This window comes from Bacillus sp. FJAT-22090, from assembly GCF_007676755.1.
Taxonomy (GTDB): Bacteria; Bacillota; Bacilli; order Bacillales_A; family Planococcaceae; genus Psychrobacillus.
The window spans coordinates 1-46902 of record NZ_VEBK01000022.1; the positions used below are offsets into that span (position 1 = coordinate 1).

Annotated in this window: 47 protein-coding genes and 1 riboswitch; of the genes, 32 read left to right on the top strand and 15 right to left on the bottom strand. The window is 36.7% G+C overall.

Annotation, left to right across the window (positions count from 1 at the left end):
• Positions 1-229: 229 nt before the first annotated feature.
• The 11 genes from FS486_RS18510 (at position 230) to FS486_RS18560 (ending at position 11612) form a co-directional block, all read left to right on the top strand.
• Entirely contained in the window at positions 230-727 is a 498-nt protein-coding gene (locus FS486_RS18510; protein ID WP_144513697.1) for an LURP-one-related/scramblase family protein, read from the top strand.
• An 82-nt stretch (positions 728-809) separates the two neighbouring features.
• The gene (locus FS486_RS18515; protein WP_144513699.1) at positions 810-2384 is read left to right on the top strand and encodes a histidine kinase N-terminal 7TM domain-containing diguanylate cyclase; all 1575 of its coding nucleotides are present in this window, start codon (positions 810-812) and stop codon (positions 2382-2384) included.
• Positions 2385-2557: 173 nt separating this feature from the next.
• Complete coding sequence (locus tag FS486_RS18520; RefSeq protein WP_144513701.1) at positions 2558-3307, top strand: methionine ABC transporter ATP-binding protein; 750 nt, start codon at positions 2558-2560, stop codon at positions 3305-3307.
• Positions 3300-3962, top strand: coding sequence for a methionine ABC transporter permease (locus tag FS486_RS18525; protein ID WP_144513703.1), 663 nt, complete (start codon positions 3300-3302; stop codon positions 3960-3962). Before FS486_RS18520 ends, FS486_RS18525 begins: the two co-directional genes overlap by 8 nt.
• Positions 3963-3980: 18 nt before the next feature.
• A complete protein-coding gene (locus FS486_RS18530; RefSeq protein WP_144513705.1) occupies positions 3981-4808 on the top strand; it encodes a MetQ/NlpA family ABC transporter substrate-binding protein in 828 nt (275 codons plus the stop codon).
• Between the two features lie 295 nt (positions 4809-5103).
• Positions 5104-5910, top strand: a complete 807-nt coding sequence (locus tag FS486_RS18535; RefSeq protein ID WP_144513707.1) for an SDR family NAD(P)-dependent oxidoreductase — start codon at positions 5104-5106, stop codon at positions 5908-5910.
• A 316-nt stretch (positions 5911-6226) separates the two neighbouring features.
• The gene (locus tag FS486_RS18540; RefSeq protein WP_144513709.1) at positions 6227-6976 is read left to right on the top strand and encodes an SDR family NAD(P)-dependent oxidoreductase; all 750 of its coding nucleotides are present in this window, start codon (positions 6227-6229) and stop codon (positions 6974-6976) included.
• Between the two features lie 12 nt (positions 6977-6988).
• Complete coding sequence (locus tag FS486_RS18545) at positions 6989-7723, top strand: SDR family NAD(P)-dependent oxidoreductase (protein WP_144513711.1); 735 nt, start codon at positions 6989-6991, stop codon at positions 7721-7723.
• A 70-nt stretch (positions 7724-7793) separates the two neighbouring features.
• Positions 7794-8213, top strand: coding sequence for a MarR family winged helix-turn-helix transcriptional regulator (locus FS486_RS18550; RefSeq protein ID WP_144513713.1), 420 nt, complete (start codon positions 7794-7796; stop codon positions 8211-8213).
• A 237-nt stretch (positions 8214-8450) separates the two neighbouring features.
• Positions 8451-9953, top strand: coding sequence for a malate:quinone oxidoreductase (locus tag FS486_RS18555; protein ID WP_144513715.1), 1503 nt, complete (start codon positions 8451-8453; stop codon positions 9951-9953).
• A gap of 666 nt (positions 9954-10619) precedes the next feature.
• Complete coding sequence (locus FS486_RS18560; RefSeq protein WP_260858160.1) at positions 10620-11612, top strand: VanW family protein; 993 nt, start codon at positions 10620-10622, stop codon at positions 11610-11612.
• Positions 11613-11741: 129 nt separating this feature from the next.
• Here the strand turns inward: FS486_RS18560 and pgeF are convergent, their stop codons facing one another.
• Positions 11742-12506 (bottom strand): peptidoglycan editing factor PgeF, encoded by a 765-nt coding sequence (gene pgeF / locus FS486_RS18565; RefSeq protein WP_144513717.1) that lies wholly within the window; start codon positions 12504-12506, stop codon positions 11742-11744.
• Between the two features lie 134 nt (positions 12507-12640).
• On the opposite strand from pgeF, the gene FS486_RS18570 reads away from it, so the two are divergent.
• The 4 genes from FS486_RS18570 to FS486_RS18585 all read left to right on the top strand — a co-directional run bounded on the left by FS486_RS18570 (position 12641) and on the right by FS486_RS18585 (position 16662).
• Complete coding sequence (locus tag FS486_RS18570; RefSeq protein WP_144513719.1) at positions 12641-12982, top strand: zinc ribbon domain-containing protein YjdM; 342 nt, start codon at positions 12641-12643, stop codon at positions 12980-12982.
• A 109-nt stretch (positions 12983-13091) separates the two neighbouring features.
• The gene (locus FS486_RS18575) at positions 13092-14333 is read left to right on the top strand and encodes a sensor histidine kinase (RefSeq protein WP_260858161.1); all 1242 of its coding nucleotides are present in this window, start codon (positions 13092-13094) and stop codon (positions 14331-14333) included.
• Between the two features lie 10 nt (positions 14334-14343).
• Positions 14344-15240 carry a response regulator gene (locus FS486_RS18580; protein ID WP_144513721.1) on the top strand — a complete coding sequence of 299 codons (897 nt, stop codon included), beginning with the start codon at positions 14344-14346 and terminating at the stop codon, positions 15238-15240.
• Positions 15241-15375: 135 nt separating this feature from the next.
• On the top strand, positions 15376-16662 hold the full coding sequence (locus FS486_RS18585; RefSeq protein ID WP_144513723.1) for a cation:dicarboxylate symporter family transporter: 1287 nt from the start codon (positions 15376-15378) through the stop codon (positions 16660-16662).
• 819 nt (positions 16663-17481) lie between these two features.
• On the opposite strand, the gene FS486_RS18590 is transcribed toward FS486_RS18585, so the two are convergent.
• The gene (locus FS486_RS18590; protein WP_260858162.1) at positions 17482-18720 is read right to left on the bottom strand and encodes a glycosyl hydrolase family 18 protein; all 1239 of its coding nucleotides are present in this window, start codon (positions 18718-18720) and stop codon (positions 17482-17484) included.
• A gap of 194 nt (positions 18721-18914) precedes the next feature.
• Positions 18915-19098: riboswitch (Lysine riboswitch) on the top strand.
• A 127-nt stretch (positions 19099-19225) separates the two neighbouring features.
• On the opposite strand from FS486_RS18590, the gene FS486_RS18595 reads away from it, so the two are divergent.
• From FS486_RS18595 to FS486_RS18605, 3 genes are all read left to right on the top strand, one after another.
• On the top strand, positions 19226-20068 hold the full coding sequence (locus FS486_RS18595; RefSeq protein ID WP_144513727.1) for a transporter substrate-binding domain-containing protein: 843 nt from the start codon (positions 19226-19228) through the stop codon (positions 20066-20068).
• Between the two features lie 62 nt (positions 20069-20130).
• Entirely contained in the window at positions 20131-20883 is a 753-nt protein-coding gene (locus FS486_RS18600) for an amino acid ABC transporter permease (protein ID WP_144513729.1), read from the top strand.
• A gap of 18 nt (positions 20884-20901) precedes the next feature.
• Entirely contained in the window at positions 20902-21636 is a 735-nt protein-coding gene (locus tag FS486_RS18605; RefSeq protein WP_144513731.1) for an amino acid ABC transporter ATP-binding protein, read from the top strand.
• Positions 21637-21752: 116 nt separating this feature from the next.
• Here FS486_RS18605 and FS486_RS18610 read toward each other — a convergent pair whose 3' ends face one another.
• Positions 21753-21974 (bottom strand): hypothetical protein, encoded by a 222-nt coding sequence (locus FS486_RS18610; RefSeq protein WP_144513733.1) that lies wholly within the window; start codon positions 21972-21974, stop codon positions 21753-21755.
• 264 nt (positions 21975-22238) lie between these two features.
• Between FS486_RS18610 and FS486_RS18615 the strand changes: the two genes are divergently transcribed.
• Positions 22239-23405, top strand: coding sequence for a TraB/GumN family protein (locus tag FS486_RS18615; protein ID WP_144513735.1), 1167 nt, complete (start codon positions 22239-22241; stop codon positions 23403-23405).
• Positions 23406-23455: 50 nt separating this feature from the next.
• Here FS486_RS18615 and tatA read toward each other — a convergent pair whose 3' ends face one another.
• A complete protein-coding gene (tatA, locus tag FS486_RS18620; RefSeq protein ID WP_144513737.1) occupies positions 23456-23659 on the bottom strand; it encodes a twin-arginine translocase TatA/TatE family subunit in 204 nt (67 codons plus the stop codon).
• Between the two features lie 89 nt (positions 23660-23748).
• Positions 23749-24507: a twin-arginine translocase subunit TatC gene (gene tatC, locus FS486_RS18625; RefSeq protein ID WP_144513739.1), complete on the bottom strand. Its 759-nt coding sequence runs from the start codon at positions 24505-24507 to the stop codon at positions 23749-23751.
• Positions 24508-24844: 337 nt separating this feature from the next.
• On the opposite strand from tatC, the gene FS486_RS18630 reads away from it, so the two are divergent.
• Together FS486_RS18630 and FS486_RS18635 are read left to right on the top strand one after the other, a co-directional pair.
• Positions 24845-25102, top strand: a complete 258-nt coding sequence (locus FS486_RS18630; protein WP_144513741.1) for a hypothetical protein — start codon at positions 24845-24847, stop codon at positions 25100-25102.
• A gap of 307 nt (positions 25103-25409) precedes the next feature.
• Positions 25410-26606 (top strand): MFS transporter, encoded by a 1197-nt coding sequence (locus tag FS486_RS18635; RefSeq protein ID WP_144513743.1) that lies wholly within the window; start codon positions 25410-25412, stop codon positions 26604-26606.
• Positions 26607-26897: 291 nt separating this feature from the next.
• On the opposite strand, the gene FS486_RS18640 is transcribed toward FS486_RS18635, so the two are convergent.
• From FS486_RS18640 to FS486_RS18655, 4 genes are all read right to left on the bottom strand, one after another.
• Positions 26898-28499, bottom strand: a complete 1602-nt coding sequence (locus tag FS486_RS18640; protein WP_186321516.1) for a glycosyltransferase family 2 protein — start codon at positions 28497-28499, stop codon at positions 26898-26900.
• Positions 28500-28696: 197 nt separating this feature from the next.
• Positions 28697-29347 carry a TetR/AcrR family transcriptional regulator gene (locus FS486_RS18645; RefSeq protein WP_144513747.1) on the bottom strand — a complete coding sequence of 217 codons (651 nt, stop codon included), beginning with the start codon at positions 29345-29347 and terminating at the stop codon, positions 28697-28699.
• 28 nt (positions 29348-29375) lie between these two features.
• Complete coding sequence (locus FS486_RS18650) at positions 29376-30407, bottom strand: ABC transporter permease (RefSeq protein ID WP_144513749.1); 1032 nt, start codon at positions 30405-30407, stop codon at positions 29376-29378.
• Positions 30385-31125 carry an ABC transporter ATP-binding protein gene (locus tag FS486_RS18655; RefSeq protein ID WP_144513751.1) on the bottom strand — a complete coding sequence of 247 codons (741 nt, stop codon included), beginning with the start codon at positions 31123-31125 and terminating at the stop codon, positions 30385-30387. The genes FS486_RS18650 and FS486_RS18655 overlap by 23 nt, the downstream gene beginning before the upstream one ends.
• Positions 31126-31238: 113 nt before the next feature.
• Here FS486_RS18655 and FS486_RS18660 point away from each other — a divergent pair, with 113 nt between their 5' ends.
• The 3 genes from FS486_RS18660 to FS486_RS20745 all read left to right on the top strand — a co-directional run bounded on the left by FS486_RS18660 (position 31239) and on the right by FS486_RS20745 (position 32164).
• Positions 31239-31595 (top strand): DUF488 domain-containing protein, encoded by a 357-nt coding sequence (locus FS486_RS18660; protein ID WP_144513753.1) that lies wholly within the window; start codon positions 31239-31241, stop codon positions 31593-31595.
• A gap of 114 nt (positions 31596-31709) precedes the next feature.
• Positions 31710-31976 (top strand): metallophosphoesterase family protein, encoded by a 267-nt coding sequence (locus tag FS486_RS18665; protein WP_144513755.1) that lies wholly within the window; start codon positions 31710-31712, stop codon positions 31974-31976.
• Positions 31977-31987: 11 nt separating this feature from the next.
• Positions 31988-32164, top strand: coding sequence for a CapA family protein (locus tag FS486_RS20745; protein ID WP_395940887.1), 177 nt, complete (start codon positions 31988-31990; stop codon positions 32162-32164).
• 229 nt (positions 32165-32393) lie between these two features.
• On the opposite strand, the gene FS486_RS18675 is transcribed toward FS486_RS20745, so the two are convergent.
• Positions 32394-33290, bottom strand: coding sequence for a LysR family transcriptional regulator (locus FS486_RS18675; protein WP_144513757.1), 897 nt, complete (start codon positions 33288-33290; stop codon positions 32394-32396).
• A gap of 110 nt (positions 33291-33400) precedes the next feature.
• On the opposite strand from FS486_RS18675, the gene FS486_RS18680 reads away from it, so the two are divergent.
• Positions 33401-34435, top strand: coding sequence for a YeiH family protein (locus tag FS486_RS18680; RefSeq protein WP_144513759.1), 1035 nt, complete (start codon positions 33401-33403; stop codon positions 34433-34435).
• Positions 34436-34447: 12 nt separating this feature from the next.
• A complete protein-coding gene (locus FS486_RS18685; protein ID WP_144513761.1) occupies positions 34448-35053 on the top strand; it encodes a class I SAM-dependent methyltransferase in 606 nt (201 codons plus the stop codon).
• Positions 35054-35106: 53 nt separating this feature from the next.
• Here the strand turns inward: FS486_RS18685 and FS486_RS18690 are convergent, their stop codons facing one another.
• Positions 35107-35586, bottom strand: coding sequence for an SRPBCC family protein (locus FS486_RS18690; protein ID WP_144513763.1), 480 nt, complete (start codon positions 35584-35586; stop codon positions 35107-35109).
• A gap of 23 nt (positions 35587-35609) precedes the next feature.
• Positions 35610-37535: a GTP-binding protein gene (locus tag FS486_RS18695; protein WP_144513765.1), complete on the bottom strand. Its 1926-nt coding sequence runs from the start codon at positions 37533-37535 to the stop codon at positions 35610-35612.
• A 143-nt stretch (positions 37536-37678) separates the two neighbouring features.
• On the opposite strand from FS486_RS18695, the gene FS486_RS20250 reads away from it, so the two are divergent.
• Positions 37679-37855, top strand: a complete 177-nt coding sequence (locus FS486_RS20250) for a hypothetical protein (RefSeq protein ID WP_186321517.1) — start codon at positions 37679-37681, stop codon at positions 37853-37855.
• 158 nt (positions 37856-38013) lie between these two features.
• On the top strand, positions 38014-39252 hold the full coding sequence (locus FS486_RS18700; RefSeq protein ID WP_144513767.1) for an MFS transporter: 1239 nt from the start codon (positions 38014-38016) through the stop codon (positions 39250-39252).
• 50 nt (positions 39253-39302) lie between these two features.
• Here FS486_RS18700 and FS486_RS18705 read toward each other — a convergent pair whose 3' ends face one another.
• Positions 39303-39722 carry a VOC family protein gene (locus tag FS486_RS18705; protein ID WP_144513769.1) on the bottom strand — a complete coding sequence of 140 codons (420 nt, stop codon included), beginning with the start codon at positions 39720-39722 and terminating at the stop codon, positions 39303-39305.
• A gap of 18 nt (positions 39723-39740) precedes the next feature.
• On the bottom strand, positions 39741-40658 hold the full coding sequence (locus tag FS486_RS18710; RefSeq protein WP_260858163.1) for an AraC family transcriptional regulator: 918 nt from the start codon (positions 40656-40658) through the stop codon (positions 39741-39743).
• A 91-nt stretch (positions 40659-40749) separates the two neighbouring features.
• Here FS486_RS18710 and FS486_RS18715 point away from each other — a divergent pair, with 91 nt between their 5' ends.
• The gene (locus FS486_RS18715) at positions 40750-41550 is read left to right on the top strand and encodes a serine hydrolase (RefSeq protein ID WP_144513771.1); all 801 of its coding nucleotides are present in this window, start codon (positions 40750-40752) and stop codon (positions 41548-41550) included.
• 97 nt (positions 41551-41647) lie between these two features.
• Here FS486_RS18715 and FS486_RS18720 read toward each other — a convergent pair whose 3' ends face one another.
• Positions 41648-43303 carry an FAD-binding dehydrogenase gene (locus FS486_RS18720; RefSeq protein ID WP_144513773.1) on the bottom strand — a complete coding sequence of 552 codons (1656 nt, stop codon included), beginning with the start codon at positions 43301-43303 and terminating at the stop codon, positions 41648-41650.
• A 143-nt stretch (positions 43304-43446) separates the two neighbouring features.
• Between FS486_RS18720 and FS486_RS18725 the strand changes: the two genes are divergently transcribed.
• From FS486_RS18725 to scpC, 3 genes are all read left to right on the top strand, one after another.
• On the top strand, positions 43447-44400 hold the full coding sequence (locus FS486_RS18725; RefSeq protein ID WP_144513775.1) for a TRM11 family SAM-dependent methyltransferase: 954 nt from the start codon (positions 43447-43449) through the stop codon (positions 44398-44400).
• Positions 44401-44423: 23 nt separating this feature from the next.
• Positions 44424-45068 (top strand): LytTR family DNA-binding domain-containing protein, encoded by a 645-nt coding sequence (locus tag FS486_RS18730; protein ID WP_144513777.1) that lies wholly within the window; start codon positions 44424-44426, stop codon positions 45066-45068.
• 224 nt (positions 45069-45292) lie between these two features.
• Positions 45293-46807, top strand: coding sequence for a succinyl-CoA:acetate CoA-transferase ScpC (gene scpC, locus FS486_RS18735; RefSeq protein ID WP_144513779.1), 1515 nt, complete (start codon positions 45293-45295; stop codon positions 46805-46807).
• The last annotated feature ends 95 nt before the right edge of the window (positions 46808-46902 follow it).

Here is a 46902-nt window from a genome sequence, read left to right on the forward strand (position 1 = left end):
TTTATTTTAAAACAAAAAAGACTGTAGGCAAACTCGAAATTTCGAGTTTGTCTACAGTCTGAAGCGAGTAAGTTGTCACTTACTCGCTATATATCATTTGGAGGAGTTTTTCATTGCACTAACTAATAGAACGACCTTCTTTTCTAACTAGAAAGTTTAAAGTTTGCGTGATATTGAAAAATATTAAAATATCTTCGGTATTCGAGAAAGAAATCAAAGGAGGCATAGTATGAAACTTCTATATATAAAGCAAAAAGTGTTTAGTTTAAGTGGCAAATTTACGGTAAAGGATCAGCAGGAAAAGGATGTATATTACGTGGAAGGCAGTTTTATGAAAATTCCAAAGACATTCTCCATTATGAATGAAACAAGAGATGAAGTTGCTCTTATTACGAAAAAGGTATTCAGCTTTTTACCGAAGTTTTTTGTGGAGGTAAATGGGCGGGAAGTGTTAACGATTAAGAAGGAGTTCTCTTTGTTTAAAGCACGCTATACGATCGATGCAGCAGACATTAAAGTAAATGGTAACTGGTGGGATATGAATTTTCAAGTTTTACAGCATGGTGTAGTCATCGGTAAAGTGACGAAGGAGTGGTTCACTTGGGGTGATAGTTATAAGGTACAAATAGAGAATGAGGAAATGGAGGCTATTATTATTGCGTTTGTTGTTGCCATTGATTGTGTTAAGGCAGACCAAGCAGCTGCCTCCTCGGCAGGGACGATTTAATGTGAGCAAATAAAATCCCCATTTATTTTTTTATATATGCTACATTAATAGAAAAAATGTTATCTAAAAGAGGGTATCAACCGTGGAATCGCAATTGACAGCATATATTACGCTTGTTTGTACATCGGGAGTACTTAATTTGTACTTATGCATATATGTGTTTATGAAGCGTCATAATTATACGAGTATTGCTAACTACTTTATTCTTTATACGGGAGCTATTAGCATTTATTGTTTTGCTTCTGCTATGGGCTTAGTATCAACGACAATTGAACAAATACAATTTTGGACAATCATTCAGTATGTCGGTATGCCATTTTCCCCACCCTTAGGATTATTGTTTACTATGCATTATTTGGGTATTAAAGTTACGAAAAAAAGATGTCTTGCCCTTCTTGTTCTTCCCTTTGTTACTTTGATCATGGTAGCAACGAATAATTGGCATCATCTTCATTATAGAGTAATTCAAATTGATCCAACTTTGGGGGCTCCATACGTTTATCAGGAAATAGGAATTTGGTATATGATTCATGGTGTTTTCATATTTTCCTGCATGTTTGTAGCTTTTTTATTATTGATCTCTCGCTGGAAAGAAACGGCCAAGCCTTATCGTCCACAGCTAATCGCGTTAATATGTGGTCAACTTGTTCCGATGCTTACGGCTTTTCTATATTTAATTGGGGCCACTCCTCCAGGCGTTGACCCTGTACCGATAATCTTATGGCTTTCTTCTTTATTATATTTATGGTCTATTAGCTCTTCGCGTTTGTTTGCAATTATGCCAATTGCTAAAGATACTATTTTCAATAGTATAAATGATGGTGCTATTGTATTAGATGAATCTTATCGGCTAATTGAGTTTAATCAATCCTGCAAGCGTATGTTTCCTCGACTGGATAAATCAATGCTAGGTCAGCATTTTGATAAAGTGTGGTTTGAACTATCAGGAGATCTATTTCCTTTTAAATTAGAAAATGTTGATGAACATAGTCAGGAATTACAACTAGCCACTAATCATGCGGATTGTACTTATCAAATTCGAAGTACTCCGTTGGAACATGCGAAGAATAGAAAAGGGCAGTTATTAATTTTTACGGATATTACGGAGATAAAAAGACTCCAAGTAAAATTAGAGCATCAAGCTTATTATGATGAGCTTACCCAAATCTACAACCGACGAGCTTTTTTGCACCAATGTGAGCAAGACTTTAATGCATCAAAAAAGTTTTCCTCTCCATTTACAATAGTATTGATGGATATTGATTATTTTAAAAAGGTAAATGATACGTATGGACATCATGTTGGGGATCAATTGCTCGTACATGTTGTAAAAGTTTGCCAATCCCAACTGGAGGAGGGACAATTCTTTGCTCGATATGGTGGGGAGGAGTTCGTTCTTGCACTGAAAGGGTCTACAGCATCAGAAGGAGAAGTATTAGGCAATTTACTGCGGAAAAGTCTAGAGATTCACCCCCTCATTAATACTGAAGGGATTATCTCTGTTACGTTAAGCTTTGGGGTGGCTGAAGCAATGGAAGAGTTAGAGGAGACACTATCTCAGCTTTTGAATAAAGCGGATAAAGCCTTATATTCAGCTAAGGAAGAGGGGCGCAATCGAGTACATGTCTATTCAGCTAGTCTGGAAATGGTTAATTGAAAATGTGAATGCTACTAATGACCAGGTCCTCCTAGTATATTGGAGGCCTGGTCATTATTTTACATTTGTATCACTATTCACGAAATTTTCCGCCAAAATGACAGTGCTAGCATAATAGTCTATAATAAAAACCATTGTAATCACCCTTCAACTAGTCAGAAAGGGGTTTTTTTATGATTGAATTACATAATGTCAGTAAACGTTTTTCGAAATTTCTAGCCATTAATTCGGTATCCTTAACTTTAAATATAGGAGAGATTCACGGCATAATCGGTGCTAGTGGAGCGGGTAAATCCACCCTGCTTCGGCTGATGAATTTGTTGGAAATCCCCAATGAAGGCGAAGTGATAGTGGATGGCCAAACACTAACGAAGCTGAACAGAAAAGAACTTCGACAGGCTCGGAAATCTATAGGGATGATTTTTCAACATTTTAATCTAGTGGCCAATAAAACAGTATACGAAAATGTAGTTGTATCATTAGAACTCGCAAGATTTCCGAAAAAAGAACGCAAAAGCCGTGTACTGGAGTGCCTTCAGTTTGTTGGGCTGGAAAGTTTGTTGGATAAATATCCTGCACAATTAAGCGGAGGACAAAAACAGCGTGTTGCAATCGCTAGGGCATTGGCGAATAATCCGCAAGTTTTGTTATGTGATGAACCCACTTCTTCTCTAGATCCCAATACAACCGCTGAAATATTAGCAGTATTAGAAAATATAAATAAAAGCTTAGGTGTTACAATTGTCATTGTCAGTCATGAGATGGATGTGATTAAAAGTATATGTAACCGTGTAACTGTAATGTCAGACGGTGAAGTATATGACACGGTATCAATAGAAACGAACAGAGTTCTACAATCACATAATAGTCCAGAATACTTTATCGAACAATTAACAAAGGAGGGTGTGACCCACCATGCCTGAGATATTAGTTCAATATGAGGCTGAAATTTGGACATCTATTGGAGAAACCTTTGTAATGGTTGGGGTGTCTATTTTAGCGGCAATTTTAATAGGGCTACCAGTTGGTACGTATCTTTACCTTTCTAGGAAGGGTCAAATGCTGGAGAATCGGATTGTTTTTTCGACTTTAAACTTATTGGTCAATATAATACGTTCTTTTCCGTTTTTATTGCTAGTAGTTTTTTTAATCCCATTTACAAGATTAATTATGGGAACGGCAATTGGTACAGCAGCTGCAACTGTTCCATTATCTATAATTGCTATAGCTCACTATTCACGATTAGTCGAGCAATCTTTATTGGAAGTACCAAAAGGTGTTATAGAAGCGGCTGTTTCTATGGGGGCTTCTGTTAAGGAAGTGGTTTTTAAATTTATTTACGTAGAGGCCCGTTCAGGGCTTGTACTTGGGTTAACAACATCGATTATTAGTTTTATATCGTATTCGACGATTATGGGAGTTGTCGGAGGCGGTGGTATAGGAGACTTTGCCATTCGTTATGGATATCAACAATTTAAAACGGACTTAATGATTTATGTGATTATTATTATGGTCATATTGGTACAGCTCTTACAATTTATTGGAACAACTGTATCCAGAGGGATTGATAAAAGATAAGTAATAGGAGGAAAGAAAATGAAGAAAATACTTGTTCTACTTACAATGATAACTTTAATATTAGCAGGTTGTAGTCAGAAGAATGAAGTGAAGGATAAGGAAAAAGTGCAAGAGAAAGAACAAGAAGAAGTAACATTGAAGGTTGCTTCACTAATCCCCCCAATGACGGAAATTTTGGATCTTGTTAAACCTAAGCTAGCAGAGGAAGGAATTAAACTTGAAATGGTTGTATTGAGTGACAATGTACAACCTAACAGTGCTCTTGCAGCGGGCGAGGTAGATGCGAACTTCTTCCAACATGTTCCGTATATGGAGCAATTCAATAGAAACAATGATACAGAGCTAGTCCCAGTTGTCCCTATTTATTTTGCGAATTATGGCGTTTATTCTAAAAAATATAACTCGATGGACGAATTACCAGAGGGTGCGGTAATTGCCATTGCAAATGATGTTTCTAATATAGACCGTTCTTTGGCATTGCTAGCACAACATGATGCTATTACTTTACAAGAAAAAACAGGTCCTTATTATACGAAGACAGATGTAGTGGAAAATCCAAAAAACTTTAAGTTTGAAGAAGTAGATTTGTTAATGTTAGCGAGAATGTATGATGATGCCGATGCAGTAATTATGACCCCTGCCTACGCAGCACCACTTGGTCTGACACCAAAAAGCGATGCGCTTTTAACTGAAGGAGCAGAAAACGACTTTGCTATTACGCTAGTAGCACGCAAAGATAATGCAGAATCAGAGGCCATTCAAAAGCTAGCTGAAGCAATGACAAGTCCAGAAGTTCGAGAGTTTTTAGAAAAAAATTATGATGAAACTGCAATTCCAGCATTCTAATAGAGAAGAGCTATTCATGTTGTTTTACAACGTGAATAGCTCTTTTTTTATAGAAAAGGCATTAAGTTCGGAGATACAGCTTGTTGGTTGTAAAATGATATCATTTTAATATTTTGGAGGATTAGAATACCCAAAAGAACAAGAATATCTTATGGAAATCGTACTCATTGCCGTAGTAAAATATTTCTGTTATTATTTAGATGTCAAATATTTAGATATCTAAATATCTAAATATATAAAACGAGATTACATGAATAGCTAATGGTGTCTCTTATAAGGAAGGGGTTATTAAAAGATGGGAAGAGTTGAAAATAAAGTTGCATTAGTAACCGGCGGCGCTTCAGGTATAGGATTATCGGCAGCAACGCTTTTGGCAAAAGAAGGGGCAAAAGTAGTTATTGCTGATTTCAATGTGGAAGGTGCAAAGGAAGCGGCAGAAAATATAAAAGCTGAAGGCGGAGAAGCTTTCGGTTTATTCCTTGATGCTGGAGATGAAAGTTCTATTAAGGAAGCTATTGAGTTTACCGTTAAGCATTTTGGAAAGATTTCGGTTCTATTTAATAATGTAGGTTTAACAAATCTGAAAAAGGATTTAGACGTCGTTAATATGGATCTAGATGAGTGGGATCGCCTTATGAATGTAAATCTAAAGAGTGTTCTAGTAGGGAGTAAATTTGCTATACCACATATGATCGAAGCTGGAGGTGGTTCGATTATTAACACAGCCTCTATGGCTGGATTTACTGGTGATTCTATTCGTGCTGCTTACGGAGCATCAAAAGCCGCAGTCGTAAATCTTACGAAATATATTGCTACCCAATATGGGAAGGATCAGATTCGTTGTAATGCAGTGGCACCTGGATTAATCTTAACCCCTGCAGCGGAGAAGAATATGGTACCGGAAGTACTGGATATATTTGCTAAGTATAATGTGCTACCATATCATGGAGAACCAGATGATATTGGATATACAGTGCTATTTTTAGCATCAGATGAATCGAAATTTATAACTGGACAGACAATCCAAGTAGAAGGCGGTCATTATATCGCCAACCCAAGTATTGCGGACTTCACTGAATTTATGAAAAAAGCACAAAGCTAATAGTACCGTTAATGTAATCGTTTATTATTAATTTATTGGCATTACACGGGAAGTTTCATTTCTGTTTTTTATACAATTGATACATGCTATAAATCGTTGCTTCAATAAGAAAAAGAAATTAATAACAGCAAGATTTTGGTATTAAATAAAGAAATACAAAAATGTACAAGGCAATCCGATTGTCTGTGCATTTTTTCTTATAAAGAAAAAGTACCTATGACCAAACCAGATTTCTTGCAAAACAATTAAAAGATTTGCTACTATTTAGATGTTAAATATTTAGATATCTAAATATATGTGGAAAGAGGTTATTCTAATGAAGTTACAAGGTAAAGTTGCAATTGTAACGGGTAGTGCTTCCGGAATTGGAAAAGGAATTGCACTGGCAATGGCAAAAGAAGGTGCACATATTGCAATTGTTGATGTCAATGAAGAAAAAGGAAAAGAAACTCTTACTGAGGTCAATCAATATACAGAAGGAACACTTTTTATTAAAGATATCTCGATTAAAGAGAACGTTTACGAAATCGTTGCGGATGTTATAAAGAAATTTGGTAAGTTGGATATTATGGTAAATAATGCACATGTCTCTAGGCAAGCATCCTTTATTGAAACAACACAAGATCAACTTGATCTATCTTTTGGTACAGGTTTCTATCCTACCTTTCACTTTATGCAGGCAGCCTATCCTGAACTAAAAAAATCTCGAGGAAAGGTCATCAACTTTGCTTCAGGAGCCGGAATCGATGGACAAGTCACTCAAACTTCTTATGCTGCTGCAAAAGAAGCGATTCGTGCAATCTCCCGTGTCGCAGCCAATGAATGGGGTCCTGAAGGTATTAATGTTAACTTAATCTCCCCAATTGCATTGACACTGGGAGTTGAGCAATGGAGTGAAAGTGCTCCACAACTATACGATGCGATGATTAATAAGATTCCGCTACGCCGACTTGGTGATCCAGAGCAGGATATCGGACAAGTAGCTGTATTCTTGGCAAGCGATGATTCAAATTATATTACGGGTCAAACTATCATGGTTGACGGTGGGGCTATAAAATTACGTTAAGGAGAGATTATCATGGGAAAATTAGAAAATAAAGTAGCAATAATTACAGGGGGCGCTTCAGGAATTGGTGAAAGCATGGTTGATTTGTTTAGCCAAGAAGGTGCAATTGTCATTGCTGCTGATATTAATGAAGCGGCACTTGAAAGAGCAAGTCAAAAAGAAAATGTCTATGGGATGAAACTAAACGTTGCATCGGACGAGGATTGGAAAGCATTAGCCAAAGAAGTGAATGATCGTTTCGGTAAAATTGATATTCTTGTAAATAATGCGGGGATATCATCAGAAAAACCATTTCAAGAAATTGATTTAGATGATTGGCAAAAAATGCTTTCGATTAATGGTTTCGGTCCATTTGCCGGTATGAAGCATGTTGCTCCATATATGGCAGCTCAAAAGAATGGTTCTATCATCAATATTTCTTCCTATACAGCCCAAATTGGTCAAGGCTTCAATCATTATTCTGCTTCCAAGGGTGCAGTGCGTGCAATCTCAAAAGCAGCTGCAACAACATTTGGAAATCAAGGTGTACGTGTAAATACACTTTTCCCTGGAATTATTGAAACACCAATGACCCAAACTTTAAGTACATCTAAGGAACTTCTTGGTCGCTTAATTCAAGCAACACCTTTGCAACGACTAGGAAAACCTATGGATATAGCAAACGCTGCATTGTTCTTAGCATCGGATGATTCCTCATACATCACAGGTGCAGAACTAGTTATAGACGGTGGATTCTCAGCTCAATAATGTGTATGCTAAAGAAAGCCCCTAATTTTGATTAGGGGCTTTCCCTTATGGAAAGCGAGGATTTATTCTTATGAAAGAACAGACAATTTTTGAACTAATTCATAATATGGATAAATTTACAAATAATTTAATCGTTCAGTGGAATAAGACATTCAATGAAGAGCTTGGTATATCTCATGTACTTGTACTTGCACATTTGAAAGAGTATGGTAAAAGTCGTCCATCTGATCTTGCAAAAACACTTGGATTAACCCCCGCAACCCTCACTCATTTATCGGAAAAACTTGTTCTAAAAAAATTGGCCATTAGGGTAATAGATGAATCCGATCGTCGTATTATTTATTTACAAATTACCAATAAAGGTGTTGATACGGTGCATAGGGCAAACCAAGAAGGGCATGCATTACGCCGTACTCTATTTGAAAAGTTAACAGATGATGAAAAGCAACAACTAGCGGAAATTTATGAAAAGCTTAATGGTCTTCAGTGATTTTATTTAGTTTATAGACCCTGGGAAAGAATTCTTACCTTTAATCGGCTTTTAAATAACTTACAATTGTACTATAATAATAGGTGTTTAATCTATAAATACTGTAATGCACTAGGACATGGTTATAATTAAGGCAGAAAAGGTGTGTGTCTAGGTCGTATTTTTGCCTCGGTAAGATACCTAGGTAAGAGTACCTGCATCCTTTTGTGTAAATTTTAGAGTATAAGGATGGTAAAAATGAGCAATCGAGAAAATACAACAGACGTCATTTTAATCGGTGCTGGCATCATGAGTGCAACTTTAGGGACACTTTTGAAAGAATTAGCACCAGAATGGAATATTAAAGTGTTTGAGAAGCTCGAAAATGCAGGGGAAGAAAGCTCTAACGAATGGAATAATGCAGGAACAGGGCATGCTGCACTGTGCGAGCTTAACTACACTGTCGAAAAGCCAGATGGATCTATAGATATTAGTAAGGCTATCAAAATTAATGAACAGTTTCAGCTGTCCATGCAATTTTGGTCGTATCTTGTGAATAGTAAGCTGATAAATAATCCGCAAGACTTTATCATGCCTTTACCTCATATGAGTATGGTACAAGGTGAAGAAAATGTAACTTTTTTAAAGAAACGTTTTGAAGCGTTGTCAAATAACCCTTTGTTTAAAGGAATGGAATTTTCCGATGATCCAGCCAAACTAATGGAATGGATTCCGCTTATTATGAAAGACCGTGTGTCGAATGAGCCTTTAGCTGCGACCAAAATCGATACTGGAACAGATGTTAATTTTGGTGCTCTGACGCGCATGTTACTTGAACACTTAAAAACTAAAAACGTAGATATTCGTTACAAACATGGTGTTGAAAATCTTAAACGTACGGACGATGGCAAGTGGGAAGTGAAAGTGAAAAATGAAGCAGAAGGTAAGATAGAATACCACAATGCAAAATTCGTTTTTGTCGGAGGCGGAGGCGGAAGCTTACATCTATTACAAAAGTCGGGTATTCCTGAAGGAAAACATATTGGGGGATTCCCTGTAAGCGGTCTATTCTTAGTCTGCAACAATCCAGATGTAGTAGAACAGCATCATGCAAAAGTTTATGGAAAAGCAAAAGTAGGCGCTCCACCGATGTCTGTTCCCCATCTTGATACAAGATTTATTGACAATAAAAAATCATTATTGTTTGGACCTTTTGCTGGTTTCTCACCAAAGTTCTTAAAAACTGGCTCTATGCTTGATTTAGTAACTTCGGTAAAACCAGATAATCTCGTAACGATGTTGGCAGCAGGTGCAAAAGAGATGTCATTGACAAAGTATCTGATCCAACAAGTTATGTTATCGAAAGAAAAGCGTATAGAAGAGTTGAGAGAATTCATCCCTAATGCTAAACTCGAGGATTGGGATACAGTGGTTGCAGGTCAACGTGTACAAGTTATTAAGGACACAGAGGCTGGTGGTAAAGGAACACTTCAATTTGGTACGGAGATTGTTACTGCCGCTGATGGTTCAATTGCGGCATTGTTAGGGGCATCTCCTGGAGCTTCTACTGCTGTTCACGCGATGTTGGAGATACTTAGTAAATGTTTTCCACAGCATATGCAAGAATGGGATGCGAAAATTAAAGAAATGATCCCTTCTTATCGTGTATCTCTAATGGAAAATCCAGAGCTACTGCATGAGATTCATGCCTCAACTGCAGAGGCACTTGCTTTAAACGCTGAAGTTTCTGCTAATCATTAAATCATTCTTTATATATCAAAGTAGTCAAAGCCCTTACATAGAGTGAGGGCTTTTTTGTCTGTAAGGAAACTATAAAATGGGGACTTGTTTTATGACTTACTCCAAGTAATCCAAAGTTTATAAAAATGTACGGTGAACTTAGGGTTTCCAATAGTTAAAAGTGAGGGTTTACTACTGGTTTCCGATTCAAGTGGACGCGTTCCGCAGGGGGAGTCGCCACCTTTCACTTCAATCAATAATGAGGAGTACTTCATTAGCTGATTGGGCAATGCATATCGCTTAGATGATAAGGTTTTCCTTATTACTAGCGTTAATTTCATCTTGACGTTTTTCAAGTAATACTAGTTTATTTAACTGTTTCTTATTCTTTTTTGTAAAGTGAACATGGTTGATTAGAGCGCAGGATGGTGCTCCCCGTGGGTATAGCACGAGCCGGAAGCATCGCGAGAACAAAGGGACGAGGAGATTGAAGCCGTGACCTCGAAAAAGCATCTGCCCGGAGCGGAAATCAACGGTATATCTATGCTGTGTCTTTTTGCCCGGTTTTTTGATGTAAAAGAAAGAACTTTATTGGCTAAGGCTAAAATTATTCAAATGTAGCACATTGTCGTAACTTCGCGAATAAGATGTCAATGAGAATTATCTTATAGCTAGGAGTACGATATTGTGAGAAAATGGTTTATTTTAGTCTTAACTTTATGTTCATTAGGACTAGCAGGTTGTCTAGGGAATGTAGTAAGTGAGGAGTTAGAAACAGATGACAATGTACAAAAACTGCCTTCTGTGGAGGTAAAAACACCCGTAGTTTATGAAAAAGAGGAAGAAGAAACAAGTCCTTTAGTTGTAAATATTCTAGATCCATTTACGTTAAAAACTATTAAAACATTATCACCACAAGAATTAGGATACGACACAGACTTCGAGGCATATAAAAAGCAAATTGAGCAAATAGCTTATGTATTAGCAAGGGGTACAAAATCCGAAGCTGGTTATGACAAGAGAATGGTTCTTGATAAAATGGACGAAAATGGAAGCTTTATTAAAGGAAGTCCAAGAATTATTTTAAAAGAAAGTGAATTGGTGGAGAAAATTTTAGAAGCATCAACTACTGGAACGGATGTTGAAATTCCCTTGTATATAACAGAAAGTAAGTATCCGGTTGAAGATCTTCCTCACTTAGAGGATGTAATGGTTGCTTCTTATACAACGTACTTTAATACCGAGGACGTGGATAGAAACAAAAACATTGAACTTTCAGCAGAAGCTATTAATAATGTTGTCGTTGGAACTGGGGACTATTTCTCGTTTAATATGTTGACAGGGCCAAGAGACGAAGAAAATGGCTACCAGCCTGCACCGGAAATAATAAATAAGAAACTTGTCATGGGAATCGGTGGAGGTGTTTGTCAAACTTCCTCAACACTTTTTAATGTAGTTGATCAATTACCAGTAGAATATGTGGAGAGAAATCATCATTCATTGGACGTGGGCTATGTACCAAAAGGAAGAGATGCAACTGTTTCATATGGCACGTTAGATTTTAGATTTCAAAATACAAGTGAAGCACCTTTTATGATAAAGGCGATATATGGTAATGGATTTCTTACAATAGAAGTAAGAACTTCTAAAAAGTATGAGCATATACTTATTTCAGGGTAAGTAAAAATTTCACTTAGACATATTTCAAATAGAATAGTTTATAGAGTCGTGATAACGCGAAAGCCCATCCATGTATAACATCGGTGGGCTTTTGCAGGATACTCCTTTGACAAAGTAGGCTTCTTTCGATTAATCGCCTTTTTTCATGATGAAACTTAAATGCCTTCCGCATTGTTTGTCTTGACGATAGGAGAAACCACTTGGATCTACGAATGTACAAGTTCGATCTATCGTAATTTGCTCCGCTGGGATTCCAGCTAACTCACATTGTTTTTTAACAGTTTGCTGATTATCAATATGATATTTATTGGTGCGCTCATTGTAATAGATAAAACTATCCGCATATCCTAAACCTTTAAATTTATTATATACATCTACATCTACTTCGAATTTTTCTTGGCTCAGAGCTGCCCCAATATGAACATGTAGATTATTTAGATTACAGTTTTCTACATGTTTCAGATGTTCCCAAAGCTTCAATGATATTTCTTTTACGGTACCTTGCCATCCTGAATGAATAACACCTACGAGACCACTTACCTCATTGTAAAACATCACCGGCACACAATCTGCAGTAAAGCTACATAATAACAAATTAGGTTCATACGTATAAAGAGCATCAGTATCGGCAATTGCGGAATCCGTATGATTTGCTCCATATCCTTTTTCTTTAGACGTTACCCGTTGAAAATGTGCACTGTGGGTTTGATTTGCACAGACGAAATCATCTAACCTACAATCCAAGGAATCAGCTAACTTCTTACGATTAGCCAATATATGGTCAGGAGAAATACATGCATGAAGTGCCATATTGTTAAGTTCGAGCTCAGCACTATCTTTAAGAGTCATTCCTGCTATAAACTTTTCATTATGTAAGTACATTTTTGTTTTCATCTCATCACCTTTTTTAACTATATATTAGTGAGTTAATGATGTATAGGAAAGTGTTAAAAGACCAGTTGCCAAAAAAACTATTCATGTTAGTATAGAGGCATATAGCGTACTGGCTCGATAGGAGGAAATAAAGAATGGCTAATTTACCAAATTGTCCAAAATGTAATTCAGCATATACATATGAAGATGGAAATCTATATATATGTCCAGAGTGTGCACATGAATGGACTACTGATGAAGAAACAGCAGGAACTGAACATATAAAGGTTGTAAAAGATGCAAATGGTAATATTTTAAGTGATGGAGATTCCGTCACTATTATTAAAGATCTTAAAGTAAAAGGAAGTTCCTCCACATTAAAAATAGGAACAAAAGTAAAAAGCATTCGTTTAGTAGATGGCGATCATGATATTGATTGTAAAATAGATGGTTTTGGCGCGATGAAACTAAAATCTGAGTTTGTAAAAAAAGTATAATCTCATATGGAAAGACGAAGCAGACAACTCCATGTTTCGTCTTTTTTTTTCTTCTATAAAGTTCGGTGTTATACTCAAATTATTAAATAAGCGCTTCTAGGAGAGTTCCATGATATTAAAAAGTAATTGGTTCAATTTAGTAATGACGGCGTTATTGACTGTTTTTGCAAGTGAATTTAAAATTATTCCCTTTAATGGGGAGGATTTTCGTTTTGGTTTAGGAAGTATTATTTTCTTTCTGCTTATTCTTATTCGACCTCCTGCTTCGCTTATTTTAACGGGTACTATTACGGGATTGTTCGTCGTGGTCGCACGAATTATAGAGGATATATTGTTTGCAGCTGATACTCTTTGGCCTAGTGTCATCAATCATACGCCTGCTTTTTTATTTTATTTTTTGTTTGCACTTGGATTTCGACTGTTTAAAATAGAAAAATACAGAGCTGCTCCGTTTCTTTTGGGGGCTTTGGGAGTTGGATTAGAATTCATCGCAAATGGGATGGAGCATCTTTTGCGTAATTGGTTTATGCAAGATGGGAATTTAGGTTTGCAAGAATGGGCATTACTATTAGGAGTGGCAGTTTTTCGAAGCTATTTTGTTGTCGGTTTATATAGCTCCATTACAATGGCGGAACAAAAAAAGCGAATGGAAGAAATGCTAGCAGTTGGCTCAGAGCTATACGCAGAAACCCTTTACTTGCAAAAATCGATGGATCATATAGAAAAGATTACTGCTTCTAGTCATGATTTATATCGAAAGTTGAAGCAAAATGACATGCAGGCATTAAGTGTTCAGGCATTACATATTGCTCAAGAAATTCATGAAGTAAAAAAGGACTCCCAACGAATTTTAGCAGGATTGCAGAATATTACTGAAGTAAAAAAAGAACATTCTTTTTTCGTTTCAGAAATATTTCAGCTCGTCATACATGCAAATGAAAAGTATAGTCAACTTTTAAAAAAAAGTATACAGTTTTCTTCCACAGCAGCGTTCGATTTTGAGACCAAACAGCAAATACCACTTTTAGCATTATTGAATAATATAATGGCTAATGCGGTAGAAGCTATTCAGGGCAAAGGGGAAATACATATACATATGTATGAGGATTCTTTCTTTACTTGTTTTTCTATAAAGGATTCTGGGGCAGGGATCCCAAAAGAGGATATTTCTATTATTTTTGAACCAGGTTACACGACAAAGTTCAATGAAAAAGGGGTAGCTGCAACTGGCATTGGCCTATCCCATGTACAGGAAATTATACAAATGCTTGAAGGGGAAATACTAGTTGAGACATCGGAACTAGGAACAGTTTTCCAAATGAAAGTGCCAACTAAAAACGTAAGAAAGTGAGTGAAAAAACCTGCGTTATTTTATAGTAGATGATGATACAGCAAGTAGAACAATGCTAAAAAAGATAATTACAGAAGGGGATCTTGGTTTAGTCATCGGTGATGCAGACAAAGGAACAAGTTGCATATCCCCGATTCTTACTTTACAACCAGACATCGTATTAATCGACTTTTTAATGCCGGAGCTAGACGGCATCGAAACAATCGAGCATTTAAGAAAAGAAGGTTTTAAAGGGCAATTTATAATGATCTCTCAAGTCATTAATAAGGAAATGGTCGGAGAGGCATATGAAAAAGGTATAGAGTATTTCATACATAAGCCAATTAATCGTATTGAAGTGCAAAGTATTTTGAAAAAAACAGAAGAACAATATCGTCTCAAGGATTCTTTACTTGCTATCCGAGACTCTTTGGCAAATATTACTCCCTCCTCTATGCATACCCCTAAAAAATCAACCGTAAAAGAAATCGTATTTACAACATTGAGTAATATGGGAATCGTAGGAGAGGCGGGAAGTGAGGACATAATTGCGATTATGAATTTTCTATTAGAGGAGCATAATGAAATGACTCCGTTACCGCCTTTAAAAGAATTATATGAAGCTGTAGCCCTAAAAACAGGTAACTCTTTGATAGATGCTAAAAGAGAAAGCAAAGCAATGGAACAACGCTTACGACGAACAATATTAACTGCGATGAGTAATTTGGCATCTTTAGGAGCTATTGATAATACGAATCCGGAATTTGAGTATTATGCACCACGTTTTTTTGACTTTCAAGAAATAAGAAATCAAATGATTCATATACAAGAAGGGATGGAAGATCAACTTAAAGTGAAGGTAAATAATAAAAAATTTCTTCAAGTTTTGTATTTAGAGGTTTTAGATAAATACAAGCAGTCCAAATAAATTAATAATTTGAATTGTCACTAATGAATGAATAAATGTCGGATTTTGTCGGATTATATAAGTGTGCCATAAAATATTCTTAATCTTACTCTTAATGTAGGAAAGCGTTTTCAAGAATTGAGGGGTGACTTATAGATGAAGAAGAAATTCAAACTTACTTTGGGATATCAAATTTTAATAGGTCTTGCACTTGGTATTATTGTGGGTGCCGTATTTTATGAAAACCCCGCAGTAGAAAAGTATTTGCAACCAATTGGTACAATTTTTCTTAACATGATTAAAATGATTGTAGTCCCAATCATTGTTTCAACACTTATTTTAGGTGTTGCTGGGACCGGTGATATAAAGCAATTAGGTAGACTAGGCGGTAAGACATTAATTTACTTTGAAATTGTTACAACCATTGCAATTGTAGTTGGTTTATTGGCAGCAAATATTTTCAAGCCAGGTGTAGGAGTAGATATGTCTTCCCTGACAAAAGGAAATATTGATCAATATATTCAAACGACAGAACAAGTACAGAGTCACGGGTTTATGGACATTCTTGTTGGCATCGTTCCAAGTAATATCATTCAGTCAATGGCAGCGGGGAATATGCTTTCTATCATTTTCTTTTCGGTCGTATTCGGTTTAGGTATTGCTGCAATCGGAGACAAAGGAAAGCCAGTACTTGCCTTTTTCCAAGGGACAGCAGATGCCATGTTCTGGGTAACAAACTTCATTATGAAATTTGCTCCATTCGGTGTATTTGCATTGATCGGAGTCACTGTTTCTAAATTTGGACTAGAATCCTTATTGCCGCTTGGGAAGTTAATGATTCTTGTTTATGCAACGATGATCTTCTTTATTATTGTTGTGCTAGGTGGTATTGCCAAGCTTGTTGGTGTGAACATTTTCCACATTATCAAGCTGTTGAAAGACGAGCTGCTACTAGCATATTCGACTTCTAGTTCTGAAACCGTTTTACCAAAAGTGATGGAGAAAATGGAAAAATTCGGTTCACCAAAAGATATTGTAGCGTTTGTTGTTCCTACCGGTTATTCGTTTAATCTTGATGGTTCTACTTTATATCAAGCTCTTGCAGCAATCTTTATTGCGCAAATGTATGGAATTGATTTAAGTATAACGCAGCAAATCACTTTGGTATTTGTACTGATGGTGACCTCCAAAGGGATCGCTGGTGTTCCAGGTGTTTCTTTCGTTGTATTGCTTGCAACCTTGGGAACGGTTGGTATTCCATTAGAAGGACTGGCGTTTATCGCTGGGATCGACCGTCTTTTAGACATGGCGCGAACAGTTGTAAATGTAGTTGGTAACTCACTTGCTACAGTTGTTATGGCTAAATGGGAAGGTAGATTTAGAGAAGAACCTAAAAATGAACAAGATAAGAATTACCATGCTTCTGTGGAAGAATTAATATAAACAACACTTAAAAAACCGGCTATCCAATTTGGAGGCCGGTTTTTTGGTGCAGGGTATGCATTATTTAAGCGCTGTATAGAGATTATGCGTCTTATGGAAGTGTCCGCTTGGATTCGGTGCAGAGGCATTCGCTTTCCACGGGCATTACCTTAACCGCCTCGCGTAGCTAGCGGGTCTTCGGCTAATGCATTTCCCGTAGGGGTCTCACGCCGCCGTGCTAAATCCAACTGTTTCATAGTGATTGTTCCATAATCGTATCCAAAAAATGGCTTAAAGCAACAGAATGGTCTTGGAGAGCAACCAATTCAATATTGAGAGCAACCAGATTAACCTGGAAAGCAACCAATTCGATAACGAGAGCAACCAAATTTCTATATTGGAATTAACTTACAGTGAATGTCGCATAATCGGTTATTTTAGGTAGATATTTTGATGGATTGGAGCAAAAAAGCGGCTGCGATCATCCAAAAAAATGCGCAACATATTCCTACGTACTCGCAATGTTTTAAACGGACAGGATTTTATGGTTGCCATTTTAACAATTGGTTGCTTTTTAGGAGCAAATTAATCTAGCTTGGTTCTTTTCCCACATGTAATGGTTACTAAATACAGATAAGCTATTCCTTTTTAGGATTGAAGCGAAAAGACGGCGACTCAAACGGGATTAAGTGAGATAGATGAGAATTCACAGGCGGCTGCGTAAGCGGACGGTGAAGTGCTCATCGCTCACCCCGTAGAAAGCGTCCGTCCTGCAGCGGAAATCCAAGCGGATACTAACTAAGACGCACATACTGTCCTATATAAGACTAGTGCTAGGAATTACAACACTTTTTGAACATTAAAAAATTCATTAACCAATACAGCAGATTGAGAGAACTGTAGTCCCAACTGCCAAGCTCCAACTCCTCTTAAACGGTATTCCACTACTAGCTCAAGCTTTTCAGCACGTGCTCTGGAATCTTCATACCATACGATATGTCTTTTACCCGTTTCATCCCAATATTGATAAAAAGGCTGTTGGTATTCGGTTGAATATTGTATTGGTACTTGATACTTCATTGCATTTGCTACTGCCGTTGATACAGAAACAGCGCGTGCACTTTCCACGTCTCCATTATCCATTGTCCAATCGTAGCCATAGCGGGGTACTCCTAGAATAATCTTATTTCTATTCATATGATTAAGTGCATATACAATTGTCTGCCTTACTTCGTTTATAGGGGCAACGGGGCCTGGGTCACTAGTTGCTTCATGCCAGTCGTAAGCCATGATAAATACAAAATCTACTGCTGCTCCGATGCCTCCGTAATCATAACCCTTTAACCAAGGGAGATTGTCACTTGTTTTTGCCGGAACTGCAACAGAAGTATAATAACCCGCTGGCTTTAAACGTTCTCTTAATGCATGTAAAAAGCCGGTATAAGAATCTCTCAAGTCTTCTGGTACTTGTTCAAAGTCAACATTCACACCGGCATAGTTCTTGCTTTGGACAAGCTGGTATATATTATTAATAACACGATTTCTTAATGGAGTAGAACTTAGAATCTGTCGTGTTAATTGGGGATCAAACCCAGCTGATGTTAAATTGGTAATAACTGCAAGGGGTGCCACTCTATTAGCCCTTGCTACTCTTATAATCCTCTCATCATCTAATGTACTTAAGCTACCGTCTTCTAAAACATGGTATTCAAAAACACCTAGAAAAGTGTTGATGGAGGCAAAGCTTTGTATAAGATAATCGTTTCTTGCCGCTGTTGAAGGAACTAGATAACTAAAATTTTGGGCATTGTATTTAATTCTTGGGGGTAAATACAATTGAGTTCCGACCATTAATGTATCGGAATGCAAACCGTTGATGAGACGTATTCTATTAATTGATATAAAGCTCATTTGTGAAATGGAATAGAGTGAGTCCCCAGGCTGAACAGTATACATATTGGTTGGGATCAGTAAATCTTGTCCTGGTACTAAGCTATCCGTTTTTAAGTCATTAATTTCACGGACACTATCCATTGAAACTTGATACTTGCTAGCAATGGAGTATAGAGAATCACCCATTTTAACTACATAAATAAATATAAAGCTCCCTCATTTCTACATTAGTCATTCATTTAACCATATGTAATTGCTTTTTTATTCATAACTACCGGTCTTTCCGTATCAAAAAACAATCATAATTTAAAAGAGTAGTTGACACATATTATCCATTGTTGTAGACTATGAACAATAATTAAATACAACCTCACTTAAGTAAGTGAGGTAGAGGCGCGATATTTATTAGTTCCTAGTGGAGTTTGAGAAGCCATGATTCTAGGAAGAAGGAAATGTCGCCGAAGTTTGTAATAGTTCTCCATGTTACATGCTGGGTCTGCAGTGAATAACTGCAGGACTGTCCACTTAAAACGTCCCGGTTTTTTGTGGTGTGCTATCTCATTTGGGTAAAGTAGAGGATTTAGGGCAACTATACAAATTGCGACCTGAGTTCATCTCAGGTCTTTTTTTTATAAGTTGTCCTTTTTTAGATTTATAAAACATAAACTTATATAAAAGGGGAGAAACAGACGTGAAGAAAAAAATAGTAGCTCTAACAATGTTCGTATCTATTATTTTGCTATTGGCAGCATGTGGAACAAAGGATTCAGGTAAATCAGGGTCATCTTCATCAACAGAAAAAGATACATTTACAATCGGATTAGAAGCAGGATATCCTCCTTTCAACTGGACGCAAATGGACGACTCTAACGGTGCTGTGAAATTAGATGGAAATGCGGAGTATGCTGGAGGATATGATGTAGAAATCGCCAAAAAAGTTGCAGAAGGCTTAGGAAAAGAGTTAGTTGTTGTAAAAACCGAATGGGATGGTCTTGTACCAGCACTAACATCAGGTAAGATTGATGCAATTATGGCTGGGATGTCTCCGACAAAAGAACGTATGAAGACTATCGACTTCTCTGATAACTATTATACTTCTAACTTTGTAATGGTCGTAAAAAAAGGTGGCCCTTATGAAGGTGCTACTTCCATCCAAGACTTTAAAGGAGCAAAAGTAACTGGTCAGCTAAACACATCGCATTATGGAGTAATCGATCAAATTGAAGGTGTAAAAAAACAAACAGCTATGGATAATTTTCCAGCAATGCGAGTTGCATTAGAATCAGGTAAAATCGATGGTTATGTATCCGAGCGTCCTGAAGGAATTAGTGCTTCTACAGCCAATGAAAACTTTGCAATGATTGAATTCACAGATGGATTCAAAGCATCGGAAGAAGAAACGGCAGTTGCAGTAGGGCTTAAAAAGAATAGTGAACTAACAGCTAAAATCAATGAAATTCTAGCAAAAATATCAGATGAAGAACGTCAAGAAATGATGGATAATGCAATAAAAAATCAACCAGCTGCAGAATAATGATTACACATACCGGCTGCAACTTTATTGCAGTCGGTTTTTATATATAGAGGAGGAATATGATGAGTTACGAATGGATAGTATCAATCGTTTCCGATAACTGGCCAATGTTCCTTCGCGGAGCAGGTTTTACGTTACTAATTTCAATAATTGGTACGATAATTGGTTCAGTGATTGGTTTATTGGCAGGAGTGATAAGAACAATTCCTGTACCAGAGCGAGCAGCAAAAAGAATTGTATTAAAAATAATCAATATTATTCTTTCCATATATATTGAGTTTTTCCGTGGAACACCGATGATCGTACAAGCAATGGTTATTTACTATGGTTCTATGTTAGCTTTTAATATCGATATGAATCCTGTAATGGCAGCGGTATTTATCGTTTCCATCAATACTGGGGCGTATATGGCGGAGATTGTTCGCGGGGGAGTTATCTCTATTGAAAAAGGGCAATTTGAGGCTGCACAAGCAATAGGTATGAACCATTTACAAACAATGTTCCATGTTGTGCTACCTCAAGTAATTCGCAATATTTTACCGGCAACTGGAAATCAATTTATTATTAATATTAAAGATACATCCGTGTTAAACGTTATTAGTGTATCCGAGTTGTTCTTCCAAACAAAATCAATTGCAGGAAATAACTTCCGATACTTTGAATCGTTTTTTGTAGCATGTGTTTTATATTTCGTTATGACATATACCGTGACATTAATATTAAGATATTTTGAAAGAAAACTAGACGGCCCAGAAAACTACAGTATGATCGGACAACCAGCACAAGTAACCTTTACAAATACAAAGGAAAGCTAAGAAAAAGGAGGAGCAATAATGGAAAAAGTAATTGATATACAACATTTAAGCAAATCCTTTGGAGCACGTGAAGTACTAAAAGACATCGATTTCTCAGTGAACAAAGGGGAAGTGGTAAGTATTATCGGCTCATCTGGTTCTGGGAAATCCACCCTTCTTCGTTGTATAAATCTTTTGGAAAAACCAAGTGGCGGTCAAATTATCTATAAAGGTGAAAATATTTTAGACGACAAACACGATATACATGCTTATCGAACAAAGTTGGGGATGGTTTTCCAACAGTTTAACTTATTTAATAATCACAATGTATTAAGTAATTGTGTCGTGGGACAAGTAAAAGTATTGAAGAGATCAAAAGAAGAAGCGGAAAAAATAGCGACTAAGTATTTGAAAGTGGTAGGCATGGATCAGTACGTGAATGCCAATGCGAAACAATTATCAGGTGGTCAAAAGCAACGTGTTGCAATTGCCCGAGCACTTTCAATGGAACCTGACGTTATGCTGTTTGATGAACCAACATCTGCTCTAGACCCTGAAATGGTAGGAGAGGTTCTCAAAGTTATGAAAGAACTTGCCGAATCTGGGCTCACTATGTTGATCGTTACGCATGAAATGGAATTTGCCAAGGAAGTTTCAGACCGCGTCGTGTTTATGGACAAAGGAGTTATTGCAGAGGAAGGAAGTCCCGAACAACTATTTAACAATCCAACACAAGCACGTACGAGAGAATTTTTAAAACGTACTCTAAAATAATGAAGGACATCCATTTATATTTCCACATAAATGGATGTTTTTTTGATAGAAACATATCGCAGGCTAGGGAAAGTGCGTCGTAACTTAGTTGCTTCCGCTCCGAGCAAAGAATGTTGCTATGCGAGCATAACGAGGTAGCATACGAGCATAAAATTTTGATCCAATCCATTTAAATTAATCAGATTCGTCATGGAAAGTGCATGTTCAACAGTGTCCGCTGGTCTTTCCGTGAAGAATTGGTTGCGCTCGTTGTCAATTTGGTTGCTTTCACGCCAATACTGGTTGCGTTTCCTGTTGAATTGGTTGCTTTCACTAGCTATTTGGTCTCGCTTAGCCATTTCCTAACTTTTAATGGATATTATATACAGATAATAGCGCCTATTTTGATGGATTGGAGCTGAAGGTCGGCGACTCCAGCGGAATCCAAGCGGACACTAATTACGACGCACTATTCTATAAATGTCTAATTATATTTGTTTAAATTTCCTATAATATTTAATAAAACATAATTGATATTTAACCTAATCTAATTCATTATTAATAATAGACAGTCTTTTACGTTATTTGGGTAAAAGAAATATGTCCGATAAAGGAAGAAACCTGTGAGAGAAGAAAATATTACTCGTATAAACTTAGATGGTAAAGAATTAATATTAATTGGAACCGCACATGTATCCAAACAAAGCGCAGAACAAGTAAAAGAAGTAATTGAGGCGGAAAGACCAGATTCTGTTTGTATAGAATTAGATGATCAAAGATATCAATCTGTTATGGAAGGAAGCAAGTGGAAAGAAACAGACATTTTTAAAGTAATTAAAGAAAAGAAAGCAACCTTACTTTTGATGAATCTAGCCATATCCTCTTTCCAAAATCGTTTAGCAAAACAATTTGAGATTAAGCCAGGTCAGGAAATGATCCAAGGTATCGAATCGGCAAAAGAAACTGGAGCGAACCTCGTTTTAGCAGATCGTAATATTCAAATTACCTTTTCTCGTATTTGGCATAATCTCGGGTTTATGGGAAAGGCAAAGCTGCTTAATGGAGTAATCTTTAGTATTTTTAGTAAGGAAACTATTTCAGAAGAAGAACTGGAAAAAATGAAAACACAAGATACGCTAAATGCGGTTCTTGCAGAGTTTACAGAGTCTTTTCCTAAGTTAAAAACTCCGTTAATTGACGAGCGAGATCAGTATCTTGCCCAAAAGATTAAAGAAGCACCAGGGGATAAAGTAATTGCCGTTTTAGGAGCTGCACATGTTCCTGGTATTACTAAAGAGATTCATAAGGAACATGATTTAGAGGCGCTGTCCCAGAAACCACCTAAATCGATTATGCCGAAGCTTCTTGGGTGGGCCATCCCTGCTCTTCTAGTCGCTATTGTTGTGTATACTTTCATAGCAAATCCAACTGCTGGTTTCGATCAAGCACTAAGTTGGGTTTTGTGGACAGGTAGTTTTGCAGCTATAGGGGCTGCTCTTGCACTAGGTCATCCACTAGCAATACTATCTGCTTTTATAGCGGCACCCATTACAACCTTGCACCCTTTAATAGCATCTGGTTGGGTTTCAGGTATTGTGCAAGCCTACTTCCGAAGACCGAATGTTGGTGATTTTGAAACACTTTCAGAAGATGTCTTTACAGTAAAAGGTTTTTGGCGCAATAAAGTAACACGTATTTTATTGGTTGTTGTATTAACAAATCTTGTGGGCTCCTTAGGAACGTTAATAGGTGGGGCAGATGTAATTCGTTTATTTTTTAAAAACTTTTAACTCTTAACATAAAAAGCCGGTTATTCGTGAAGAATAGCCGGCTTTTCGTATTAGTTTTTCTTTTTAACATCTGCCTCTTTGTCGTCTAGCTTAAATTCCTCTGCAACCTCGTCTACGATATCTTTCGTAGAGTTTTTGAATTCTCGTAGGGTTTGTCCTACTGCTTTACCCAATTGAGGTAGTTTAGAAGGTCCAAAAACGATTAAAGCAATGATTAAAATGATAATTAATCCCGGGACGCCGATGTTTGGCATAGAGTGTTCCTCCTTTTAGTGATATTCTGTATAAATCATGTGGCGAGAGTATTTGTTTATAAAGAGCTAGAAAATAGCTAATTCGCTATTTATTCTTCCAAACCTTCTTCTTGAAGTGCCTGTCTAGCTAACCGCTTTTTATAAGACCAACTAGAAACAAGAATGCTTATTTCAAATAGTAATAGTAATGGAACAACGATGATAAAATCAGAGATAAAATCTGGTGGCGTGATTGATACACCAACTATTACTAATACAAAGTATGAAATTTTTCTCATCTTTCTCAATCGATCGGGAGTTATTATTCCCAGCTTAGTCAGAAATAAAATAATGACTGGTAATTCAAATACAATACCCACTGGGATTATTAAGTTAAACATAAAGGTGAAATATTGTTGCATTCCATAAGTTTCTAATGCACCTATAGAATCGTTAATATTAGACATAAAATTTAGCATAAGAGGGAATAAGATAAAATAGCTAAAACTGATCCCTGCTAAAAACAGAAAGAATGAAACCGGAATAAAATAAATCGTTCCTCTTGCTTCTTTTTCCAGTAACCCAGGTTTTACAAATAACCAAATTTGATACATTGCAATTGGTAATGTAATCAATATAGCTAAGATTAGAGCACATTTAACATAAATCATTAAACCATCTGTGTAACCAAAGACGTTCCATTCGACATGGGCTGCAGTTGGCTGCTGTTTTATAAAGTGTAAAGTTTTTGGTGCCAACCAAAATCCTAACGCCAAAGATAGGATGAAGGTTGTTGCTATGATGATTAGCCTTTTTCTAAGTTCTGATAAATGCTCGACAAGCGTCAATTCTGGTTCATGTGTTGTCATTAGGTTATACCACCCCATTTTCTCAAACCAAGTGAAGTTTGTTTATTTATTTTATTTTTTATAGAAATTAGTATTGTTGTCTTGTATCATCTACACATTATACTCTTTCCAATGAATTTGTAAATAAAAGTACTCTCTATATACTCCTAATAACCGATTAACACGAAAATAAACTCTCCCAACTATATCCTTTTTTAATGAGTAATTATATTTAAATATATACAAAGCTATATTGAATGTAGTAAAATGGATGACGTTGTTTTGTATCTATGTGCATGTAAATTCACAACTAATGTGAAATGATTAAATCATTGAATAAGGTGAAAGGAGAAATAAAATGACTGAGTACAATAAAGAAGAATTGAAAATGTTAAATCAAGTCCTATTTGCTCTTTTTCTAGTGGCTGACTTTGCATTGTTTTTACATATTACTAATAATGAGTTTCCTTGGTTTGCGCTATTAGGCTCTGGTATCGGTTTAAGTATTATTGTTATTTGCTGGACAGAGAAAAAAGTTACATATTTCATCGGTTCTTTACTTGCATTTACAATAGTATTTTCCATCATTTATAATTGGCATACTTTAATAAGCTAATAAATTTTTTTTAGCTAATACTTAGCTAGTTAAACAGTATGAAATGATGATACCAATACATAACGCAGGTAGTGTAATTACGGACAAAGCCTAGTAACATCTGTGTTTTCTTACAAACTGCAAATAAAACTCCCTTAAACGTTTTTAAAAGCGATTAAGGGAGTTTTTTGCTATTTTAGTATATACAAAAAGAGAAATATCTGTAGTAAAAGCACAAAAAATTTTGTGTCCCGAAGTACTTGTTTTCTTCATATGCGAGTATATAATTTTAGCATATCCTTTATTATTTATAGAATGGGCGGAGTTAATGAGACCATATAATGAGAAGATTAGTATTTATCATGGAATGGCATCAACCATAGCACTTAACTTTTCGAATAATTTTTTTCCGATTTTCGCCATTACAATATTAGGGGCTTCTAATTACCAAGTTGGATTAATTAGTTCGTTGCCTCCGTTGCTTGCATTGTTAATGACTATTCCTGCAGCAATTCTATTAAACCGGGCTAATGCTCAAAAGAGGTTAGTAGCAATATCTGTGCTGCTTGCTCGTTTCATGTTTTTACTCATTGTAGTTGTCGTTTATTTGCCTTCTTTTTCCCTTCAAGCATGGGTGTTTTTGGGGATTATTGCTTTCATTAGTGTGCCGAACACGGTAGCGAATGTAGGTTGGCAAACTCTTATAAGTGGAATGATTGAGGAATCTAGAAGAGGACAGTTTTTCAGTGACCGCAATCGTTTGCTGACAATGGTTGGGTTAGTATCCACATTGCTTATAGGGATTTTAATGAAAGATGCTTCAGAAAGTATTATTGCATATCAAGTACTATTTGCTCTTGCTTTTGCCTTTGGGTTATTAGAAGTACTATTCTTATTAAAACATGAAGAAGCTGTCCAAATAGATAGTAGTCTAGTTAAGAAGAAATCAATGGATTGGACTATTTTTCGCAATAGCAACTATGTTTGGTTTTTAGCAGCCGCTCTTTTTTTTAACTTTGCCTGGCAGATGGCATGGGGATTATTTAATATTTATAATGTACGCATAGCTGGTGCAACAATCTTTTGGATTAGTATGTTTTCGGTTGGCAGCATGCTTATGCAATTTTTAACATTCCCGCTTTGGAAGAAATGGGCTGACAAGTATTCTAATTTGCGTATCTTTATATGGGCAGCAGTTGGTATGGCTACAACTCCTTTTTTAGTTGTGCTCTCTACAAACTTGTATTATTTAACGTTAATACAAACAACTTCGGGTTTCTTTTTGTCTGGTACCGTATTAATTTTATTTAATTTATTGTTAGAGAAATCACCAGAACCATCTCGTACGTATTGTATTACAACGTATAATGTTTTACTTGCATTTGTCGCATTTATCGCTCCTCAAGTGGGTATTTGGTTTTTAGGTCAAGTTGGAATGGATAGGGCGATGTATATAAGCTCCGCGTTAAGACTATTAAGTGCTGGTGGATTTTTGTATGTTTATTTACGACATAGACAGCATTAAAATTACCGAAAAGAAGGTGGATGGTTTGCCAGAACCATTCCCTTTAAGCTTTTTCGGTAATAATTTGGTCAACTTGTAACCCCATATAAGATATCTTCTACAAACTTGTCCTGTTCAATTGCAGGTTTGTAGAAAGACTACAATTTGAATATAAACCTGCCTCTACAAGACCTACAGGTATTTGTCGAGCTTGTTTGTATGAGTGGAGAAACTTAATCTCTTCTGGTCGGTTTCAGAAAACATTTGTTATTTTCATTCATAACATCTTTCTTTCTTCCAATTCTCAGCATGTTACCTTAAGAGTATTTTAGATATATTACCATCAACTTCTTCGAAATCGGCAGTATATTCATTTCCCCAACGTTGTAACATTTCATTTGTAATCATGCGGAATTGACGATTCAGTAATTCTTTTTCTATAACTGTGATATTCTGAGGGTGTCTGCGTTGATGATAGAGGGTTTCATCAATCCAGTGAACTTTAAACTGTTCGGCTACTCGTAAATACATCATAAAATCATCGGCAACGAGCGGTTCCTCGTATAACGAGGTCATCCATCCGTTCAATTTTTTTAGAGCTGATAGCCTATACATACGCGGGCAGTGTGTTTGGAAGTTTTGTAATACTTCATACTTGTTTGTACTAGGAACTCCTTTATATACAGGACCCTCAACTAATTGCCCATTCTCCTCAAACCAAATTTGGCGATTCGCAAAAGTCATCCCTACTTTGGTGGATAGAGCATCCATTTCATTGACCATGATCTCTAAAGTGTTTGAGTCAATCCAGTCATCCCCGTCTAATTCAAGTACATATTTACCTAGTACATATCGTAAGCCGATATTTAGCGCCTCCGCTTTATGTCTCTTATCTAGATGAACAGGAATCAATCTCAAGTCCCTGACAGAGTATACTTCTTGTAATGTACCGTCAGTTGAACCAACATCTAGAACGACAATATGAAAATTAGAATAGGTTTGATCTAAAACACTCTGTATACAGTTTTTAATATACTTTTCGTGGTTATGTGCAGTGATGATAACTGTAACTTTTGGTATATCCCCGTTTTTTTGTCTGTGGTCCACGCTAGCATCCATGCTTTGGATAAATAATTCTTCTGTTGGTGTGATTGTTGTTAAAGAGTGTTTGCCATTTAACCGGTACTCCATCAACGACTCAGGTATGAAATGGAAATTTCCAAGTGGCATTAACCTTATCCAAAATTCATAATCAGAAACCAACCCATACTTCGGGTCATAGCCATCTGCCTTTTCATATGCTTCTCTCGTGAAAAGGAAGGATGCTCCAATGAAACAAGTCAGCATAATTTCCTCTTTGGGTCTTCTCATCATGTTAAATAAGGCTGTATACCAAGCGAGTCCAAAGGAGTGAGATAATCCTTGTTCATCAATAGGTTGATACATGGAATAAACGAGTACAGTGTCCGAAGGAGCGTTATTCATCGTCTCTACTAATCTTTTGAGGAAATCAGGTTTTTGCCTATTATCACTAGATATCCAAGTTAGATAAGGACAGTCTAGCAAATGCTCATATCCTTCATTTAGAGAATAAGCAATTCCTTTGTTCTCTGTACGATGAATAATAGAATAGCTGCATGTGAGCATTTCTGATGCCTCGTAGATTGCTTTCACCGTTTCCTCATTTGCACCATCAATTACAATTACTAACTGGAAATTTCGAAAGGTTTGGTTTTCTATTGCTTGTATACATTCCATTAAATAATTTCTCTCTTGGTCATATACGGGTAGTACGATGCCCACTTTACTATTATTCTTGTTGTCGTCTCTACTCAGATTACTATTTTTTCTTAACCGTTTTGGCTGTAGTTTATTGTACATTCGGTTGTACCATCTAATCTTCTTTAAAAACATGTTAGTTCTCCTTTCATAGTTACTTAACGGCATAGAAACCGTTAGTAAAGTAGTCTATGATATTATTAAGAACTTGAAAGGGCTTTTTTCCTTTTTAAATAGTAAAGCAATATTTAAATATTAAACATCTAAAACAAATAGAGCCCTCGGAAACAATTATCCGACGGGCTTGGGAGACTATTATTTCGTTAGTAAAATCAATGTTGTTTCTGTCCTATTCCATGAAGGATAAACTGTATAGTCCGCTCTGTTTCTAATTCGTCATCCCATTCACTTTCTGGGAAGAATATATAACGGGAAAATAAGTATCCAAATATACTAGTAACGGCTAGTCTGGCCATGCTAACAGGTGGCATGTCGATCAATTGTCCTCTATTCTGAAAGTCTTTAATAATAGCCAAAATACGTTCATATGTTTTTTTGGCGATTTGTTCAATAAATTGTTCTTTCAATTCGGGTTGAAATGGAATCTCTTGAATCATAATCTTTATAACGGGAAGAAGCTTTTTAATAATTACTCTTCGATTTTCGATGGTTTCTCTTAAAAAATCTTCTACATTTTCATAAGGACGATCTAATACTTTATGGAAATCATTCACAATGAATGGACCAATTAGCCTTGTCATAAGTGGAGCTACGATAGAAACAAGTAGTTCTTTTTTTGTTCTATAATGTCGGAAGATAGTTCCTTCCGCCACCCCCGCTTTTTTAGCAATTTCACTTGTAGAAGTAGCAGCGTATCCTTTTTCAGAAAAGGATTCAATGGCAGCAGTTATAATTTTTTTTTGCTTATCTGTTAACTTTTCTTCATCAAATAATTGTTGCAACAATAATTCATCTTCAGACATTGCGTACTCCTCTCAAACAATATTGCTTTTAAATTTTCCGGTACTTTTTTAAAGTAACGATGTTTAGCGCAACAAACACTAGTGCAAATCCTAATAAAACAAACAGATCATTTTTTATTGTATTTATCCCTAAGCCTTTATACATCACATCCACTAACGCATTTCCACCATAATACATGGGCATACATTTTGCAATAACCTGCATCCACTCAGGCATTCCTTCAAAAGGCAAAATACCGGCAAAGAAAACCTGGGGGACGATTGCAATAGGTATAAACTGCATCATTTGAAATTCTGAATTTGCATAAGCGGACAATAAAATTCCAAGTAACAATGCAACTAAAGCTAACGACAAATTAATCAAAATAACATTCCAAATTGAGCCAACAAGCATAATATCTAACACTTTGACAGCATAGATAACAACAATCAGCGTTTGAATAATAGCAAATAGCCCATAGCCGATTAAATAGCCAAACACAATATCTCTTCTCTGAATAGGAGTTGCCATTAAGCGGTCTAATGTACCGGTAGTTCGTTCTCGAAGTAAACCGATACCAGAAATAAGAAAGACAAAAAAGAAAACAAAGAAACCAACTAAAATAGGACTTAATTGATCAAAAAACGTAGTTTCAGCATTTCCGTATATATAAGACGTATGAATGCCATTTGTTTTTGTACTACTCACATTGATAGGAGAAAGAGCCTGCATTATTTTTGTTTGTAAAACCTTCGAAGAGGAGGGTTGATCATTCGTTAGAGTAAGTCGGATATTCTCTCCTTTTACTTGAAGAACCCCATCTAAATTATCATCTAGTATAAGTGCATTTACATTCTTGACTTGATTATATTGAACGACTGCAACATCTTTGTTTGTTAGTTGCTCTACAAGATAGTCCTCCACTCCTATTACGCCTAATTTAGGAAAGGTTGCGTCGCTAGATAGTAAATAATGTAACAAAGTTAAAATGACTAAAGGTGCGATCATCATTAAAGCAAGTGTTCGTTTATCTCGTAGCATTTGTATACAAACCCGTTTAACTAGTGCGATTGTTCTCAACCTTTTCACCCCCCGCTTTTAAGAATACCTCTTCTAAATTATCAGTTTGATAAAGATTTTTTAATATTGACGGAGAACCATTGGAAATTATTTCTCCCTCTCTCACCATGGCTAGCTGATCACATTTTTCAGCTTCATCCATCACATGAGTAGTGATTAGTATTGTTTTTCCTTCCTCTTTTAACCGATGAATTTCTGCCCAAATAGACTTTCGTAATTCGGGATCTATTCCGACTGTTGGCTCATCTAGTATTAATACTTGAGGGTCATGTATTAATGCAATGGCTAATGAAAGTCGCCGCTTCATCCCTCCAGAATAGTTCTGTACTTTTTTAGACAAATGGGGCGTCAAGTCAACTAAGTCAGCTGCGTAAGCAATTCGTTTCTTTTGCACTTCTTTGCTTAATCTATACAAGGAAGCAAAAAAAGCAAGATTCTCTTGACCGGTTAAATCATTGTATAGTGCATCTGCCTGTGCCATGTATCCAATACTTTGTAACAGTTTCAAATTAGGAACTTTTGTATTTAGTACTTGTACTTGCCCGCTAGAAGGTTGATCCATTCCTACAATGAGTTTGACTAATGTCGTTTTACCTGATCCGGAAGGACCGATCAAACCCAAAATTTGTCCGGCATTTACTGATAAACTAATGTTATTTAAGACTATTTTTTTCCCGAATTGTTTACTGACTTGGTCTAATATAATTGTTGAAATCATTTATAAAAACCTCCTACCCAAATAGTGAGTGATTACTCACTATTATTATATATTTAAAGCATACTTGGTCAATAGCAATTTGGTAAAATATACGAAAGAACGGGGTGAACAGAATGGTAGTGAAATTGAAACGTGCATATGAAGAACCTTCTACGGAAGATGGCATCCGTATACTAGTTGATCGGTTGTGGCCAAGAGGTGTAACTAAAGAAGAATTGAGGATTGACCATTGGCTAAAGGAGATTGCCCCTTCAAACGAGCTACGAAAATGGTTTAATCATGAGGAAGATAAATTCGATGAATTTAAAACTAAGTACAAAAAAGAGTTAAAGCAAGCTCAATTGAAAGAGTTGTTGCAACTGATTACGGAGAGTAAGAAAGATGTAACGTTAATATATGGAGCGAAAAACGTGGAATATAATCATGCTATTGTTTTAAAAGAAATGTTAGAGGAAAGTAAAATAGAATAATCAAATCAGGAAAGTAAAACGATAGAAGAAAGTGTTTCATATCAAAGTTTTACTCTGATCATTGGTTTTACTAGTAGTGAAAAGTTCCACGGGAAACAATTTTCGACATTTCATATGGATTATCAAGAAGATACGATAGAAATCGGCATGATTGGAGATATCCTGTTGCATTCTCCATTGTACAAGTACGATAGTTTTATAACCTCTTTTGAACCAATCCAAGAAGAATTAGAATTAGTAGATATTCTATTAGCCAACCAAGAATCTATCCCAGCCGGTGTGAAGTTTGGATTATCAGGCTATCCTGACTTTTCCAGTCCTTCTCATATTATTGGTGATTTTAAAAAAAGTTGGTGTAGATATAATTTCAATGGCAAATAATCATACACTGGATCAAAAATTGCGGATGCCAAGTAGATATTATCTTTGGTCACCATCCGCATGTTATCCAACCATATGAAGAAATAACAACAAGCAGTGGTCACCGAATACATGTGTTTTATTCGCTAGGAATTTCTTTTCTGCACAGAATATGGAGAATACGAATGTCGGTGTTATTGCAAAGTTAAAGATTTTAAGGAAAATTATCAATAGCAAACAAGTACTAGCTATTGAAAATCCAAACTTTATATCTACTGCAGTTGTGGAAGGAGAACCTTTCAGTATTCACAGATTGAGTAATGTTGAAAGTAAGATAGGACTGACTGATGAGAGGGTTCAAAAACAGATATTTTCTAGCTGCAACTGCCAGCCTAAATGAATCCAGAAAAATTATTTGATGTCCTCCATCCTGTCAATTTAAGATGGAGGGTTTAGTTTTTGTTTTAATATCTCCTTAAGAGCCATCACATGTCGCTTGTTTTCCATAATTGGAGAGCAGACACAAGAAAACAATCTTTTAAAGGGTGGATGGTTCAGTGGAAGAATAGAAAGAGTATGTTGTCGAATATCTCTGTCGATTGCATGTATGGATAGGAGGGACAATCCTTTCTTGCTATGAATAATCGTTTCTTTAATCCCTTGGTTGCTACTAATGGTGAGTATCGATTTTACCTTCAATCCATTAGAGCGAATCATATGTTTTAAGTATTCCTGTGTGCCCGAACCTTCCTCTCTCATTATCCACGTCTGGTTTTGAAGATCCGCCATATTTACTATCCCTTTTGACACCAATTCATGTTGTATAGATCCAACAATAAATAACTGGTCCTCCATGAAAGGCTCTACTCGCAATTCCTTTTCGTTTGTTTGACCTTCTATTAAACCAATATCTACATTTAGTAGTCGAACAGACTGCACAATTTCTTCTGTATTTCCTATAAATACTTCAAGTTCAAGATTCGGGTACATTGAATGGAGTTCCACTAGTAGCGGAGGTAAGACGTATTCACCAATCGTAAAGCTTGCACCTATGACTAGTTTTCCAATAATGTCATGGTGATGTTCGAGAATATCTGTTTGGGTTTTCTCATACATAGAAAGAATTTGTTTAGCACGTTCATATAAAATCTCTCCAGTAGGAGTGATCTTTAGTAATTTCGAAGAACGTATGAATAACTCTGTTTGAAACTCTTCTTCCAAATTTTTTATATGCACACTTACGGTTGGTTGTGAAATATGAAGAGTTTCTGCTGCTCTTGTGAAATTCTTAGTTTCGACTACTGTTATAAAGGTATTCAAGGCATCATAGTACATGGGGACACATCCAATCATTATAAATCTTAATAGTGTCAATTATATATATGTATTTTACTAATCATAGTAATTTCCGTAAAGTGAATTTGAGGAAGGGAGTGGAAGTGTTCATGCGGAAAAAGAAAGTAAAAGAGGTCAATACATTCAATTTAAATACAGCATTTTTTTACGGGATAGGCATTACGCTGATCATTGCCGTATTGGCAAAGCTGTTATCCGGAATTCCGTTTTTATCTATCATGGGGCAATTAGTAATTGCTATTATTATAGGAGTAGTATGGAGCGCAACAATAGGGTTGCCTGCACAGTATCAACAGGGTGTTTCATTTTCAAGTAAAAAATTATTGCGTGCAGGAATTATTTTACTGGGAATGCGGTTAAACTTAGCGGATATTTATCATGCAGGTCTCCCAGTTTTCTTAATCGCCTTGATTAATATTCTCTTTGCTTTGTTTGTTGTCTATGGATTTTCTCGTTTGTTTGGAGTGGATAAGAAACTAGGTATTCTAACGGCATGCGGGACAGCCATTTGTGGAGCAGCCGCAGTTGTAGCAATAGCACCGCAAGTAAAAGCTAATGACGACGAAACCGCAATAGGTGTTGCAACGATCGCTATTCTTGGTACGCTATTTACATTAGTCTATACTTTTCTGTATCCTGTTTTACATTTAACTTCTAGTGGTTATGGTGTGTTTGCTGGTGGGACATTACATGAAATTGCCCATGTTATTGCAGCAGCAGATCCTGGAGGAAGCGCTGCTGTGGACCTTGCTGTTATTGTGAAGCTTACTCGAGTAGCCCTTTTAGTACCCATCGCTTTAGTTATAGGATATATTGTGCAAAGAGGAGAAAAGGATAGTCCGAAAAGTAAATTTTCAGTTTCCACTATCCCTTGGTTTATCGTAGGTTTTTTAATAATGAGTGGTATTCATACACTTGGGATTATACCTGAAGAATTTGCTAGTTTTCTTGTAACGATAGCGTATCTTCTAATTGCAATGGCAATGGCAGGATTAGGATTGAACATCGATGTTAGAACATTTAAACGGTTAGGTGTAAAACCTTTTGCAGCTGGACTTATTGGCTCTATCTTTTTATCCATTTTAGGGTATGTGCTAGTGTATGTGTTTCAGTTAAATGTATAAAAGGAGGTCCCCATGAAAGAACAAGATCATGATCGATTGCTACGGATAAAAACAGAAGGAGTCCGCGAATGGCATCATCAATCTGCCCATTATAACAGGTACGAGGCGACCCCCTATATGGCTTTAGAAGCCCTGTTCGATGAATATGACTGTAAATCCACTGATACCTTCGTAGATTTCGGTTGTGGGAAGGGTCGTTTCCCATTTTACATTCACCATCATCTTCATGTATCGGCTACTGGTGTAGAAATGAGCGGGCAGCTTTATCAGGAGGCAATGGAGAATTTAGCTAGATATATGGAGCGTGCTAAAAAGTCACGGGCATCCATTCAGTTTGAATGCTGTTTGGCAGAGGAATATTCGATCAATGCAATGGAAAATAAGTTTTATTTCTTTAATCCCTTTTCTGTTCAAGTATTTCAAAAGGTTATCAATAATATTCTGTTGTCGGTTGAACACTATCCGCGTCCAGTTGAAGTAATTCTGTACTATCCTACTTCTGAATATATTTGCTTTTTAGAGGAAAGCACGTCATTTGATTTGAAAAAAGAGGTAAGAGTGCCGGAGTTATATGAGCAAAACAAGAATGAACGGTTTATGATTTTTAGATACGAATAGATATAAGCACCCTACAACTTAGAATTAATTGTAGGGTGCCTTCCTAAAGAAAATTATTGTTTTAACTCTTCTAGAAGCTCTTTGTATTTCACATACCAAGCTTTCCATTCATCTTCTCTAGAATCTATTGTTCGCTTATCTAAAATAGCTTCAATGACATCAAGGCATACATGCCAGCCCGCAAGATCTTTTATAGTTTGTTCTGTGAATGAAGAGATAGTTTCAGTAAAAGTTAATTGACAACCGTTAGCTAGGGGAGATAATTCAAATCTTGCTATGTCTTTATCCCATTCGAAAGCCAACGTCTTTAAAGGTTCATAATCTAAAATTTGCATATCAATAAACGTACCGTCTTGCATATCGAACTGGATAACCCCGCCTTTTCGTAAATCCGTAATTTGGAGTTCGTTGAACCATTGTTGCAGTTTAGTATTGTCCGTGAGCATAGCCCAAACTTCTTCTACTGAATGGTGAAGATGTCGTTCGTAGCGGGCTTTATAGATGTCATATTCTTTTTGAATTGTTGCGATCATAAGATATTCCCTCCAATACTTATTTATAGACAATGCATAGCTTCTTCTGCTTCATCCCAAGGGACTTTATATCCTTTTCCTCTAGCGCAGAAAATAGAAGTGGATGTATATTCAGGGTCTGCTTCTTTATTGTATTCAATTTTTTCAATCACTTCATTCGTATTATGACAACGGTCATATCCACCAAATAGCAAGTTTAGGGTTCCTTTACCATGTGTGAACGAAGCAAATGCTGTGCTGTAATTCATGAAAGTTGCGACAGGTACTCGTCCCGTAACGATTACTTTATCTCCTATATTTTCAGGAGCATTAAAGGTGCCATGTGCTTGTTGAATATCAGCTAAAACTCTTCCTATTAGGTCCATGTCCACCTTTATCTTGAAATTGTAAAATGGCTCAAGCAATACATTTTCGGCTTTTTCTAATCCTTGACGTAATGCACGGTAAGTTGCCTCTCGAAAATCTCCACCATGCGTATGCTCGTTATGTCCTCTTCCTGTTAGTAATGTAACTTTTACATCGGTTAGCGTAGAACCGGTAAGTAATCCATGATGATCTCGTTCCAACAAATGATGATGAATAAGGTTTTGGTGACCAATAGATAAATCATTCGCATGGCACACATTGGCAAATGAAATTCCGCTGCCTCTATCTGCAGGCTCGATTAAAAGATGTACTTCTGCATAATGTTTTAACGGCTCGAAATGACCGTATCCCTTAACTGTGGAGTCGATAGTTTCTTTATAAAGAATTCTCGGTTCTCCAAAGGATACGGGAAAATGGAAACGTTCCAAGACTAGTTGTTCAAGTACTTCAAGCTGAATCACACCCATCACATGTACGTGAACTTCTTGAAAATGTTCATCCCAATAAACACTTAAAGAGGGGTCTTCTGCATCTAATATTTTAAAACAGCGTAACACTTCTTTGACATGGATTGAAGTATCAAAAATCACTTTCGACTTTAAAGTTGGAACCATATCAAACGTCGTCTTATCTGTAATAGCCCCAATTCCGTCACCGATGGATGCATTTGTAAGACCTGTTACTGCAACTAGCTCTCCAGCTATGGCTTGGTCTATAGCTTTAAACTTACTCCCATTGTACAGTCGAATTTGTGTTATTTTTTCTGTTAGCTTACTATATTTCACTTCATCCCGTACTTTTAGCGTTCCACCTAATACTTTAAGGAAGGTGACTCGATTACCGGTATCATCATGACGAATTTTATACACTTGTGCAGCAAACTCTTCTTTAGAATTAAAGGAGCTTTCTGTTAGTATATCTAGCTTTTCTAAAAACTCCGAGATACCGATATCCTTTAGTGCGGAACCATGGGCACAGGCAAACACTTTGTTATTTCGTATCATCCGTTTGAATGTCTCTTCCCACAGTTCTTTATCGAAGCCAGTGTCCATGTACTTTTCGAGAAGGTCTTCATCCCGTTCAGCAATAAATTCGATTAATTCCTCGTCGAAAAGCTTGGAAATATCACAAACATCTTTAGATAAATTAGCTCGTATCTCTGCTAAGATGCTTGTTGCATCCGTTCCTTCATAATCCATTTTATTGATAAAGAAAAAGGTGGGTACTTGATGTTTCCGTAACAGTTGCCAAACAGTTTCTGTATGCCCCTCTACACCATCTACTGCGCTTATAAGAATGATGGCGTAGTCCATCACTTGAATAGCCCGTTCCATTTCTGGAGAAAAATCGATATGCCCAGGTGTATCAATAATAGAATAAGTAGATTGGTTATAGGTGAATATACCTTGGTCTGCAAAAACAGTAATGCCTCTGTTTTTCTCAATATCGTGGCTATCCAAGAAGGCATCTTGATGATCTACTCGACCTCTTTGTCTGATGCTTTTTGTGTGATAAAGTAACTGTTCGGAAAAGGTCGTTTTTCCGGCGTCCACATGTGCAAGTATCCCGATTGTTTTATACATGAAGTCACCTCTGTTCATTTCTTGCTAGTATCTCCATTATAGCAAAAAGTAGGAATGAATTTAGATTTGGAGCAAATATAAGAAAAAGCTTCCCATAGTGTTATACTTTATAGACAAATGGATGGGAAAGGAGGTAATAGGTGATGCAATATTCAAAGACAAAGATGGAGCAATTGGTAAAACATAGTGCGGATCTTACAAAACGTTTGAAAGAAGTAATGAAAGAACATGATTTAGAAAAAAGTTTTGCTTTAAAAGCGCTATATCATTCAGAGGTGAAAGATGGCGGAAGATACCAAAGGGATTATCAGGAACTATAAGCGAAAAGCATGCCGAGAGTAGTTGATTCGGCATGCTTTTTCTATTCACTCTTCTTCTATCCTTCCAATAATCTCATTTTTGTATAGTTAAATAATCGCAAATTTGGACAAGAAAACGATAATGTCCCTTTCTATAATCAAGAAGAGGGGGAAGAAAAATGTCTATTTTAAAAACAAGAGATCCATATCGAATTTACATTTATACTTGTTTTTTATCACAATTATTTTTTACATTTATTTTCACTATAAATTTATTATATCAAGTGAAAATTGTAATGCTGGAACCATTGCAACTTGTTTTAGTAGGAACTGTTTTAGAATTATCCGTTTTCCTATTTGAAATCCCAACAGGAGTAATTTCGGATGTAAAAAGCCGGAAGCTCTCCATTATAATCGGGTACTTTTTAATAGGGGGTGGGTTTTTAATCGAGGGATTGTTTCCCTTTTTCACGACTGTACTTTTGGCCCAAGTTGCCTGGGGTATTGGTTATACATTTACTAGCGGTTCACAGCAAGCGTGGATTACAGATGAAGTGGGAGAGGAACGCGCCTCAAAAGCATTTATAAACGGAGCAAAGGCTGGTAACCTCGGTCAGATTATAGCGATTCCATTGAGTATTTTAATGGGGCTTTTCATGATTAATATGCCGATTATTATCGGTGGTTTATGTATGATTGGGTTAGCAGTGTATTTAATTATTTTTATGAAAGAAGAGAAATTCAAACCTTTGGATAAAACAAAAAGAACATCTTCTTGGGAAAATATGAAGGGAAATATGACTAAGATTATTTTTTATTCGAAAGCTAGTTTCCTGATGAGAATGCTTTTTCTAATCGCATTGTTTGTAGGGTTCTATAGTGAAGGATTCGATCGCTTATGGCTATCCCAGCTTTTTACTATAGCTAATATTGCAGTTTTGAAAGACGAACATTTAGTTTTACTAATGGGAGGTATTCAATTTGTTGTCGTTCTAGTTTCTTTTATAGCATTACATTTTGTGAATAAAGGCTCAATCCAACAAAATATTAGACAAATTTATATGGCACTTTTGATAGGAAGCTTAGTTATTATTACTTCTTTGCTTGGCTTTGCTGTGTCTACTTATATAGCCGGATTATTGGTGTTTTATGTCATTATCCAAGTAACAAGACAAGTCATGTATCCCCTAGAAGATATTTGGTTGAACAGTATCATCCCGGACTCTTCTACCCGCGCAACCTTTTTCTCGGTTAAAGGTCAAGTAGATGCGATTGGTCAAATTGGTGGAGGTCCTGTGATCGGTTATATTGCAACAAGTTTTACTATAAAAACAGCAATTATTGTAAGTGCTATTTTATTAACACCAGTTTTATTTTTATATAATATTGTTTTAAAGAAATCAAAAGAAAACAACTAAATTCCCGAAAACAAAAAAGCATTATGCTATGACTGATGCTTTTTTGTCTTTTATTCGGAAATACAGTACTTTTCTTTAAACAGTTGACTCAACTCACTCCATACATCAAATTTATTGCCATCTAAATCGTAAAAAACAAAGTTTCTTCCGTCATGTCCTCTATTTTCAATTTTTCCTACTCTTATTTCTTGTTCGATAAACTCATGATGAATAGTTTCTAAAGAATTTAATCCATCTACTTCGAAAGATATAGAGAAACGCTCCTCCCCATACGTGTCATAGAAGTTAGAGCTTTGTTCCTCTTTAGATTTAACAAGGAAAAAACTTTGATTTGCAAAGTTTAGAATTGCTTTGTCTTTATCTTTATAACTTAATTCAGCACCTAATTTGTTTACATACCATTGTGAAGATATTTCTATATCAGTTACAGGAATGTAAATGGTTCCTACTCTTAATAATTTCTTGTTCATCTAATATTCCTCCGTTATCTATTCAATTTTTTCCTTCACAGGAAGGTAGATTTCCATATATATTTTTTCGTATTCCCAGTCATGGCAATGTTCGTCATAATACTCGAAATCATATACATTTTCATCCACTTCATAGTTTGAGTGAGGTAACCAATCTTCCAAAATGTATTGCCAAGTTCCTTTAATAGACGCGACAAATTGCTCCACTTCAACTAGCGGAGACATGAAAACGGCATAGGTCGCTGTAGGAATATGCAACTTTGTTATCCCAGTTGGGAGTGGTGTATCCGGATCATAATTTACTGCAAAAAAATAGATAAAACTGTTGTCTACTGCCGAATTGTTTAGATTAATACAATACTCTCCATGTTTTTCAGGTGATAATAGGTTATAGAGAGTGGCTTCAATTGCTTCATCTTCTGAAATCCTCTGTTCCCAAAAAGCAGTTGCATCTCTTGTGTGCGAGACCTTATCTATTTCACTTTCATATGTTTTACCGGCAATTGTAAAAGCTTGTTTCTTTATAATTTTTGGTTGCATGACAATACCACCAGTCTGTTTTTGCCGCAGACTCAATAAATCAGGCTTTGGTGGCAAGGATATTGGGCAATGAAGTTTATATAAACTTGGAGGACTTCCAAAACATTTTTTAAAAGCCTTTGTAAAGCCGGCATGTGTTTCAAATCCATAATCCAGTGCTATTTGAATAATCTTTTTGCCTTGTACTAATTCGTATAAAGCGAATTGCAGTTTTCTTTTTTGTACATAGTCCATTACGGTATAACCCGTATGATTATAAAAAAGTCGATAAAAATGATAGGGAGAATAGCTAACAAGAGCTGCAAGTTTCTCGGGGTGAATCTCCTCTTTAATATGCTCGTCTATATAGCTAATCACTTGTTGAAGTAATAATACCTGTTGAATAGTAATTTCCACCTTTTTAATTTATTAAATGTTCATAATATAACCTATTATTTGATTATAATAGAGAAGAAGAGAGCAGTACAGATAATAAGGGGGATAAAGTGTGAAAAAGCTTGTAAGTAGAATACAAGATTTAATCGAGCGATCAGAGGGCATATGGGGCATTGTCTTGGAGGATTTAGAGTTGGACGAAAGATGGGAATTGAATGGCGAGGAACTTTTTTATGCAGCAAGTGTTATAAAAGTGCCTATTATGGTTGCGGTTTTTTCTGCTGCTGAAAAGGGAGAATTCAAGTTGTCTGATCAACTCTTATTAAAGGAAGAGGAGTGTGTCGGAGGCTCTGGTGTTCTTCAACATTTAACACCAGGTACACTTCTTTCAATTCAGGATATTGTTATGCTGATGATTATTCAAAGTGATAACACAGCAACAAATATATTGATTGACCTCGTAGGAGTGGAGGCGATTGCACAGACCATGAAAGAAGCTGGGATGGAGAAGAGTACATTTTATAATAAGTTAATGTTGAGTACTCCTCCTCCAAAAGGGTATAACCAAATCACCCCGAACGACGTTGCGAAACTTTTAAAATCCCTAACAACAGGAACATTAGTATCTCCACATGCTAGTGAGCAAATGATAGATATAATGAAAAAACAACAAATGAATGAGTGTTTGCCAGAAAAACTTCCATCTGTATATTCCAACTTTAATGATGGAATGACTCCTTGGGAGCTATCTCATAAAACAGGGTGGATTCCAGGAACCCGCCATGATGTCGGCATTTTTTTCGTTGAAGGTAGGAAATTAATAGCTACCGTGCTTTCAAAAGATGAAGATGATTTATTGTCTAAAGGAATTCTAAATGAAATAGGGGAAGAAATATATAACTATTTGCGATAAAGGGAACTATTATCTAAGTTTATAGTAGAATTTAGCACGATGACGCCTCCCTACGAAAGGAGAATGTCAGGGTGCTAGATTCTAAGATAATGGAATGCTATTTCAATTCCCTGGCAATTGCTCTACCAACTTCTCTGCCTGTGAAAATACAGCCGCCCACAAAAGTACCTTCGAGTGAACGATATCCATGGATACCGCCACCACCAAACCCTGCCACTTCACCCGCGGCATACAGGCCGGAAACAGGATTACCAGAAGCATTCAGTACATGTCCTGACAAATCCGTTTGCAATCCTCCAAGTGTTTTTCTTGTAACGATATTCAAGCGAACGGCGATTAGTGGACCATTTTTAGGATCTAATAATTTATGTGGAGAAGCTACGCGAATTAGTTTATCTCCTAAATAGTTTCTTGCACCTCTTAATGCGGCTATCTGAAGGTCTTTAGTAAACTTATTGTCCATCTCCCGGTCACGGGCTTTCAATTGTCTTTCGATATGATTCACATCAAGTAAGCTTTCACCTGTAATTTTATTCATACCGTCAACTAAATCTACTATGTTACTAGCAACGACGAAATCCTCGCCTTTGTCCATAAATGCTTTTACTGGTGCAGTAGGTCCAGGGAGTATTCTTTTTAACACTTCTTTTATACTTTTCCCAGTTAAATCTGGGTTTTGTTCGGAGCCTGAAAGTGCAAATTCTTTCTCAATAATCTTCTCTGTTAGTATAAACCAAGAGTAGTCATACCCTGTCTTTTGAATGGCTTCCAATGTACCGAGCGTATCGAAGCCGGGAAAAACAGGTGCTGGAAAACGCTGTCCTCTTGCATCAAGCCAAATAGAAGAAGGACCAGGAAGAATTCGAATTCCATGATCTTTCCATACGGGATTCCAGTTTTTTATCCCTTCCGTGTAATGCCACATACGATCTTTGTTAACTAGGCGTCCGCCAGCCTTTTCTGTAATGGCGAGCATTCTCCCATCTACATGCTCAGGCACGCCTGATATCATCTGTTTAGGGGGTGTACCAAGTCTAGTTGGCCAATTTGTTCGAACTAAATCGTGGTTGGCACCAATTCCTCCGCTAGTTACCATAACGGCTTGAGCAAAATATTGAAATGTACCAACAACCTCACGGGAGCTTTTTTCTCCACGTGCTGCATTGCTAGGGACAAGGATAGAACCTCCTACTCCTTTAACACAGTTGTCCTTCGCAATTAGCTCATCCACTTGATGTCTAGGTTTATAGTCGACAAGTCCTTGAGCCATTGCTGCTCGTACCCGAGTTTCAAATGGTTTGACAATCCCTGGTCCAGTGCCCCATACAATATGAAATCGTGGAACCGAATTACCATGCCCCTCTGCCAAATAACCTCCGCGTTCTGCCCAACCAACAACTGGGAAAAAACGAATTCCTTGTGCATAGAGCCATTCGCGTTTTTCTTCTGCTGCAAAACGTACATAAGCTTCTGCCCATTTTTTGGCCCAATAATCTTCATCATCTTCACGATCGAATCCGGCAGTTCCCAACCAGTCTTGCCAAGCTAAATCATAGGAGTCTTTTACTCCGAGTCTTCTTTGTTCGGGGGAGTCTACTAGAAACAATCCACCAAAAGACCACCATGCTTGTCCTCCAAGAGAGGCTTCAGGTTCTTGATCGAGAAGTAATACCTTTTTACCTGCATCCGCTAGTTCAGCTGTTGCAACTAACCCAGCTAATCCAGCTCCTATAACGATTACATCGTATTTCATCAGACTCTCCCCCTTGATAAGCGTTAAAATTCTGAAACTTACTATTATTATATTTCTTTACAAAGTGAATATCTATTCATTTTATGTTTATGCCAATTAAAATATAGCATGCTATAATACAAGTATTAATTGGAGGGAATACATTGACTAATATAAGCCGACAATCGGCATTCATTTATACATTTGCATACAACGATGCAGAACGCTCCCTATGTCATTTAGAGATGCGCTCTTTTTTTGGAAAAGTCACAGAGTTAAAAATTATAAAAAGCCATGTGAATATAAACCCTAGTAGAAGTCCTTTTATAAAAGGAAGGGTGGAGGTTTTAGCAGAGGGAGAAACTGTTGAAGAAATAGTTGTACAAGCTTCTGCTTTCGGTAAGGAAGGAGAAACAAACAAAGTAATATTTCTAAAAATTAATGATCGACAAGGAAAAGATAAAGTAGAAAATAATGAGCGTCTTCAAATAGAGCGAGCAATCGGAAGCGAGATGCAGGGAGATTTCGATTTACATAATCCAGATCAACTATACGCTGTAGTACCATACGAGGGGCGCTGGTATTTTGGAATGTATACGAAAAGTGAGCCAATTTGGTTTGAGCATATTAAAAAACCTAGGGAATATTCTACTGCACTTAGCACTCGAGTAGCACGGGCGGTCGCTAATATTGCAGTTCCTCATCCTAAAGGAATACGTGCAATAGATCCTTGCTGTGGAATAGGAACTGTTTTAGTAGAAGCATTATCAATGGGGATAGATATAGTGGGACGTGATATTAATCCGCTCGTTTGCGAAGGCTCTAGGGAAAATATCGCTTATTTTGGTTTAACAGGAGATGTAAAAAAGAGTGCCATCGAAGATATCACCGAGACATACGATGTAGCTATTATAGATTTGCCTTATAATTTGTATACACATGTGTCTTGGGAAGCGCAATTTGAGATACTAAAACATGCCAGAAGAATAGCCAAAAAGGTTGTTATTGTAACGATTGAGTCAATGGATGAGCGATTAGAGTCAGTTGGCTTTCATATAATAGATCGCTGTATTACAACAAAACAACAGTTTTCGCGTGAAATAGTTGTTTGCGAGTAGGTTAAACGAAAGGAGATCGCAGGATGAAAGACTTGTCCATTGTGGCGCTTTTAGATGTAATTGGCGAATTATTTTCAGATGAAATATCCATTGCAGTTTCAGACAAAGAAAAATATATCTATTACAGGTCTAGTAAGCGAGTGGATTTGAAGATTGCACCTGGTGATCATGTTGTAGAAGGGACGCTTGCCTATAAAGCGATGAGCAGCAAACAAAAGGTATCTGAGTTTATCGACCGAGAAGTATTTGGTGTGCCTTATCATGGGATGGCCGTACCGTTTTATCACGAAGGAGAGCTGGATGGCTGTGTATTAGCAATTTATCCGGCTTTTACAGAGGGAAAGTCAGTGATAACGATTAAGACACAGGACGGATGGAAACCGATTCCTTTTGCGGAAGTAATCTATCTGGAAGCGAGAGATCGAAAGACGTATATTGTTACAAAGACATTCTCTGGAACACATACTAGCTCACTTCAAGACTTTGAATATCGACTTCCGAGAGATTCCTTTATACGTTGTCATCGTGCTTTTATAGTCAATGTCCATCATATAAAAGAAATTTATCCAGACACACATTCTACGTTTGTACTGGCGATGTTAAATGATGAAAAAGTATCGGTGAGTCAATCCTATTCTAGTTACTTCCGAAAATTATTAGGATTCTAATCATTAAACGCTTGCATAAGGGGAAACTGCCCTATTATTCAAGCGTTTTTTTATAATAGTTATTTCAAAAGAACAAAATGATATTATAAACAACAAATTCCTTCTGGTTTGGTTCTCCTATTCTCTGCTTCAATCAATTAAAAGGTGTTTTCATCAAGATTTTTCTAAATTGTGACAAAAGGGGGTAAAATTATTTAAATGCTTTAAATGAGGGGGACAAACTAATGGAAATGAATCTAGAGCGTATAAAAGACAGTAGTTTACATGAACTTATCGTACAAGCAGAAGACGCTGCTTCATGGATAAAGGATGGAATGACTTTAGGGTTAAGTGGATTTACACGTGCGGGTGATGCGAAAGCGGTTCCATTTGCATTAGTTGAGCGAGCTAAGAAGGAAAAGTTTAAAGTAAACGTATTTACTGGTGCATCTTTAGGTTCTGATTTAGACAAATTACTATCAGAAGCTGGTATCATTCATAAGCGTTTGCCATTCCAAGCAGATGCGACGATGCGAAAAAGTATTAATGCTGGGCAGCATCTATTTGTAGACCAACATTTATCCCATACAGCAGAAATGGTTCGTTCTGGCGTTTTGCCTACAATCGACTTCGCTATTGTGGAAGCGGTTTCAATAACGGAGGATGGGATGATTATTCCAACGACGTCTATTGGAAACTCTTTATCTTTTGTAACACATGCAAAAAATATAATTGTCGAAATAAATGTAGGCCAATCTGAATTATTGGAAGGGCTACATGACTTATATGAACCTGCTGCACAAGGACAAAGACTGCCAATTCCATTAACAAAAGTAGATGATCGAATCGGTACAGTCGGTATGCTTGTTGATACGGATAAGATTAGAGGAATTGTTTTCACCAAAAATTTAGATTCACCATCAACCATTGTCCCCCCGGACAACGAAACGAAAGAAATGGCACAGCATTTAATCTCTTTTTTACGTGAAGAGGTGAGAGCAGACAGATTGACTAATAAACTGGCTCCTATCCAAGCTGGTATTGGCTCTATTGCAAATGCAGTATTACATGGTCTAATCGATTCAGAATTTGTCGATTTGCAAGTATACTCAGAGGTGCTGCAAGACTCAGTTTTCGAACTAATCGATGCAGGAAAAGTAAGTTTCGCTTCTGCCTGCTCGATTACGCTATCGGAAGAGATGATGAAGAAAGTTTACGGTAATTTAGAAAAGTATCGAGATAAATTAATATTACGACCACAAGAAATTACAAATCATCCGGAAATCATTCGTCGTCTTGGGTTAATCTCGATTAATACAGCTCTGGAGTTTGACATTTATGGAAACGTTAATTCTACTCATGTTTCTGGAACCAAAATGATGAATGGGATAGGTGGTTCAGGAGATTTTGCCCGTAATGCAAGAGTGGCAATCTTTGTTACTAAGTCAATCGCAAAAGATGGGAATATCTCCAGTATTGTTCCCTTCGTAGCACATGTAGACCATACAGAGCATGATGTGGATGTAGTTGTTACAGAGCAAGGGTACGCTGATCTACGTGGACTAGCACCGAGAGAACGAGCAGGACTGATTATTGAAAATTGCGTCCACCCAACCTATAAGGCACAACTACGTAATTATTATAAAGAAGCATTATCAAGAGGTGGACAGACACCGCATGTGCTTGAAAAAGCATTTTCTTTCCATACGAACTTAGCAGAACGCGGTACAATGCTAGAAAAAGTAGAAACAATGGTATAAAAAGAAAACCGATTGCAGGTATTGCAATCGGTTCAGATTGTAGACAAAAGGGTTTCGAAATGGTCGTATTTCGAAACCCTTTCTATTTTTTATAT

What these genes read in the sequence shown, in the direction of transcription:
- FS486_RS18605 (WP_144513731.1), top strand. Translation starts at nt 20,902, where the DNA reads ATGGAAAAAGTAATTGATATACAACATTTAAGCAAATCCTTTGGAGCA.
- FS486_RS18690 (WP_144513763.1), bottom strand. Translation starts at nt 35,586, where the DNA reads ATGATCGCAACAATTCAAAAAGAATATGACATCTATAAAGCCCGCTAC.
- FS486_RS18660 (WP_144513753.1), top strand. Translation starts at nt 31,239, where the DNA reads ATGGTAGTGAAATTGAAACGTGCATATGAAGAACCTTCTACGGAAGAT.
- tatA (WP_144513737.1), bottom strand. Translation starts at nt 23,659, where the DNA reads ATGCCAAACATCGGCGTCCCGGGATTAATTATCATTTTAATCATTGCT.
- FS486_RS18645 (WP_144513747.1), bottom strand. Translation starts at nt 29,347, where the DNA reads ATGTCTGAAGATGAATTATTGTTGCAACAATTATTTGATGAAGAAAAG.
- pgeF (WP_144513717.1), bottom strand. Translation starts at nt 12,506, where the DNA reads ATGAAAACAAAAATGTACTTACATAATGAAAAGTTTATAGCAGGAATG.
- FS486_RS18535 (WP_144513707.1), top strand. Translation starts at nt 5,104, where the DNA reads ATGGGAAGAGTTGAAAATAAAGTTGCATTAGTAACCGGCGGCGCTTCA.
- FS486_RS18525 (WP_144513703.1), top strand. Translation starts at nt 3,300, where the DNA reads ATGCCTGAGATATTAGTTCAATATGAGGCTGAAATTTGGACATCTATT.
- FS486_RS18730 (WP_144513777.1), top strand. Translation starts at nt 44,424, where the DNA reads ATGAAAGACTTGTCCATTGTGGCGCTTTTAGATGTAATTGGCGAATTA.
- FS486_RS18695 (WP_144513765.1), bottom strand. Translation starts at nt 37,535, where the DNA reads ATGTATAAAACAATCGGGATACTTGCACATGTGGACGCCGGAAAAACG.
- tatC (WP_144513739.1), bottom strand. Translation starts at nt 24,507, where the DNA reads ATGACAACACATGAACCAGAATTGACGCTTGTCGAGCATTTATCAGAA.
- FS486_RS20250 (WP_186321517.1), top strand. Translation starts at nt 37,679, where the DNA reads ATGCAATATTCAAAGACAAAGATGGAGCAATTGGTAAAACATAGTGCG.
- FS486_RS18555 (WP_144513715.1), top strand. Translation starts at nt 8,451, where the DNA reads ATGAGCAATCGAGAAAATACAACAGACGTCATTTTAATCGGTGCTGGC.
- FS486_RS18685 (WP_144513761.1), top strand. Translation starts at nt 34,448, where the DNA reads ATGAAAGAACAAGATCATGATCGATTGCTACGGATAAAAACAGAAGGA.
- FS486_RS18600 (WP_144513729.1), top strand. Translation starts at nt 20,131, where the DNA reads ATGAGTTACGAATGGATAGTATCAATCGTTTCCGATAACTGGCCAATG.
- FS486_RS18655 (WP_144513751.1), bottom strand. Translation starts at nt 31,125, where the DNA reads ATGATTTCAACAATTATATTAGACCAAGTCAGTAAACAATTCGGGAAA.
- FS486_RS18585 (WP_144513723.1), top strand. Translation starts at nt 15,376, where the DNA reads ATGAAGAAGAAATTCAAACTTACTTTGGGATATCAAATTTTAATAGGT.
- FS486_RS18570 (WP_144513719.1), top strand. Translation starts at nt 12,641, where the DNA reads ATGGCTAATTTACCAAATTGTCCAAAATGTAATTCAGCATATACATAT.
- FS486_RS18610 (WP_144513733.1), bottom strand. Translation starts at nt 21,974, where the DNA reads ATGGCTAAGCGAGACCAAATAGCTAGTGAAAGCAACCAATTCAACAGG.
- scpC (WP_144513779.1), top strand. Translation starts at nt 45,293, where the DNA reads ATGGAAATGAATCTAGAGCGTATAAAAGACAGTAGTTTACATGAACTT.
- FS486_RS18590 (WP_260858162.1), bottom strand. Translation starts at nt 18,720, where the DNA reads ATGGGTGATTCTCTATACTCCATTGCTAGCAAGTATCAAGTTTCAATG.
- FS486_RS18720 (WP_144513773.1), bottom strand. Translation starts at nt 43,303, where the DNA reads ATGAAATACGATGTAATCGTTATAGGAGCTGGATTAGCTGGGTTAGTT.
- FS486_RS18640 (WP_186321516.1), bottom strand. Translation starts at nt 28,499, where the DNA reads ATGTTTTTAAAGAAGATTAGATGGTACAACCGAATGTACAATAAACTA.
- FS486_RS18630 (WP_144513741.1), top strand. Translation starts at nt 24,845, where the DNA reads ATGACTGAGTACAATAAAGAAGAATTGAAAATGTTAAATCAAGTCCTA.
- FS486_RS18545 (WP_144513711.1), top strand. Translation starts at nt 6,989, where the DNA reads ATGGGAAAATTAGAAAATAAAGTAGCAATAATTACAGGGGGCGCTTCA.
- FS486_RS18550 (WP_144513713.1), top strand. Translation starts at nt 7,794, where the DNA reads ATGAAAGAACAGACAATTTTTGAACTAATTCATAATATGGATAAATTT.
- FS486_RS18700 (WP_144513767.1), top strand. Translation starts at nt 38,014, where the DNA reads ATGTCTATTTTAAAAACAAGAGATCCATATCGAATTTACATTTATACT.
- FS486_RS18665 (WP_144513755.1), top strand. Translation starts at nt 31,710, where the DNA reads ATGGATTATCAAGAAGATACGATAGAAATCGGCATGATTGGAGATATC.
- FS486_RS18705 (WP_144513769.1), bottom strand. Translation starts at nt 39,722, where the DNA reads ATGAACAAGAAATTATTAAGAGTAGGAACCATTTACATTCCTGTAACT.
- FS486_RS18510 (WP_144513697.1), top strand. Translation starts at nt 230, where the DNA reads ATGAAACTTCTATATATAAAGCAAAAAGTGTTTAGTTTAAGTGGCAAA.
- FS486_RS18530 (WP_144513705.1), top strand. Translation starts at nt 3,981, where the DNA reads ATGAAGAAAATACTTGTTCTACTTACAATGATAACTTTAATATTAGCA.
- FS486_RS18575 (WP_260858161.1), top strand. Translation starts at nt 13,092, where the DNA reads ATGATATTAAAAAGTAATTGGTTCAATTTAGTAATGACGGCGTTATTG.
- FS486_RS18635 (WP_144513743.1), top strand. Translation starts at nt 25,410, where the DNA reads ATGAGACCATATAATGAGAAGATTAGTATTTATCATGGAATGGCATCA.
- FS486_RS18680 (WP_144513759.1), top strand. Translation starts at nt 33,401, where the DNA reads ATGCGGAAAAAGAAAGTAAAAGAGGTCAATACATTCAATTTAAATACA.
- FS486_RS18520 (WP_144513701.1), top strand. Translation starts at nt 2,558, where the DNA reads ATGATTGAATTACATAATGTCAGTAAACGTTTTTCGAAATTTCTAGCC.
- FS486_RS18540 (WP_144513709.1), top strand. Translation starts at nt 6,227, where the DNA reads ATGAAGTTACAAGGTAAAGTTGCAATTGTAACGGGTAGTGCTTCCGGA.
- FS486_RS18675 (WP_144513757.1), bottom strand. Translation starts at nt 33,290, where the DNA reads ATGTACTATGATGCCTTGAATACCTTTATAACAGTAGTCGAAACTAAG.